Genomic DNA, 56,037 nt, shown 5'->3' on the forward strand with positions numbered 1-56,037 from the left:
TAACTTAGTGGTAACCAATCCACGGATAACAGAGTGGCTAATCGTCGATGGACTCGATTCTGAAGCTTCTTGATGTCATTGATAAAGACGAAATTGTGGCTTGACAAAGGTCACTTCATAACAGGCGGAAAACACGCGTACTTTGCGTGGTTGAAGCCGGCCGCACCGCCTGCGCCGACGCTTTCCCCACGGCGCGCAGCCGCCCCTGTCCGGCCCTTTACGACTGTGGTCTTCGTCGGGCTGCACAACCCAACACGGATGCAGTTAGCTACGCTATCGAACTCGGGGCAAAGTGCGCCCCAAGCACGATAGCTAGGCTAACTGACCCGCTAAGTACGGGCTGCTCCGCTTTGGGTCTTCGTCGAGCTGCACAGCCCAACGCGGCGTGATATAAGCTGTGACGCCGCCAAGGCAAAGAGCGCCTTTGCGTCATCCCATCTTATATCCACCGCTAAGTGCGGGCTGCTCCGCTCTGGTAAAAAAAGTTTTAGCACTCTCTTGACACGAGTGCTAAGAGGCGGTACTATTATTATGTAAACAAGGAGCGGTTGAGAACCGCGAATAAAGAAAGGAAGTCTGTTTTATGGCTAATGAAATGATGCGTCGTAATGACTGGTTGGATGATCCATTCTTTGATAACTTAGGGCGGCACTTCTTCGGCAGCTTCATGCCGACACAAGCGCAATCTGAAGCGTTGAAGACCGACATCACCGAGACGGATACAGATTATGTGGCCAAGGTAGACATGCCTGGGATCGATAAGGAAGACATCAAGCTGAACTACCAAGATAACATCTTGAGCATCAGCGCCAAGAAGAGCAGCTTCAATGATCATCAAGATAAAGACGGCAACACCTTGATGAGCGAGCGCAGTTACGGTGCCATGAGCCGCAGCTATCGGTTGCCGAATGTTGATGACAAGAAGATCAAGGCCGCTTATAACGACGGCGTGTTGACCATCACATTGCCGAAGCTGACGGAAACGCAACAAAGCCCGCATCAGATTACGATTGAGTGATTTTGTATAAGTCTTGAAAACAAGCGTCTTTGCCTCGCGGTACAACTACCGCGGCGCGAAGGCGCTTGTTTTTTGCGTCGTTAAGAGCATTCCTCATGATGAAATGTTATTTATGAGAAACCCTGCAACAGGCGTTGACGGCGCGGCGACAAGACTTGGTACGCTTTCACGGATTTCGCATATATGGCAGTGGCGTGATGGGATTTTGGTTCTAAAAGCCTGCTCGGCTATTTACTTTAATGCGTTTTTAATGTAAAGTAACAATATTAAGTTGTTGCGGCCATTGTGGGGTCGTGACGGCTACCGGCGCACCAACTTTAGAACCACAAAACGGTGTTCGTCGTCAGTGATGGTGACGGCACCGTTTTGCATTTCGCGATAGATAGGAGTTCTTTCCATGGTCAAATATGTCTTAAAGCGGATCGGGTTCTTGATCTTGACGTTATTCCTTGTGGCTTCCATCACGTTCTTCCTGATGAAGATGCTGCCAGGGACGCCGTTCAACAACCCAAAGATCCCTGCTGACCAAATCGCCCAGTTGAAGGCGCAATATGGCCTCGACAAGCCGGTTTGGCAACAATACCTTTCATACATTCTCGGCGCCGCTCATGGCGACTTCGGGACGTCATATCAGTTTACCGGCCAGACGGTTTCTTACTTGATTTCCAGCCGAGTTGGCCCGTCATTGCAATTAGGGGTCCAAGCGATGGTCGTTGGGACCTTGCTGGGGATCTTGCTGGGCGCCGTTGCGGCGATCCGCAAGAACTCTTGGGTCGATTCTGTAGCGACGATCTTTGCCATCATCGGCCGTTCGATCCCTAACTTCGTGTTTGCGGCTTTGCTGCAGTTCGTCATCGGCTTCAAGATGGGCTTGTTGCCAGTGGCCTTATGGGAAGACGGCTTCTCCAGTTCCGTCTTACCGACGCTGGCTTTGGCAATGGCACCATTGGCTAACACCGCGCGCTTTATGCGGACGGAAATGGTTGATGTGCTCAGTTCTGATTATATTGAATTGGCCCGCTCCAAAGGCGATTCAAAGTGGCAAGTCGTGGCGCGCCATGCCTTGCGTAATTCCATGATCCCGATCATCACCATCATCGGGCCAATGGCGGTCGACTTGATGGTTGGCTCCATGGTTGTGGAGAACATCTTCGCGATCCCAGGTATTGGTGAACAGTTTGTTAAGTCCATCACCACCAACGATTACCCAGTGATCATGGGCCTCACCGTGATGTATTGCTTCATGTTGACGGTTGTGATCTTGATCGTTGATATCTTGTACGGATTCATTGATCCGCGCATTCGACTCAGTGGGGAGGCAAACTAATGGCAGACGCTAAAATCAAACTTTCACCAGATGCATTCAAGCCCGCCAAAGTCGCCTCAGCAGACAAAGAGCGCATTGCCACGCCGGCTTTGACGTTCTCTCAAGATGCGATCCGGCGTTTGAAGCAGAATAAAGCTGCGGTGATTTCATTCTGGATCTTGGTCGTGATCTTTGCGGTTTCGATCATCACGATTTTCATCTCACCGCATAACCCAGATACCCAGAACTTGAATTACACGTATTTGCCGCCGAAGTGGGGCAATTTGAACATTCCATTCTTCAATGGCAAAATGGGCGGCGTCGATTATTACGCGCAAAACCACGTGCCGAATGGGACCTACTTCTTGTTAGGGACGGATTATCTCGGCCGTGACTTGCTGAGCCGGATTTTTGTCGGCACCCGGATCTCCTTGGAAATCGCTGTGGTTGCCACGTTCTTTGACTTGGTCATCGGCGTTGGCTATGGCATCATCTCCGGGTGGAAAGGCGGCATGACGGATACGATCATGCAGCGTATCATCGAAATCATTTCCTCTGTGCCGAACTTGGTGGTCGTGATCTTGATGCTGTTGGTGTTCAAGCCAGGGATGACGTCGATCATCGTGGCTATTGCCATCACCAGTTGGATCACCATGGCCCGTTTGATCCGGGCGCAAACCTTGCAGCTTAAAGATCAAGAATTCGTGCTGGCGGCGCGGACGCTTGGCGAATCAAGCATTAAGATCGCCTTCAAGCATTTGGTGCCTAACTTGAGTTCAACGATCATCATTCAAACCATGTTCACGATCCCAACTGCCATCTTCTTTGAAGCGTTCCTGTCTTATATCGGTATTGGGCTGCCAGCGCCGACAGCCAGTCTGGGGACGTTGTTGAACGATGGGCAGAAAGCCTTGCAGACGCAGCCTTACTTGCTGATTTATCCGGCGATCGTTATCGTCGTGTTGATGCTGGCCTTCAACTTATTGGCTGACGGCTTGCGCGATGCCTTCGATCCGAAGAGCTCTCATTAGGAAAGGGGCAGAGAATATGGATAGAATCTTAGATGTGAAAGACTTAGCCATCGATTTCACCACCTTCGCCGGCCCTGTTCACGCCATTCGCCATGTGGATTTTCACTTGGACAAAGGTGAGACTTTGGCGATCGTTGGGGAATCAGGCTCTGGTAAATCGGTGACGATGCGCACGGTGATGGGCTTATTGGCCAATAACGCGCATATCACCAGCGGCCAAGTGCTGCTGGAAGGCAACGATATCCTCAAGAAAACTGAAAAAGAAATGAACGACATGCGCGGCAATGATGTCGCCATGATCTTCCAAGACCCGATGACGAGTCTGGATCCGACCATGACCATTGGTAAGCAAGTGGCTGAACCATTGCTGCTGCACAATGATATTTCCAAGAAAGACGCGATGACCGAAGCGGTGCGCGTTTTGGAATTAGTCGGGATCCATGATGCCGGCAATCGGTTGAAGGACTATCCGCATCAATTCTCCGGCGGCCAACGCCAGCGGATCGTCATTGCCATTGCGATCATCAACCACCCGAAGATCTTGATCGCCGATGAACCAACCACTGCCTTGGATGTGACCATTCAAGCGCAGATCATTCATTTGTTGAAAGACATCCAAACCAAAATCGATACGGCGATCATTTTCATCACGCATGACCTTGGGGTCGTGGCCGGGATCGCTGATCGCGTCGAAGTCATGTATGCCGGTAAGATCATCGAATACGGGGATGTGGATGAGGTGTTCTACAACCCGCAGCATCCGTACACCTGGGGCTTGCTGGAAGCGATGCCGACGCTTGAAACCAAGCGCGACCGCTTGTTTGCGATTCCCGGCACACCGCCGGACTTGCTGGATCCGCCTAAGGGTGACGCGTTTGCACCGCGGAATCCTTTTGCCTTGCAAATCGACACCGAACAAGAACCGCCATTCTTCTCAGTGTCGCCGACGCATGCCGCGGCAACTTGGTTGTTGCATCCAGATGCGCCTAAAGTTGAGCCGCCAGCAGAGATCCGGCGCCGCTGGCAGATCTGGGCTGACAAACACCCAAGCAAGGAGGCGGACTAATGGCTGACGAGAAGAAGAAAGTCCTGGTGAAGGTCAAAGATTTGGTCCAGACCTTCAACGCAGGCAAAAAGAATGAAGTGCGCGCCATTCAAGACGTCAACTTCGATATTTACGAAGGCGAAACCTTGGGCTTGGTTGGTGAGTCTGGTTCTGGTAAAACGACCACAGGCCGGGCAATCATTCGCTTATATGACCCAACCAGCGGTGAGATCTGGTTTGAAGGCAAGGATATTGCCAAGCTCAAGAACGGCTCCAAGGAAATGTTGGAATTCCGTCGTCAGACGCAAATGATCTTCCAAGATCCCTACGCGAGCCTCAATCCGCGGATGAAGGTCAAAGACATCATCGCCGAAGGTTTAGATATTCACCATTTGGTCAAGAATGATGCCGAACGCGATGCGCGAGTGGCAGAATTGTTGGAAGAAGTCGGCTTGAACGCTGATCACTCCACGCGTTATCCGCATGAATTCTCCGGTGGTCAGCGCCAGCGGATCGGCATCGCCCGTGCGCTGGCTGTTGAGCCGAAGTTCATCATCGCCGACGAACCGATTTCAGCCCTTGATGTGTCGATCCAAGCGCAAGTGGTCAACTTGCTTAAAGACATCCAAGACAAGCAAGGTTTGACATATCTGTTCATCGCCCATGACTTGTCGATGGTGAAGTACATCTCTGATCGCATCGCGGTTATGCACTATGGCCGCTTGGTTGAGTTGGCCAGTTCTGATGAAGTGTACAACCATCCGCTGCATCCCTACACCAAGAGCTTGTTGTCAGCGATCCCAGAACCGGATCCTGATACCGAACGCAAACGTGTGCCGATCCCTTATGATGCTTCTAAAGTCGAAGACGAGCGGCCGCGCAAAATGGTTGAGGTTTACCCGGGACACTTTGTTTTCGCCACAGAAGATGAAGTCCCAGGCTATCAACAAGCCGCCCAAAGAGAACACCAGAACGATTAAACCAGAGCGGAGCAAAGCGTATTTAGCGGTGGATATAAGGCGGGATGACGCAAAGGCGTACTTTGCCTTGGCGGCGCCACGACTTATATCACGCCGCGTTGCTTTGCGGAGCTCGACGAAAAACCGCACCCGCGTTGCGCCACGCAGCTCGACGAAAAGACCCAGAGCGGAGCAGCCCGTACTTAGCGATGTGTATAAGGCGGGATGACGCAAAGGCGTACTTTGCCTTGGCGGCGTCACGACTTATACGCGATCGCGTTGGGCTGCGCAGCTCGACGAAGCCCACAGCGTATGAAGCGTGGACTTAGGTTTTAAGGCACCGGATTGGTGAATCCGGCGCGCGGGGCAAGCGTCAGTGCAGGCTGTGCGGCCGGCTCCAACCACGCAAAGTACGCGTGTTTTACGCCTAAGAATCGAGCCAGGCGCTCGCTTTGCTCACTAGCCCGTCTCGATTCTTGCCGCGATCAGCGTCGCAAGCCATGCAAAGACCGCAAGGCTTGTGACGCTGATCGTTTCACGGCCTGATCGACGTTTGCCCCGCGCGCCTGCGCTTCACCGATCCTTCGAAATTCGCATCGAGCTGCAGGGCTTTACATTAACCAATCATCACCGACAGCGACCAAATATGGTCGGTATTCAGCGCCCAGCGCTGCCGGTTGCTGGGCGCGTCCCATTGACCATGGAGTGGGCCAGGAGTGATCCTGGTCTATTTTTTTGTCGCTAGAAGGGCATGATTCAGCAGTATAAAGCCGTTGGCAGTGCGATTATGTCCCGATCGCAATAATCGTACATATTGATTCATCGTTACGAACAGACGACGGGTATCTCAGCGAGGTGCTCGTTTTTTGCAGACGCAAAAGCCTCAGCAGGATGCGTAAATCTTGCTGAGACGGGTTTAACGCAAGACACAATAATATTATTAACACTTATAAAATGAGCCTTAATAATATGATAATGGTGTTTTAAATGGCTTTAAACGTGGCATTTAATCAATATAGTATGCTATGATTAGTTTGTTGTCTGACCCACGCTAGGAGGATACTTGATGAAATTGACTAAGCGCGTTACGCTATGCGTCACAATAATTATCGGGTTAGTGATTGTTGCTGGTTTCTTGACACAAAATTTGCACGCCACAGCTGAACAGCCAGTCGGCAAAACGGTCATTTACAACAATCACGGTGACCACACCGCCACCTTGACTGCTGACTGATAAAGATTAGCGCCAATATTCATTATTCCATTGATTAGTCGAGTCGATAAGTGTAAATACCACGAAAAGAATTATCAATTCTCTTGTATTGGTGGGTTGAGCGGTCTATACTTATATACAACTTAGAAATCAAATAAACCTGCTCACCTGGATTGCTTGGGAATCTGGGACGACCCGTACGCAGAGGCTTAGCCTGCTGTTGTGCGGGCCTTTTTTTATCGTTAAGTAAGGTTTTTGATGACTTTGGGATCGGCGAGCTGCGCAGCCTAACGCGGGTGCAGTTGGCTTTTGGGCACAAAAAAACACAGGACCTTGGGAGTAATCCTGTGCATATATGGGTGTAAATGGCTTGGGAGACATTTACCTAGTTAGTTTAACACAATCTATCTTGGGGAGCACAATTATTTGTGTATAAGTTAGGCTTGGGAGTGGGTCGCCGCTGGCGGCCCTTTTTTTCGTGGAAAAGGCGAATTGGCACCGGTAGCCAGCTTGTGGCATCTTATGTTACAGTGGTTGCGGAGCATAAGGGGGAGAATTGATGCGAATCACCAAGACAAAGGCGAATTTAATGTTGGGCTTGGCGGCTGTGATCTGGGGGGCAGGGTATATTTTCTCCAAGCAGGCGACCAACGCCGGGATGCATGCAGGGTTGATCAACGCCATTCGGGGGCTGATCTATGCGGCGTTGGCTTATGCGTTCTTTCACAAGACCATCAATGCCATGACCAAGAAAGATTTGAAGATCGGCTTAATTGCCGGCGGGATCAACTTCTTAGGCTATCAGCTGCAAACCATTGGCTTGATGTACACCACACCGGCTAATAACGCGTTTCTCACCGCGATTTATGTGGTGCTGATCCCGTTTATCGTATGGATATTCTTCCATCAGCGCCCGGAGCCGAAGAGTTATTTGGCCATTATTGTATGCATGATCGGGATGGCGTTTCTGACTGGTGTGTTCGGCCATGGGGTGCAGCTGCACATCGGCGACTTGTTAACAATTGCTTCGGCGTTCTTCTATGCGCTGCAAATCGTGTATTTCGGCATGTCGGCCACAGAATCAAGTCCGTGGATCATCGCGTTCATGCTGGGCGTGACGCAAGGCGGCTTCGGCTTGGCGTGGTCGCTGTTGTTTGAACGCGGCACTTATGCGCAAGTGGATTGGCTGCAAGGCTTGTGGCCGGTGATCATCTTAGGCATCGTGTCGTCTTTTGGCGCTCAGACTTTGCAACTGGTGGGTCAGCGCCACACCGATCCGACACCGGCGGGGCTGATCTTAATGACCGAGTCAATGTTTGGCAGCATTTTCTCAGTGGCGCTGGGCTTTGAGCCGTTCACTTGGGATCTGCTGATCGGCGGGTCGTTGATCGTGTTGGCGCTGTTGATCATGCAAGTGGGGTTGCGCCGGTTATGGCTGTTTCGCAAGTCAAGTCGAAAGGAAACATGATGGTAGAGATTCAAATCAAAGAAACGAATGAATTGACTCCAGGGGAATTGCTGGAGGTCATGGCGGCGCGCGTGGCGGTGTTTGTCGTTGAACAAACTTGCGCTTATCAAGAAGTGGACCACAAAGACGCCACCGCACGGCACGTGATCTTGCGCCAACAAGGCCAATTAGTGGCTTATGCGCGCATCATTATGCATGACGATGGGCAACACATTTCCTTTGGACGGGTGCTGGTGGTCAGAAAAGCGCGACACCAACATTTAGGCCGACTATTGGTCCGGACCACACTTGACGAGATAGAACGTTTATATCCCGGCCAAGCCGTGTTGATCCAAGCTCAAGATTATCTGCGGGCCTTCTACAGCGGCTTCGGGTTCGTGCCGGTGTCGGAAACTTATTTAGAAGATGGCATTCCTCACGTCGATATGATAAAGAAATACTATCATCCTGTGCTTGACCAAGCGCGAGCAGGCAAGGCATAATGACGCCAACAACTAAATGATCCGGTGTTGAAGAGAAGAGTAGCGCGAGCGTTTGTTTCCAGAGAATGGCTAGTTGGTGTGAGGCCTGACGAACTAACGCGTGAAGATGAGCTCTGAGCCGTTTGCAAGTTCACGCTTGCAAACCGTGGGCAAGCGATATTTTGCCGGGTTTCCGATTCTGGGAACCGTTGAGGCGTCTTTTAGACGCGAATTAGGGTGGTAACACGCACAAGCGTCCCTTTCTCCAGTATTTGCTGGCGGAAGGGGCGCTTTTTGATTTAGGCGTTACTGGACTTGAGACATTGGATCGAACATCCCACGACATCAAGAAAGGAGGGCTGCGTATGCAGGCCAAGCGAATGTGTTCGTTGCGTTGATGTTGAGCATCTCACAACGAAAGGAAATTATTCATTATGCAAACTAATCTTACGATCGTCTTGATCTTAGTCGTCGCGGTACTGATTCTGGCAGGCATTGCTTACTTACACCGCAAAGGTTACAGCTTCACCAAGTTGGTCTTTGGTTCATTGGTGATCGGGGTCATCTTCGGCCTCGCCATTCAGCTATTATTTGGCAACACGTCGGCAGTCACCACCGGCACGATCAACTGGTTAAACATTGTCGGCTCCGGTTATGTCGCTTTGCTGCAAGCTTTGATCACGCCGCTGGTGGCGGTGTCTTTGATCGGCGCCTTCACCCGCTTAAGTGATGTGGCCAACTTGCGCAAAATTGGCGTCACTGTCTTGGCCACCTTGCTGCTGACCACTGCTGTTGCTGCCTTGCTGGGGGTCTTAAGCGTCTTCTTGTTCCACTTGCAAGGGGCTGATTTTGTCAAAGGCGCCAGCGCCGATGCGGCAAACTTGGCGGCCATCAAGCAGCATCAATCCGTAATCAAAGGCGTGACCTTGCCGCAACAAATCATCAGCTTCTTCCCGACGAATATCTTCGCTGACTTAGCTGGGACTCGCGCCACTTCCACCATCGCCGTGGTGATCTTCTCGGCAGTGACTGGTATCGCTTATCTGGGCTTGCGCAAAACGGAACCGGAAATTGCCAAGCAAGTCGCCAAAGGCATCAATGTCTTGGATCGCTTGGTCCATGGCATCATCAAGTTAGTCTTGTCCTTAACGCCTTATGGGATCTTCGCTTTGATCACCAAGGCGGCGGCTACTGATTCTTTGCAGTCCATCGCCCAACTAGGTGTGTTCATCATCGCCGCTTATGTCGCGCTGATCGCCGTTTTGTTGGTACACACCGTGCTCTTGTTAGCCAACCATGTTAACCCGATTCGCTACTACAAGAAGGTATGGCCGGCTTTGATCTTTGCCTTCACGTCTCGCACCAGTGCCGGGACGTTACCGCTGAACTTGCAGATCCAAACGGAATCCTTAGGTATCAGCACAGCAATCGCCAACTTTGCCGGCAGCTTTGGCTTGACTATCGGTCAGAACGGCTGTGCCGGCGTTTATCCAGCCATGATCGCCACGATCATTGCGCCAACGGTTGGCGTTAACGTTTTCTCCGCGCAATACATTCTGACGCTGATCGCCGTGGTCACTTTGGCCTCGTTCGGTTCTGCCGGCGTCGGCGGTGGCGCGACGTTCTCCACGTTGATGGTGTTAGGCACCTTGAACCTGCCTGTTGCCATCATGGCTGTGATCATCGCCATCGACCCGATCGTCGACATGGCGCGGACTTTAGTCAACGTCAACGATTCGATCTTGGCTGGCTTGATCACCGCCAAGGCCACCAATACGCTTGATGAGGCGACTTTGAACGACGACCACAAGCTGGTTGCTAACAACTTATAGCCTATTCAAAAGTCCCCCGCTTGCACGATTTGTCGTTGCAAGCGAGGGGCTTTTGGTTCATTTGCGCTTATTCTTCAACAGCGTCATCAACTTCTCGATATCTTTAGCTGAAGCGGTGGTGTCGTTAAGCCGCAGATTCGGGAAGCTCTTTAGCAAGCGCCGCTGCACTGCCGACAAGCGCGGCAGGCGGGCGCGAGCTGCGGCATCTTGCCGATAGCTTTCCAGCCAATCCAATTGCGTGTCCAAATGGGTCTTGAGTTCTTGTTTCTTGGCGTCGATGGCCGCATCGATGCGCTTGGTCGCCGCGCCAAAAGCCAAGGCGTTGGCTAAGGTGAAGCCAAAGTCAAACATCGCTGCCGCCAGCATGATGATTGCCGCATAAATGCCATAATGGCCGTCCAGCCAATTCACCCCGCGGGCCACGAAAGGGTGGATGAACTTGACAATCACCACCACGCCTAGGCCCCAAAAGGCCGAAATCGGCAAAGCCACGCGGCCGTTAAGATTCAATGGCACCTTGGAATAATCCCACCACCGCGCGTGAAACAGCAACTCCATCAACCAGCTGGTGAGGTATTCGATGATAGTGATCACCACGGCACTGGCCAGATACAAGATCAGCAGGTTGTTTTTCCAAGGGGCGATCACCGCCAGCACCGTGACCATGGAGAAGCCATACACGGGGATGATCGGGCCGTTTAAGAAACCGGAGTTGACCCATTTCTTCTTCTGAAAGCTCACATAGCCGGATTCCCACAGCCAGCCAACGAAGCCGTAAGCAAAGAAATACAGCAGCCACAAGGTGAATTGATGTTCAAAAGGCATTTCAGACTTCCTTTCTCAAGCGACCATCAGGCAGCGGCATCAAGGTGTGCGCGGCGATCAAGGCGTCGATGCGCTGCGTATACCAAGTCTCGTCGATCCCCAAATCATAACCGATGGCCGTTGCGATCCGCTGCGCCGCTGTCGCCAGCGGTGCATCCAGCAAGAAGCAATCATAGAAATCAGCCGGCATGCCGACGATCTGCCCGTTGATGACCACGCGCAATGGGGTTTGAGGCAAGTCACGGGCTTCATAGCTATAAGCTTGCGCCATGGCGTTAGACAACGGGGTTTCAAATTGCAGCAAGGCTGAGACATCTTCACGACTGAAGGCCGCCAATCCGCCGCTGATCAACAAGCTGGCTTGCCCGCGCCAATTCGGCAAGCGCAGCGGCACATGGACTTGGCGCAGCGGACTTGGTGCATCCGCCAGCTCGGCGCAGCTTAACAAGAAGCCGCATAAATCGTCTGCCGTATCGGTCCACCAAAGCCGCAGCGGCGTGCCTCTTTGGGCAAGCTGGCGCAAGGTCTGCAAGGCAGCTTGGCGCTGGTTGTCGTAGGTTTGAGGAAATTGGCCGTGCAGCGGCAAATAGTTGCTTGGCAAACCGGCTTGCTGCAAGACTTTAGCATAAGTCTGAGAAAATGTGATCTCCATGATGTTCCTCCGCATTAAAGATGCCTAAAGTTTACCATGCCAGCGGTCAGTTGCGTATTATAATAAGCCTAAACACTTGGAGGTCTGAGATGTCAGTGATCAGCGATTACATCAGCCAGCAGCCCAGCGCCCAACAAGGCGCGTTAAATGAAATGTACACGATTTTGCACCGCGCTTTGCCAGACGCCCAAGAGCGGCTGAGCTACGGCATGCCGGCTTTTTGGCAAGGCCGCGTGCTGGTGTATTTTGCCGCCAATGCCAAGCATATTGGTTTGTATCCGACTGCCGCGCCGATCCAAGCCTTTGCGGCGCAGTTGGGTGAGTACAAGACGTCTAAAGGCGCCATTCAGTTTCCATATACCAAGCCGCTGCCGCAAGCTTTGATCATTGAAATCGCGCAGTACCGGTTAGCTCACGCAGATGTTGTCACCAAACCGCGCAAACGTGAACCGCCAACAGTGCCGCCGAGCATCGCAGAAGCCTTGCAAGCAGCGGGGCTTGAGGTGATGTTTGCCGCACGCCCGCAGTATCAGCGCACCGATTACATCAACTGGATCACCAGCGCCAAGCGCGAAGCCACGCAAACCAAGCGCTTGGCCCAAATGCTTAACGAATTAGCCGTTGGGGATGTCTATATGAAGATGCCTTGGCATGGCAAGCAGCAGTAAAGCCAATTCAAAAGACCTTGCGTCACCAACTTCGGTGAGGCAAGGTCTTTGTATTATCCCGGATAGTTGCCAATAAACTGTGCGTTTTTCCAATAACTAGGACGGAGGGAGCGTTGCAAAGGGGGGCGGCGTTCAGTCAGGCCGTGAAACGATCAGCGTAGTGAGACAAGCGGGTTGTGCTTGGCTTGCTTCGCTGATCGCGGCAAGAATTTAGACATGCAGGCGAGCAAAGCGAGCGCATGGCTAAATTCTTAGGCGCAAGACGCGAAGCGGCTGAAGCCGGCCGCACAGCCTGACTGAACGCCGGCCTCCGCCGCAACGCTCCCTCAGTCCGGGCCCCGCTTAGCCTTCGTGCTTGACCTTGCAGAAGGTGGTTTTCGAATCTGTGACACGGGCGATGATATCGTAATTCGGGTCATTGGCGATTTGGCCGAAGTGAAAAATTGATTCCTCCGGGCCATCTTCGACTTCGACTAAGGCGTTGGCGATCACTTTGACCCGGTCGGCTTGGTGGCGGTGAGCGGCCAGCAGTTCGGCGGCTTTGGCCAAGGTGTAGCCTTCATCGATCAACGATTTGATCAAGACGATCTTGGCGAGATTAGGAAAGGTGAAGCGTTTGTTACCGCCGGCTTCACGTTGGAAAGACTTGATCAGCGCCTTCTTCTCCCAGTAGCGGATCTGCGTTAAACTGGCGCCTGTGATGTGGCTGGCTTCCCCGATGCCGACCGACAGATTGATTTCTTTGAGCCTTTTGACAAAATCCATTTCCAACTTCTTCCCCCTATTTATGACAACTCGTCATTATTTCAGAAAACACATTGACTTATTACTAATGTAAGTGTAACATAACGTTTTGTCAATATCACATTATGTGATAAAGAGATTACGAAATATACTTACAAAAGGGGCGGTAACTATGCCAGTACAAGATCGACATGGTAAAGCCATCAATGTACCAATGATGGTTGTGACGCTGATCGTCGGCGTCTTCATTACTGTATTGAACCAAACGATTCTCACCACGGCTTTCCCGACGTTAATGAAGGCCTTCGATATTTCCACTGGGACGGTGCAGTGGTTGACCACCGGCTTCATGATGGTCAACGGGATCATGATCCCAGTGTCGGCTTATTTGTCGGCGAAGATCTCGACGAAATGGTTGTACATCGGGGCGATGTCGATTTTTGGGATCGGGACTTTGGTGGCGTACATCGCCGGCAACTTCCCGATGCTGTTGATCGGGCGCTTGATCCAAGCGTTAGGCGTCGGTATCACGATGCCATTGCTGCAAAACATCATGTTGAACCTGTTCCCGCCGGCTAAACGCGGCACGGCCATGGGTTTGACCGGCTTAGCCGTCGGTGTAGCCCCGGCGATCGGTCCGACCTTGTCTGGGTGGGTGATCGATAACGCCGGCTGGCGGACCTTGTTTGGCATGTTGCTGCCAGTGGTTGTCGTTGTCTTGATTTTGTCTTTGTTCTTTGTGAAAGACGTCTTGCCGACTTCTGATCCGAAGCTTGACGTGTTGTCTTTGATCGAATCAAGCTTTGGCTTCGGGTTGTTGCTGTATGGCTTCTCTGAAGTTTCCAGCCGCGGCTGGGGCGATGCGGTGGTCTTAGGCAGTATCGTGGTCGGCTTGGTGATCATTGCGTTGTTCGTGATGCGCCAGTTGCGTTTGGAAGAACCTTTTGTCCAAGTTAAAGTCTTCTCCAGCAAGATCTTCACGATTTCGACGATCTTAAGCTCCATTGCCATGATGGCCATGGTCGGCGTCGAAATGATCTTGCCATTATACTTGCAGATCCTGCATGGCAAAACAGCCTTGGAATCTGGTTTAACGCTGCTGCCAGGGGCGTTGATGATGGGGGTCATGAGTCCGATCACTGGGGTCGTGTTTGACCGCATCGGCGCCAAGCGCTTGGCCCGGTTAGGTTTCTTCTTGTTAGCCGCTGCCACCTTGCCTTTTGCCTTCATTACCGCTGATACGCCAAGCTTGTTCATCACCTTGATTTATGCGGTGCGGATGTTTGGGGTATCAATGGTGATGATGCCATTGACCACCAACGGCATGAACGCATTGCCGATGAACTTGATCCGCCATGGTACGGCCGTCAACAACACCGTGCGCCAAATTGCCAGCTCTATGACCACGGCGATCTTGGTTTCGGTATTGTCTAATGTCACCAGCAACGCGGCGCCGGCTAAGCACATGTTGACCAGCGACCCGCTGCATTATCAACATCTGTATTTCAACGCGACTTTGGATGGCTACCATGCGGCATTCTGGTTTGCCATTGGCTTCTCTGTTTTAGGCTGGGCTTTGACTTTCTTGCTGAACAAGAAGGCCGTTGCTTCCGCCGATGTGACTGCTAAGGAGGTGCGCGAATGATCATCGCAACTTTGATCATCGGGGTGCTTGGGTTATACCTGAGCTTCATTATGATGAAAACCGGCTGGCTGCGCGGCGTGCTGATCGCAGTGTTTGGCGTGGTAATGTTAGGTTCTTTATTCCTGGTCAACGCCAATGACAACAGTCACTTTGGCATGCATAAAGTCACGACGACGAAGACGACGACGATTTACTCCGCCAGTCCTAATGCGGCAATGCCGATGTTATTGAAACAAAACGTCGGCACCGCCGGCAACCATCAAGTGTACATCTACAAGTTAAGTGCCAAAGGCGAAGCCACCCATACCAAGGCCGACTACAAGATCCAAAACAAGGTCGCCACCACGACCGGCAAGACGGCTTCGATTAAGACGGTGAAGACGCAGTGGGTGTATAAGAGCAATTTCTACCGTGATTTCTTCAGCAATCAGAACAATCACAAGCTGATCGAACAAACTAACACGATCACTGTGCCGAAGACTTGGGTGCAATTGACGACCCAACAAGCCAAAGCTTTGGCCAAGCAGCTTAAGGGTTTGAAGAACCCATCAGCTGCTCAGAAAGCCAAGATGCAACAAGCGATCCAACAAGCGGTGATCGCCGCGAAAACCAAGAATCCGCAAATGACCGCGGCACAACAACAGCAAGTGATCAATGCGGCCAAGGCCAAGCTGCAACAGCAAATGATCCAACAAGCGATCAAAGCCGTTAAGGCCAAATAATGACGACAATTAAGGCAGCCATCAGAATCCATGATGGCTGCCTTTTTTGTGCGCTGGTGTGCTTGTTGCAGCACAAGAAAAGCTCGCCAGCCGCGTAAGATTGCGCAGACAGCGAGCTTTTCTTGTGAGTTGGGACATGCTTAATTTTGTTTGTCGACTTTGGCTTGTTTGGCTTGATCGGCGATGCCATAAGGAAGTTGGAAGCGGGTCTTCTTATCGGTGCAGGTGAAGTGCCACACCGTTTTGCCTAATTTCAGGTCTAAGCCGGCGCCGGTTTTGGTGAAGGTGCCAACGGCTTTGCTGTCGCCTTTTTGGCTGTATGAATATGTTGTCGGATTGATGCCGTTCTTGGCGTCTGAAGCCTTGCTGAAGTTCATCGCGGTCACTTCGCCGGTGGTTGTCAGCGTCGTCTTGGCGCCTTGAACCTTGCGCGTCACCGTTTCATAGCGGCGATAGTAAGGCGGCTGGCTCAGCGTGGCGGTTGACAAGACCCCTTGCGTCTTGTCGTCTGAGCTCAACGACAAGGTCATGGCAATGGTGTTGCCGGTTTTGTGCGTCTTGCCAGCGGTGGTGTAAGTCCGTGCCTCATAGACGCTGCCGCGGGCGCTGGAGTCTTGGCGCTTGCCACAGGCGCTTAGCGCAAACAGAATACTTAAGCCGACGAGAATAACCGAGATATGGCGTTTCATTGATTGCCTCCGTGTTTAATATTTATCTATTCTACCATACAACGTTAGGCCACGGGGTAAATCAGTCTCTTGGCTGACGACGGCGGACTCGCGCCTTGATAAGCTTGAGGCGTTTACAAGGAGGGTCTTATGGATAAAAGGGAGTTTCTCACGTGTCTGCGTGCCGGGTTGGCCGGCCATGTCACAGCGCGGGAAGTGAATCGTTTATGTACATATTATGCCGCAATGCTCGACGACTTAATGGTGCAAGGCCAAAGCGAAGCTGATGCCGTGGCCGCCATGGGCAGCGTCGGGGACTTGGTTTATGCCGCCGTTGATGCGCAGCCGCAGCCAGCGCGCAAGCTTGCAGGTTGGCAATGGCTGGTGGTGATCATCACCGCACCGTTGTGGGGGCCGATGCTTGTCGCACTTGCCGCGTTAGGGTTAGCTTGTGAAGTGACGTTTTGGTGCATTCCTTTGACTGGCGGCGGTTTGGCGTTAGGGTTAACGCTTGGCGGGATTTGGGCCAGCTTGGTCAGTGTGCCGGCGAGTTTTGCGGCGTTGTTTGTCGGCGTCAGTCAACTTGGCGTGGGCTTGATGATGCTTGGCGGTGGTTTGTTGTTAGGCTGGTTGACTTGGCAAGTGGTGAAGTATGCAGCGCTTGCGCATCGCTGGCTATTTAGGCGCATCGCCCAACACTTCAGTCACCAGGAGGTATGGGCATGAACAAGCACACGCTTTTGCGCATCAGCATTGGATTGATTGGCGTTGGCATGGTGATCAGCATGCTGGGCTTCTTGATGGCCGGCGGTAATTGGCAGGCATATGAACCATACGCCAACCGCTGGTATTCGGTGGTCCATATTAATTGAGGCGAAATCCTTTTGCGGGCTGGCGCTAGGCCTTGTTGCCTCCTGGTGTCGCGACGGTAAACCAGGTTTTCTTTGCTTGCGCATCATTGATCAAGCCGTTATGCTAGATATAAGGATGGAGGCGGTTTCGTGAAACATAACAAGCAATTGTTTGCCGTGTTGGGTGTGGGTGCTGTGGCGTTGCTGCTGCAATATGGGTTGCATCAAGCGCGCTGGGCGCAAATCCTGATCACGGTGTTAGGGGCGTTGATCGCCTTGGTCATGTTCGTCGACATGGTCAAGGTGTTGCGCCGCGGGGATTTTGGTGTGGATCTGTTGGCCATTACCGCGGTGGTGGCGACGCTTGCGGTGGGTGAGTATTGGGCGGCGCTGATCGTGTTGCTGATGCTTTCAGGCGGCGAAACGCTGGAAGCTTTTGCCGCGCGCAAAGCCAACAGCGACTTGCAGCAGCTCTTGGTGAACACGCCAACTACCGCGCATCAAGTGGTGAATGGCGACACCAAGCAAGTGGCCGCTGATGCTCTAGTGCCAGGCGACACGATCGTGGTGCGGCCAGGGGAACTGGTGCCAGTCGATGCCCAAGTGGCCGCTGGCAGCAGCACGGTAGATGAAGCCAGCCTCACCGGTGAAGCGCGGCCCATTGACAAAACGGTAGGCGACACCGTGATGTCCGGCAGTGTCAACGGCGATGGCGCCTTGACGCTGACAGTGACGCATACCGCAGCCGATTCGCAGTATCAAAGCATTGTGAAATTGGTGGCCCAAGCGGCAGATCATCCGGCGCATTTTGTGCGGATGGCCGATCGTTATGCGTTGCCATTCACAATCGTCGCATATGTGATCGCCGCGGTGGCTTGGTGGTGGACCAAAGATCCGTCGCGCATCGCTCAAGTGCTGGTGGTGGCGTCGCCTTGTCCGTTGATCTTAGCGGCGCCAGTGGCGATGGTGTCGGGGATGAGCCGGGCGTCGCGCGCTGGGATCATCGTCAAGTCCGGCACTGTGCTTGAGAAAATGGCTGCCGCGCGCACCTTCGCTTTTGATAAAACCGGGACTTTGACCAAAGGGGTCTTGGAAGTCGACCAAGTGTTGCCGGCTGATGGCCTCACGGAAGCCGAACTGGTGGGCATTGCCGCAGCAGCCGAGCAGCAAAGCGCCCATATTCTGGCGCGGTCATTAGTTGCTTATGCGCCAGGCCCGCTGCCAGTGGCCACTGATGTGAAAGAAATCGTTGGCCAAGGCGTGGCGGCACAAGTGGCAGGCCATGCAGTCAAAGTCGGCCAGGCCCGCTTTATCCCAGGCAGCCCCACGCTGAGTCAAACGGCGATTTATGTGGGGATCGATGATCGATATGCTGGTGCGATCACGTTTTCTGATACGCTGCGGGATGAGGCGGCTGCCACGATCACCCGTTTGCATGAACAAGGCGTGGCGGACACGATGATGATCTCCGGTGATCAAGTGGCCAATGCCGAAAATATTGCCAAGCACGTGGGCATTGATCATGTCTTTGCCGAGTGCCTGCCTGCTGCTAAAGTGGCGGTGTTAGAAGACTTGCCTGAAGCCAAGCGGCCGGTAGTGATGGTCGGCGACGGCGTCAATGATGCGCCAAGTTTAGCCGCAGCTGATGTGGGTATTGCCATGGGGGCACATGGCGCCACGGCTGCCAGTGAGTCTGCTGATGTGGTGATCTTGCGCGATGACTTGATGAAAGTTGCCACGGCGCGCACCATTGGCCATGATACGCTGAAAGTGGCCAAAGAAGCGGTGATCATCGGCATTGCGATTTGTACGGTGTTGATGTTGTTTGCCGCAGTGGGCTTTATCCCGACGATCATTGGGGCCTTGCTGCAAGAAGTAATCGATACGGTCACGATTTTGTACGCCTTGCGCGCGCGGCATTGATCCTTTGCACATAAACAGGCCTTCCCAGTGTTATCGCGGGGAAGGCCTGTTTTATGTGCAAGGGCCCGGACCGTTGAAGCTGCGCATCGTGGGGCAAGCGGCGGTGCAGGCGGTGCGGCCGGTTCCAACCGCGCTGCTAGCTCCGCTTCGCTCCACGTCGACGCGCGTTTTCCACCTAACTTTTGAGCTTTGCACTCGCTGGCGCTCGCCTTGCAAATCTCAAAAGTTGCCGCGATCAGTATTGCGAGCCAAGCAAAGTGCGCTTGTCTCACAATACTGATCGTTTCACGGCCTGACCGCCGCTTGCCCCACGATGCTCCGCTTCAACGCTCCTGCTGAGGTCAAACAGCATATTTCTTTGGCATCGGCGGGGCATGATGTCGACGTGTATCGTAGAGGTAATGCCGCTGAAGGCGGATACTGATCAAAGGTGTGGAGGGTGTCATTGAGGTGGACGATTGTCTTGCCGTCTCTATTGGCAAGAACAACGACACCACTGACGTTATCGGCCTTCGCCTCAGCGGCCCATAATTGTCGGTTTCTGCTTTGTTTGTTTCAGTTTATGGCACATTGGTTTGCCAAAGTGTGAACTGATACAGACGATGTCGGGTAAGGGTCTCGCGCCGCACCGCAACCCTTACCCGTCCGGCCAGCCACGAAGTCGACATAATCCGAGCTGCAAACGAGTTGAACAATCGCGTTTGGGAAAATTCTTGGATATGCTTGCATTTGATTACGATTAGGAATAAATTAGAAATCAAATATAACTGAATGGGGGATATATAATGAAGTTTACGGTAATCGGCGCTGGGGCCATGGGCCTGCGCTATGGTGTCTTGTTGCAAGAAGCTGGCAATCAGGTGGATTTTGTTGACGGCTGGCAGAAGAACCTTGACACGATTCATGCACAAGGTGGGGTATATGTTTCGCGGGATCATGAAGGACGCCATCTGGTGCCGATTACGGTGACGACGCCAGAAGACTATACCGGCGATCCGGACTGCTTCATTTTCTTCTTGAAGCAGATGCAATTGGCAGATATGTTAAAGCGTTGCGCCCACTTCTTCAAACCTAACCAATATGCCTTCACCTGCATGAACGGCTATGGCCATATAGAAAAACTCGCCAAGTACTTTGCCCCAGAGAAGCTGATCGCCGGGACGGCTTTGGTGGCGACAGTGCTTAACGGGGCCGGGGATGTCGACTTCATCGGCAAGCGCGGCGCTGGGTCCATGAACATGGCCAACTACACCGAAAAGCCTGATGACTTCACCCATGCGTTGTTTAACGAATTGGATAAGGCACAATTCCATCCGACGTTGACCACCAACTTCATGGGCACCTTGATGTCCAAAGTTGTTTTCAACTCGGTGCTTAACACCATTTGCACCATGTTTGAATTGACCATGGGTGAATTTGCCGCCTATCCTGGGTCTGAAGACATGTCCCGCCAGTTGATCGACGAAGCCTATGACGTGTGCGAACGCGCTGGCATCCAATTGATCAACACCCGTCAAGAAGAAGTCGCCAGCACCATTTACGTTTCTCGCGACGCCATGCCGCTGCATTATCCGTCGATGTATCAAGACATGCGCAACGGCCGGCCAACCGAAGTCGATTACATCAACGGCTACATTGCCAAGCTAGGCGAGAAGTACAATTACGATGCCAAGACCCACAGATTCTTGACGCATGAAGTCCATCTGGCTGAAATGATGAAGCAGAAATCTATGGCCAAGTGATCAATTGTTTCCGACCAAGTTGTGTGCTATGCTTATGGCAACGCATACATAGGAGGTACAACAAACAATGGATAAGACATTCACGTTGGAAGAACTCAAGCAATTCGATGGCCAAGACGGCCGCCCGGCATATGCAGCCGTTGACGGGGTCGTGTATGATCTGAGCAATGTTGGCCCTTGGGCTGGCGGCAAGCATCACGGCAATCATGCCGGTGTTGACTTGTCTGAAGCCATTACCCATTCTCCGCATGGCAAGGCCGTGCTGGCCAAGCTGCCGGTAGTGGGTAAATTAGCCTAAACATATTTTCGCCAATAATGGCTTGTGCGCCTGGTCGCATGAGCCATTTGGTCGCTTTAAGCGCTTGCATCCAGTGTATAATGGAGGCGAGAGGTGATGAACATGTTTAAACTTGATCAGCGCCTAACAGAATTGCCGCAGGCGCCGCAAAGTGTGGTTAAAGCCGTCAGTCCCGAAGACTGGGGCAAGTATTGGGACATGGCCAGCATTGGTATGCCGCAACAACAAGCGTTTGCCTTGACGTTTGATGCGCAAGGCCGGTTGGTTGACCAGAAACCTCAGCCTGTCGCTGATGTGTTGCAAGCAGCCAGCGGCCAAGGCTGGCTGGTGCAAGACGCCAATTCGGCTGGGTTATACCTGCATGGCTCGACGCAAGACTACTTGCTGGTGGCCAGCAACGCGGCTTATTGTGCCAGCGAAGACTGCCATTGCGGGTAATGGGGATGCGCCTGTAAACACGCGGTTTGTGTTTACAGGCGCATTCTAGCCTTGGCGATTCTGCGGTATACTGAAAGACAAATGGAGGACTCACCATGAAACAAATCACCGCAGGCATCGTCGCCCATGTCGACGCAGGCAAAACGACCTTATCAGAAGCTTTGATGTATCACACTGGCGCGCGCCGTGAGTTAGGCCGCGTGGATAACGGCACGGCGTTCTTAGATCCTGACGCCTTGGAGAAAGCGCGCGGCATCACCATTTTCTCGCATCAGGCGCGCTTTAACTATGGCGAGTTGGCGGTGACTTTGTTGGACACGCCAGGACATGTGGATTTTGCCAGTCAAACTGAACAAGTGTTGTCGGTGCTGGATTACGCGATTTTGGTGGTGGCAGCAGGTGATGGCGTCACCGGCTACACGCGCACGTTGTGGCATTTGCTGGCAGATTATCAGGTGCCGACGTTCATCTTCGTGAACAAAATGGACGCGCCAGGCGTCGACAAGACTGCCATTAGCGCAGCATTGCAGGCCCAACTGGCGCCAGGTGCGATCGACATGACGGCCGCTGATGCCCAAGAGCAAATCGCGATGTTGGATGAAGCGGTGTTGGACGATTATTTGGCTACGGAAACTTTGTCGGCTGAAACGATGCAAAGCATCATCGTCCAACGCCAACTTTTTCCCGTGTATTGGGGCGCAGCGCTGAAACTGGATGGCATTGGCGAATTGTTAGACGGTTTAGCCACTTACACCCAGGAACCGGCACCGCAAGCTGAATTTGCCGCACGTGTGTTTAAAATCACCCGTGATCCGCATGGCGAACGCCTCAGTTGGGTGCGGGTGTACGGCGGCAGGCTCAAGCCTAAAGCAGTGGTGGTGCCAGGCGAGAAGATCAACGAATTGCGCGTGTATAACGGCGAGAAATACACCACCGTACCAGAACTTGGTGCCGGCCAAGTCGGCGCGTTGACCGGATTGGTCAATACCCATCCCGGCATGGCGTTAGGTCGCATGCCCAAGCTTGCCGCACCGGTGATGCAGCCGGTGTTGACTTACGCGTTGGATCCGCAACAAGAAGACATTCACGCGTGTTTGAAGGCCTTGCGCGAGTTGGAAGACGAAGACCCTAACTTGCATGTCACTTGGCGCGAGCAGGTGCAAGAGTTGCAGGTGCAGGTAATGGGCCAGATCCAATTGGAAGTATTGACGCAATTGCTGAAGACGCGTTTTGCCTTGGCTGTAGGATTTGACGCGGGCAGCGTGTTGTATAAAGAAACCATTACCGGCACGGCAGAAGGCGCCGGCCACTTCGAGCCGCTGCGCCATTACGCTGAAGTCCACTTGCTGCTTGAACCAGGCGCGCCAAACAGCGGCTTGACCATTGATTCCACGTGTTCGCTGGAGATGTTGACACGCAATTATCAACATCAAGTGCTTGAGAACCTTCGCGCCAAAACGCAGCTGGGTACCTTAGTCGGCGCGCCGCTGACCGATGTGCATATCACCTTGGTGTCCGGCCGCGCCAGCATCAAGCATTCTGTCGGCGGCGACTTCAAAGAAGCCACGTGGCGCGCTTTGCGCCAAGGCTTGATGGTGTTGAGAACCGCTGGTGAGTGTCAGTTGTTAGAGCCGTGGTATCACTTTGAGTTGAGCCTTGCACCAGAGTTTGTCGGCCGCGCAATGACGGATATTCAACAAATGGGCGGACAAATGGCGGCACCAGTGATCGGCGAAGCCAACACTACTTTGTCAGGCCGTGCACCGGTGGCGGCGATGCAGCATTACGCCGCCACTTTGCGCACGTATAACCATGGCCAAGGTGTCTTGGAGTTGGTGGTGGCAGGGTATTATCCCGCGCATGATCAAGCGGCGATCGTTGAAGCGCGCGGTTATGATCCAGTGGCCGATGTGGCCAACACCCCAGATTCTGTCTTCTGCGCCCACGGTGCCGGTTATCCAGTGCGTTGGGACAGATTACCAGAAATGGCCCATGTCCCATACCAGAGCGGCGCAAAGCGGTCTTAGCGGTGGATATAAGGCGGGATGACGTTTGGGCGGTTTATGCCCAAGCGGCGTCACGACTTATATCACGCCGCGATGCTTTGCAGAGCTCGACGAAGTACCCAAAGCGGTCTTAGCGGCCGGACTGGTGGCGCGCTGCGACGCGGGGCCAGCGGGTCGGCGCAGGCAGTGCGGCCGGCTGCAACCCCGCAAAGTGCGCGTGGTTTCCGCCTAAGTATTAAGCCCCGCATCGCTGCGCTCAACGCGGGTCTTGAAACTTGCCGCGTGTGGTGTCGAGCAAGCCTCGCCTCTAGCTGCGCTGCGCTTGCGTCGACGCGGGTCTTGCTTGACACCACACGTTTCACGGCCTGACCGACCCGCTGGCCCCACGCCACAACGCGCCACCAGTCCTACTACGTTCGTGTTGGTCAAGTGGGCTGGCTGGGCAGAAATTGTCAGGTGATAATTTACTCATTAGATTAACCAGATCCGCGTTGCAAAGTATCCTTACCGTTTGATACAAGATGGGATGACAGTTTATGCGTGAGCTTGGACAGCCTGGGTACATGCGTTGTGCCATTTGAGTAAACCAGAGCGACCCAACTGACCAGTCATTAACTTGTTTACATGATGTAGGACAGGGGTTGCGGAGTGTCGTGGGGATAGCGGGGTGGTCAGGCCGTGAAACGATCAGCACAGAAAGACTTGCGGGTTGTGCAAGGCTTGCTGTGCTGATCGCGGCAAGTTCAAAGACGGGCAGGTGAGCGAAGCGAGCGCCTGGCTTTGAACTTAGGCGTAAAACACGCGCTCTTTGCGTGGTTGGAGCCGGCCGCACCGCCTGCGCCACCCCGCTATCCCCACGACGCGCAGCAGCCCCTGCCCGGACCGGTAGAAAATCCAGATCAGCGCAAGCGTGGCGCTAAAGTCCATGCCAAAGTTTCAAAGGAGTACATCTATGAAAATCGAAGAAGGCTACATGCCGTTTCGCGGCTTTAAAACATATTATCGCATCGTTGGGGAGAAGACCCCAGGCAAGGCACCGTTGTTGCTGATCCACGGCGGACCAGGCTCGTCACATAATTATTTTGAATTGATCGACGATTATGCAGCCACTGGTCGGCAGTTGATCATGTATGACCAAGTTGGTTGCGGCAAGTCTTCGCTGCCTGATGATGAAAGTATCTACGTCAAAGAAACTTGGGGCGATGAATTAGTCGCCTTGCGCAAGTATTTGCACCTTGACGAGATCCACATGCTTGGCCAGTCTTGGGGCGGGATGCTTGAGATGTATTACTTGACCCATTACGACCCGCAAGGCATCAAGAGTGTGATGATCGACGGCTCGCCAGCTTCGATCAGCTTGTGGACCAAGGAGCAGCACCGCTTGATCTCGTATTTGGATCGCGTTGATCAAGAAGCGATTGCCGAAGCAGAGCGCACCGGCGACTTTACCGGCGTTAAATACCTCGCGGCCAATGATCGCTACATGGAGCGTTATTGCTGGGATGACCCAACCCCGGCTTCACCAGAGCCGCTGCGCCGTGCCACTAATGGCAAGCGCGCCAGCTTGATTGCAGAAGGCCCTAACGAATTCACCGAAAACGGCACGATTTCTGATTTTGAGTTGACCGATGAACTGTACAAGATCCATGTGCCAACGCTGGTGACCAGCGGTACCGACGATTTGTGCACGCCGTTGATCGCCAAGTCTGTGGTCGATCACATTCCTGGCGCCAAGTGGCATTTGTTTGCCAACTCGCGGCATTTGGCCTTGCTTGACCAGCATGATGAGTTTATTCAAGTGCTGGATCAATGGCTTAACGCGAACGACTAACGCAATAAAAGAAGCCGGAGCTGATGTCTTAAACGCATCAGTTCCGGCTTCTTCTAGTATGTAGCAAATATTAACGGTTGCGTTTGGGCTGCTTCTTCTGCCGCCAATAGTGAATGGCGAAGGTGCCGATGAAAGCAACCAAGACGAAGATTGAAAAGAAGGTGTTGGAGACTTCGATCCCAATAGCCGGCACGCTTAAGCCTAACTTGAAAGCGATAAAGGCGATCAAGACATAAGCCATGTACAACAGTTCCGGGATCTTGTCGAGCAAGACGATCATGCCTTGGGCGACAAAGCGCATAGCCAAGATCCCGATCATCCCGCCGATCAAGACGATCACCGGATTGTTGTCGATGGCCAAAGCCGTCAAGATCGAGTCGATGGAGAAGACGAAATCCAAGAAGACGATCGCGGCCACCGTGCCCCAGAAGCTGCGGACCTTTTTGGGGGCGGCGCCTGCTTCAGTAGGTTTTGGCGCGTGTTGTTCCCAGAAGAAATGCAGCGACATCCATAGCAGATATGCGGCACCTAAAGCTTTGATGATCCAGAATTTGATCAAGAAGCTGCCTAGGCCAATGGCGATGAAGCGCAAGATATATGACCCCCACAAGCCCCACATCAAAGCGGAGTGTTCTTTCTTGGGGTCGCCGAGGCTGGAGGTCTGTGCCGCTAAGACGACGGCGTTATCGACGGACAATAGGCATTCCATGATCGCCAAAGTTAAGATCGTCATTAAGCCGGCGCCGGTCATAATGGCCGCATGCCAGTCGCTGGCGGAAAAGAATGGCGCGTAGAGTTTGATAAGCGTGTTGATAGTGGGGCCTCCTTCGATCGTGCTAAATTACATTATACTAAAATTTTGATTAAAAACAGTACCAAAATGCACAAAATTCGTACCGATAGATGAACATGCCATCGATGGCCGACTTCACCACAGCTTGAATCAGCATATCGTTAAGAATCAGGGCATAATTGTCGCGAATAGTTGGTGGCGTCAAGGACTGGCAGCGCGTAAAGTGGGAACTATATTGAAGAGGAGGAACCACCATGAGCTTAGGACAAAACATTGCAGCCGCGCGGCGCAAGGCGGGGCTGTCGCAGGAGCTGGTCGCGGCGGATCTGGGGGTGAGCCGGCAGACGATTTCCAAGTGGGAAACCGATGAGACCCTGCCGGATATCTACCAATCAAAGCAACTAGCCGATCTTTATGAATTGACATTGGATAAGCTGGTGAGCTTTGATATTGACGTTGATAAAATCGAACACACCATTATGCACACATCTGATGTTGCAGCGCAGAAGGTGGACTGGACTGCGCTGTGGGCCAAGAAATATCCTGTGTTGGCAAGTTACCCCGCGACAGTCGACACCCAAGCGTATGCCAGCGGGTTGCGCGATATGCTGGCGGCGCTGCGGCACGACTATAGCTACAGTCAACAAGACGCTTTGTTGGTGCTGAAGGATATTTTGGGCAAACAGGCCATTGCCGATTGACAGCCACCAGCAAAACTCTAGGGGTACGATTAATTTGCCAATAAGGCGCGAGCAGGGATTGCCTGCTTGAATGAGAATGATGAATAAGCAAATTTGGCTGGTTGTGTCGTTGTATCTGTTGCTGATCGTGGCTGCGGTGAGTCTTTTCGTGGCCAAGCCCGTCCACACGCTGTTGTTTATCATCGTCGCGGTTTGTGATCTGACTGCACTGATGTTGGAAATCACTGGCGACCAGACGAAGTAAAGGCAGCACAAGCATCTGCTGAGGATGCTTATTTTTTTGCGTTAAAAGTATCGTCACTAAAACTCATTGGTTATTGTTTGACACCAAGAAGGCCGTTTCGTTATGCTTAAATTAGGGAAAAGGTTGTCATACCGGGATTTAGTTGAGCCGGTATAGCAAGCTGCTCTCTGCTGCAATGTTATTTTATCGTAGTCAAGGAGGTGGAGAAGATGCTACACATGATTTGGGTATTGATCGTTGGCGCAGTGATTGGCGTGATCGGACAGTTGATCGTCGGTCGGGATATGCCAGGCGGCTGGATCGGTAACATCGTGGCCGGTTTGGTAGGTGCTTGGATCGGCGGGTCCCTGCTTGGCAGCTGGGGGCCAGTCGTTGGCGGCATGGCGATTTTGCCAGCCATCATCGGCGCCGTGGTCTTGGTATTCGTGGTGTCACTGGTATTAGGCATGTTAGGCAAGAGCCGCAGTGCAAGTTGAGGAGGCAGCATCATGCGACCGATTACTAAGCTCGGACTCGGCTTTGTGGCGGTGCTTGGCTTGTTGCAAGCGGCGCTAGTGGCGTTATGGTTCTGGCCAGTGGCCGGGTTCTTACGCTGGTATGGGCCATTGCGGTATGTGATGTTGGGCTTGACGGCTGTGGTGGCCGTGGTGTTTGTGGTGATGTTGTTGGTGGCGATTTTCCGCCGGCCAACCACTAACCACTTGCGCATGCCCAACGCGCGCGGCGAATTAGCCTTGAGCAAAGATGCCGTCGCAAACACGGTGGCCAAAGCCGTCGCCCAAGAACATGCTGTTAAAGGCGTGGATGTGGACGTGGCAATGCACCAACGCCGCCAAGAAGCCAGTGTCAATGTTGAAGCATACAGTCTCAGCAACGTCGACTTGAAAGAAGAAGGCAAGCGAATCGAAGCCACCGTGATCCAGAAGGTGACAGAATTACTCGGCGTGTCGGTGAAGAAGGTCAAAGTGGTGCTGCACCCGGCGCAACACGCTGACCGCACCGTCAAAGCCTTGTAGTCAAGGAGTGATGATGATGCATAAAGGGCTCATCGGCGCGATCCTCGGGGCAGTATTGGCCGCCGCCATTCTCCAATGGGGATTAGGCGGTGCACTGTTGGTGATCGTGCTGGCTGCGGCAGGTTATGCGGCTGAGTCCTTCATCCGAGCCAATCAAGGCCTCTTGACTGGCTGGTTGAGAGACGGCCAACGCCGCTTGAAAGATCGCTAGTTGGTTTGACCCTAAAGGAGGTGGCGAAGTGCAAGAAACCATGACCTCTGACGTACAAACCCTTAAAGCCAACAGTCGCTTGAGTTTTGATGATTATGTCCTGCAGAAAATCGCAGGAATTTGTGCTCAGCAAGTCGATGGGATCTTATCGATGGACGGCAACGTGATCGATAAAGTCTCAGAAACCTTGGGCCGTGACGAACGGATCACCAAGGGGATCAAAGTCGACGTCGGCGAGCAACAAGTGATCATCGAAATGACTGTGGTGATCGAATATGACGTCGATGCGCAGGTGATTTTTGACATGCTGTGCACCAAGGTCAAAGCCGCGGTCAAGCACATGACCGGCTTGGAGTTAGTGACCTTGAACCTGCATGTCAGCGATGTGTTGACGCGCTCAGAATGGCAGAAATTGAACCGTTAGAACGACTGAGGAGGCAATAATGGACAACAAGCAATTACACCAAAACACCCAGCCGCAACATGACGAAACAATGAAGCAAAATGACGACATCAAGAAGCAGCTGCAATTCGATGACAATGTGGTCCAGAAAATCGTGGGCAAAACAGCCAGCGAAGTCGATGGGGTCTTAGATCTGCATGGCAATATCTTGTCAGACGTGGCAGATCGTTTCCGCAATACGGATAACCTCAAAAAAGGGGTATCGGTGTCGATTGAAGACGACAAGCGCGTGACGGTGGCGTTGGATGCGGTGATGAAATATGGCACCAAGGCACCGGAAGTGTTTGATCAGGTAACTGATGCGATTTGCAAGAACGTCAAGGAAATGACCGGCATGGATGTGACAGAAGTGAAGTTAGTGGTTAAAGACATGCTCACTGATGAAGAAGTGCAGGCCCAACAAGACGCGGATAAAGACACCAAGCAAGAAGAAGCCAAGACGCCGCAGCCACAAATGAGTTAAGTGAAACACCCTTGCGTAAACATTTGCGCAAGGGTGTTTTGTGGTGAAGCCAGGCGGTGCCTATACGGGCCGGAAACGCCATCTGGCGGCCGCATTGGGCTCCGGTCAGATGGCGTGGAACGGGGTGGGCGGCGTCAGAGCTAACTCGACAACTCCGCTGCGCTGCGCCTGTCGAGTGGATCTCTGACGCGCGCCTTGTTCTAAGCGCCTCCGCGCGTTGCGCTACGACGCTAAGAACAACGACACCCCTGACGCCATCTGCCCTCCGCCCAATGTGGCCGCCAGATGTCGTTTCCTTCGAAGTGGGATCCAGACTATGCAGATATCGGTTGACGTTGCGCAGAAAACTTTCTAGCGTTTCATGAGATGGATGAGTGTTACTGAGCATTATGGGCAAAGGCATACGTTCTTGAAAGGGTTCTGATACAGCCGATTGCTGTTGCTGACTTGTGTCGGTCTCAGTGCTTCGTCATTAATCGCAGTGAACTAAGCCTAACCAGTTGTTCTTATTGGATCACTTCATGGGAAGCGTCGGACGTACTGAATTAATTGAGTTTACGTCCAGCATGTTGGTTTAATCATTCTTGATCGATGACAGTGAATGCTGAAACGTACTTTGGAAGAAATGGCGACCGGGGGCGGCTGGGGCGGAGGCCAAATGGCGTCAGGGGTGTCGTTCTTCTTGGCAACGGAGCGCGTAGCGCGGAGGCGCCTAGAAGAAGGCGCGTGGCAGAGATCCACTTTGCAACGAAGCGCAGCGCAGGCGCAAAGTTAGCTCTGCCGCCGCCCACCCCGTTCCACGCCATTTGGCCGTAGTCCCAGCCGCCCCCGGTCGCCATTTCTGGCCCCTTATGTCAAAGTGACAATCGTCAGTCCTAAGCCGGATATTACACTGGAACAATTGTAATTCAGGCGGCGAGGCATTATGCTAAGCTAAAAGTAAAATTCTTGATAAAAATTGAAGGAGCACACACTTTTGGGGAAACAAGCAAAACGCGTGAGTCTGGCAGGGATGCTGATCACTATCGGGATCGTCTATGGCGATATCGGGACCAGCCCACTGTATGTTATGAATGCCATCATCGGCGACGCTGGAAGCGTCGGCGCCGTGCGGCCGGACTATGTCATCGGCTCAGTGTCGTTGATTTTCTGGACCTTGATGTTATTGACGACCATTAAGTACGTGCTGATCGCTATGAAAGCCGATAACCATGGTGAAGGCGGGATCTTTGCGCTGTTCGCCTTGGTGCGCCATCGCGGCCGGTGGCTGGCGGTGCCGGCTTTAGTCGGCGGCGCGGCGTTGTTGGCCGATGGCACCTTGACGCCGGCGGTGACGGTCACTTCAGCGGTTGAAGGGCTCAAAGGGCAGCATTTTGGCAATTGGACATTTAGCGACTCGCAGCTGGTGGTGATGGTGATCGCCACGGTGATCATCTTCGGCATCTTCTTGATCCAGAAGTTCGGCACCGCCAGCATCGGCAAGCTGTTTGGGCCGGTGATGCTGGTGTGGTTCTCGTTCATGGCGGTGGCTGGGTTGTTGCATCTGTCCACTAACTTGAGCATCTTAAAGGCCTTGTCACCAACTTATGCCGTGGCGATTTTGTTTAGCCCGGACAATAAGGTGGGCATTTTCTTATTAGGCAGTATCTTCTTGGCGACGACTGGGGCTGAGGCGTTGTACTCGGACATGGGCCACGTCGGCAAAGGCAACATCTATCGCACCTGGCCGTTTGTGTATTTGGCATTGATGCTCAATTACTTCGGCCAAGGCGCCTGGTTGCTGCAACACGCCCAAGATGCGGCGTATCGCAACTTAACGACGATCAACCCGTTTTATCAAATGCTGCCAAGCGGCTTTCGGCCGGTGGCCATTGTTTTGGCGACATTGGCGGCGATCATTGCCAGCCAGGCGTTGATCACCGGGTCCTTTACCTTGGTCAACGAAGCGGTGGGCTTGAAGTTCCTGCCCAAAATGCGCATCAAACACCCTAACGACACCCGCAGCCAGATCTATATTGGCTTGATCAACTGGTTCTTGTGTGCCGTGACCTTAGGCGTGGTGTGGTTCTTCAAGACTTCAGAGCATATGGAAGCCGCTTATGGTTTGGCCATCACGGTCACCATGTTGATGACGACGCTGTTGCTGTTTGAATTTCTTTCTGCGCGCGGCTCCAGATTGCGGGCCAGCTTGATTGCCGGGTTCTTCGGCGTGATCGAAGCGATTTTCTTGGTGGCCAGCCTCACCAAATTCATCAAAGGCGGCTATGTCACCTTGGTGATCATGTTGGTGATTTTGGGGATCATGGTGGTGTGGTATTTCGGCAACAAGTTCCGCGAACAATATCAAGACGAATCCGAATATGTGGTATTAACGGATTATGTTGATCAGTTGCAGGCGTTAGCTGATGATGACGAGTACCCGCTGTTGACCACCAATTTGGTGTACATGACCAAGGTCAAATCCGGCTATCGGCTTAAGCGCACCACGATGTATTCGATTTTGGATAAACAGCCCAAGCGCGCGCAGGTTTATTGGTTTGTCACGGTTAATGAAACTGACACGCCTTGGGACATTCGCTACACGGTGGACATGTTAGGCACTGACAATGTGGTATCCGTCCAGTTGTATCTGGGCTTCCGCCGCTCACAACACGTCAATGTCTACATTCGCCAGATCATTAACGACTTGTTGGATGTGCATGCCATCAAGCCGCAAGCGCCAACGTATTCCACCATGAAGAACCGCCGCGTTGGGGATTTTCAATTCGTCATCATCGGCGAACGCTCAGCCGGACTCATGGCCGCCAGCAACATTCCCAATTGGCAAAAGCGCATCATTTCCGGCCGTTTGTGGATGCAAAATATCACCACCACTCCGGCGCAATGGTATGGCTTGGAATTTGCCAATGTGATCGAAGAAACAGTGCCGCTGTTTATCACCAGTCCGATCCAGCCGCACTTCCGCGTTGGTGAAATCAAGAATACCAAGAAAGGGCCCAAAGCATGAGTGCACAACAAGACTTAGCCGCGATCATCGCCCAAGCCGCCCAAGATCCGGCGGTGGCGGCAATTGGTACCGAAGGCGCGTTGAATGATGTTGCACTTCAGGCCGACGAATGGTCGGATCTGGATGTGACCATTTTCGTCAAAACCGACGCAACGATCGATAAGCAGGCGTACATCACCGCTTTTGGTGCGCCGGTGATCGTGCAGCACTTGTTGAACCAAGACATGTTTGGCCCAAGTTCCGCGATTTGGGACACCTATCTGGTGCGCTACGCCAAAACCCAGCGCATCGATTGGAAATTCGCACCAGCAGCAGACATTGACGCATACTTGGCATCTGACAGCTTGAACACCTTGGTGTGGCAAGCTGGCATAGGCGCCGTAACGCCGCGGGCTACTAGCGCTCAAACCCACGCCGTGCAGCTGCCAACAGCTGAAGAATTCGCAGATAGTGTCAATGAATTGTTGTGGTGTGCCGGCAATGTCGCTAAAGGCTTGCACCGTCAGCAATTGCTTTATGCCAATGAAATGCTCAACTTGCATGTGCGCTCAGAATTATTGCGCTTATTGGCTTGGCAAGTGGCGCTTGATCATAGCGACTTTGATGCAGGTGCTTGTTACAAGCACCTGCCAGAAGCCCTTGAACGCAACCAGCGGCAAATGTTGGCTAACAGCTATGCGCAAGCCAGCTTGGCGGATACCGCACACAGCTTAGCGCAGGTCTTGGACCTGGCTGAAGCTGCTAGCGTCGCTGTGGCCAATGGCTGTGGGTATCCGGTGCCAAGTGAACTGGTACCAGCTTTGGCACAACTGCGTGATTGGTTGGGCTAGAGTTGCCTGGCATAAGTAGCAGGCGTGGGAGAAATACATTAAAAACACCAATGATCGCCAAGGTAAGTGACATATTTTAGATAGCGAAGGCTCGTGGGGGCAGCAGGTCGGTCAGGCTGTGAAACGTGTGCTGGCTAGGAAGACTCGCGTCGACGCAAGCGCAGCGCAGCGAGATGTGAGGCTTCCCAGCCTGCACACGCGGCAAGTTTCAAGACCCGCGTTGAGCGCAGCGAGGCGGGGCTTGAAACTTAGTCGTAAAACGCGCGTACTTTGCGCGGTTGAAGACGGCCGCACCGCCTGCGCCGACCTGCTGCCCCCACGAGCCGGCACCGCACTGAATTCCCGGCCTGCCAAGCTTTCTGCAAAAACTTTGACGAGATACTAAGAGACGCGTCATACTGAACTCACCATAAAGGAGGGGTCAGTATGACGCGTCTTTCATTAATCGTTCCCATGTATCAACTTGGCAAGTACCTGGCACCGATGTTGCAAACGGTAGCGGATCAAACCGCTGAATTCGAACTGTGGCTCGTTGACGACGGCTCAAGCGATGATACCTTAGCCCAAGCGCAGCGTTTTGTCGCTGGCATCCCCAACTGGCATGCCGAAGCTTTGCCGCATCACTCAGGCATCGGGGCCGCGCGCAACTTTGGTCTTGAACAAGCGACTGGCGACATTGTGGCTTTTGTTGACGGCGATGACCGTTTGGCGGCCGATTATGTTGAAACGATGTACACCGGCTTCACCATGCAGCCGCAAGTGGCGGCGGTAACTGTCGGCTATCAATGGTGGGGCGGCGGCGCCCCGCGCCACGGCCGCTGGCAGCAGCTGGATCAGCGCACGATGTTTGAACAAGTCAGCCATCACGGCACTCAAGTCGGCGGCTATGTGTGGAACAAGGCTTTTGCGCGGACGGCCATTGGGGCGCTGCGCTTTGATGAACAGTTGGCCATTGCCGAAGATTACTGGTTCACGGCGAGTTTTGTGGCGGCAAATGCTGGCAGCTATTGGTTTGAGCCGACTTTGCGCTACACCAAAGTGACGCGCCCCAACAGTACGATCCATTCGGCAACTTGGGGGATGCGGGCGCAAGAAGATGAGGTTTTTGCCAAGATCAGCCGCTTAGGCGAACATTTGAATAATGGCCACGACCACGATCGGCACCACTAACGCCGGTAAGAGGTTAAGGGTTTTGATCGGCTTGAGACCGAGAATCGAAATGCCGCTGGCTAAGATCAACACGCCGCCGACAATGGACAATTCGGTGAGCATGCTATTGGAAATCGAACCGGCTAACAGCTTGGCTAGCAAGTAGATGCTGCCTTGCCAGCAGAACAACACCGGCGCCGCGGCGATCATGCCGATGCCAAAACTTGCCGCCAACACCGTGGATGTCACTGCATCCAGCATGCCGTTGGTCAACAACATGGTGATGTCGCCTTTGAGCGCTGCGGTGATCGGCCCGACAATCGACAAGGTGCCGATGCAATAGAGCAGAATGCCTGTGGCTAAGCCTTGCGCTAATCCTGCTTGGCCTTTGAAGCGGGCCAATAAGGCGCTGAAGCGGTCATCTAGGCGCAAGCTGCTGCCGATGAAGGCGCCAATGGCGAGACTGGCGATGAACAATACCGGATATTTGCTGGCGCTCATGTGGCTGAGCGTGGTGTTTAAGCCAATGACGATCACCGCCAAGCCTAATGCCTGCATCAACATGTCATGGGTGCTGGCTTTGAGTCCGCGTTTGAACAGCGCGCCTAAAGTTGAACCTAAGATGATCATTGCGGTGTTAAAAATTGTGCCTAGCATAAGCCGCCTCCAATTACAGATAAGCTAACTTTACCATAAGTGGGCCGGTTGCGTTGAGGTGGATCTTGAGTTGGCAGATGCCAGATGAGTGGTTAAGCTGCGCAAAGCCGAACAATGCGCAGCTTTTTTGACGGGTGACAAGAAGTTATCCGGATTTTGTGCATTAGCACTTCCAATCTGAACTGGATTCTTCTACAATTAGGGGCACGCAGAAAGGGGCCTGTCATGTCAGCACAACCTAGTGTCATCATTAGCCAAGACTTGTCCGGCATCGGGCAAGTCTCCATGGGCGTGGCGTTGCCGTTGCTGGCCGCCATGGATTATGCGCCTTACATTCTGCCGACTGCGCTGTTGTCGACGCACACTGGCGGCTTAGGCGCTAACACGTATCTGGACTTGGCTGATCAAATGCCGGCGATCTTGGCGCATTGGCAAACGTTAAACCTAAAACCCAGCGGCTTGCTGCTTGGCTATCTGGGCCAGCATGCGTTGACGCAATGGCGCCAGGCACTGCCGACGTTTGCAGCCGTGCCTGTGCGGGTGATCGATCCGGTGATGGGCGATCATGGCCAGTTGTATCAAGGCTTTGATCACGATTATGTCGCTGCCATGCAAGATTTGGTGCGTCAAGCCACAGTGATCACGCCTAACGCCACAGAAGCGCAGTTATTGTTGGACCAAACGCCAACTGACGCGCGCTTAACGCCGCATGCTGCCTATGAGTTGGTGCAAGCGTTAGTGGCCCGCTATCAAGTGGCGGTGGTGCTGACCGGAGTGGCAATTGCGCCAAAAGGGTTAGCAATCGTGGGCCAAGTGGTTGGCCAAACGCCTTGGCTGCAAGAAGTCCAGGCGCAGCCAGGGCATTACTTTGGCACCGGGGACATTTTCGCCAGTGTCTTGTGCGGGGCGTTGATGCGGCGCTGGTCGCTGCGTGCGGCCAGCGACTTGGCGCAGCAGTTCGTGGGCATGGGCATTGCCCGTACCAGGGCACAAGCAAGCGACGTGCGCTTTGGCGTCAACTATATGGCCGCGCTGCCTTGGCTGTTGGGCCAACTGGATCCACGTTAGAAGAACTATATTGAAGGAGAGTAAATGATGCAACGTCATTCAAATTTACGCAAACTGATCCTGACGGGTTTGTTTGCAGCAATTATTTTTATTGGGATCTCGCTGTTGCGGATCCCGCTGCCGGCTTTAGTCGGCAAGCCATTTATTCATTTTGGCAACACGTTGATGGTTTTGGCCATTTTGTTTCTAGGCGGGCCTTATGGGTTCGTGGCTTCGGCCATTGGCTTAGGCGGCTTTGACTTGCTTAACGGTTACGCCGCCACCAGTTGGCTGACGGTGTTGGAATGCGCGGTGATGGCGGTAGTCGTCTCCAGCTTGTTCAAAGCTTTGCGCGATAAGCAGGGGTTGTTAGGCACCAAGCAAATCGTGACGATCTCGGTGCTGGCTGGGATCACCAAGGTCATCACCTCGTATTTGGTGACGGTGGTGGAAGCGCTGATGGTGGGCACCAGCTTCAATGTTGCTGTCGTTGCAGCTTCTTTAGCTTGCTGAGTGCGGCGATCAATGCCGTGTCCTTGGCGATCATCGTGCCGATTCTGTATTTTGCCTTGCGCGGCGCTTTTAAGCGTGTGTTGCAGTAACGAATACTAAAAGCGCCCCATTCACCGAAAGTTTGGTGGATGGGGCGCTTTGATTTTCTTGGCCGAAGTTGACGATCTTGCTGTCTTTAATCTGAATGCCAGCCGTCTTTAACGGCCTGCACGGAGCGGTGTGTTCACAGCACACCGCTCTTTTTATGCCCTCATGATATCACAGCGTGCGGCACGAATCCAAATGACAAAAGCGTGTGCGCCACGCTAAATATTAATCGTTGATATGCTGCATCCCAGCAATCGTCGGGCCGTTGCCTAATAGCCACGGGATCATCCGCGGCGGCAACGCCAAGTCTTCGGCTTGGCTGCGACTGGTGATGGTAAAATGCAATTGATCAGCTTCACCGGCTGCCAGCTTCTTGGCAAAATCCGGCTCGGTGACGATCGCATGCGACATCGCCACTAAATCACCATATTCCAAGCCGGCTTGCGCTTGCGCCAAATCAGTAGCACCTGGCACATAGATAAACGCCGCGCGAGAAGCGATGGCGTCGCGCAGCGCTTGACCATCAGTGGGTTCAGTGGCGTGAATATAGGTGATGCCAGCAGTGCATAATTGATCGACTAACTTTAAGGTATCGGCAATGGTGTAGCCCACGCCATCTGCGTGGGTTTCACTTTGGGTCAGCCGATAGCCGATCACGGCGTCGGGTTTGCCAACTGCTTGAGCCGCAGCTTTAACCGCAGCCAATACCGCCAAAGCAAATGCCGGCCCGGCGGCAAATTTGCCACTACGATGGTTGGAGTAAGGGGAGAAGAATTGCTGAATCAAATGGCCATAAGCGCCATGTAATTCCACGCCGTCAAAGCCGGCTTGCAAGGCGCGCTTGGCCGCTTGCGCAAAGCGGCCAATGACAGCTTCAACGTCGGCGTCGCTTAGCTCGGTCACTGGGTGATCGAGTTGATGGAAACTTTTGGCGCTGGGGCCGACGCATTTGCCGAATTTCTGATATGCGATATTAGCGTTGACGCCGGCGTGATATAACTGGGCGATCGCCACGCTGCCGTGAGCATGGCAAGCCTTTGCCAACTTGGTTAAGCCAGGCAATTTACTATCGTCATCTAAGGCTAATTGGTAAGAGAACTTCTCGCCTAGCGGATCAACTAAGCCGGCGCCGGTGATCAACATGCCGGCCGCTTGGCTGCGCCGGCGGTAATACGCGATATCGGCATCGGTTTCGGTGCCATTGACCGTGGCGCCTTTGGTGGTAGTAGGCGCCATGACGATGCGGTTTGGCAAGGTGATATTTTTGGTGAGTGGGAATGGATCGAGTAATTGTGGCATAAAGACACCTCCTGTGGTTCATTTTACCGCGACAATTGCGATAAGGGACTTGTTTTGTGCGAATAATGCGGTACGTTATTAGCAAACGCACTATTTAGGAGGACTTATGGACTGGACGACGATCAAGTGGCTCATTTCGGCGATCATACTGTTGAACACGATCGGCGCGATCATCACCGTATTTCGCGAGAAGCGCGATATTGCCGCGACTTGGGCATGGCTGTTGGTGTTAAACTTCCTGCCGGTGATCGGGTTCTTGTTGTATGCGTTCTTGGGCCGCAAATTGACCCATCAACAATTGACCAAGATCCGTTCGCAGCCTAATGCCGAATTAACTGAAGCGCTGCGGCAACAACAAGCCGCTATTCCGCCTTATGCACCAAGCGACACGCATGATGTGGCCTCGGTGAAGAATATGGTCACCTTGTTTCAAGACATCAATTCGGCCTTCGTCACCAACAACAACCAAACTGCCATTTTCACCGATGGCAATGAATTGTTTGCCGATATGCAACAAGAGATCCGCCATGCCAAACATCATGTGTATGTCGAGTTCTATACGTTCTATGCCGATCAGCTGGGAGCCGAGATCTTAGCGACCTTGACGGCAAAAGCCAAAGATGGTGTCGATGTGCGGGTGTTGTATGATTCTTGGGGGTCAATGGGGGCTTCGGCGCGCTTTTTTCAACCGCTGCGCGATGCCGGCGGGTATGCAGAGCCGTTCTTAGGCGTGCGCTCCAACAAGCTGAACTTCCGCTTGAACTTCCGCAACCACCGCAAGAGTGTGGTGATCGACGGCTGGACCGGCTATATCGGCGGGTTTAATATTGGCGATCAATATGTTGGCCGCGATAAGAAGTTCGGCTATTGGCGCGACACGCATCTGAAGCTGGAAGGCGATGCGGCCTTGGCGCTGCAGCAGCATTTTATTCAAGATTGGGACGCGACGGTCACCGACCATCAGCTGGATGTTAACCAGACGCATTGGCCTAAAGATGATCCAGGCTTTGGCGACACGCTGATGCAGATTGTTACTTCCGGGCCGAACAATGACTTGGAACAAATTAAGCTAGGTTATTTGCGCTTGATCAACTCGGCGCGGGAGCACTTGTATATCCAATCGCCTTATTTGATCCCTGATGACTCGGTGTTAGACGCTTTGCGCACCGCGATCCACGCCGGCGTTGACGTGCGCATCATGGTGCCGCATATGCCGGATCACGCCTTTGTCTACCGCGCGACGCAGTATTACGCGCGGCAATTGGCCAATGACGGGGCGAAGATCTATTTCTATCAGAAAGGCTTCTTGCATGCCAAAACGGTCACCATCGATGACACGATTTCGTCCATCGGTTCGGCGAATATGGATTTTCGCAGCTTCAAGCTGAACTTCGAAGCCAACGCCTTCATCTACAGCAGCGACGTGGCCAAACAGCTGCATGAGATCTTCTTGAATGATATCGAAGATTCAACCTTGATCACGCCGGCGGACTTTGCGAATATGTCTTGGTGGCTGCGCTTTAAGCAAGCGTTCTCGCGCTTGTTGTCACCGATCTTGTAATTAAGGTATACTACAAGCATAATGCGAGGAGGAGACATGTGAAAATCACTCACAAACAATTGATCAAATATGCTGTGATCGCTGCGGTGTTTCTGGTGTGCTTGATTTATCCAGCTCAATTGGCGCAAGGCTTTCACGCGGTGTTTAGCATCGCGTTGCCGCTAGTGTTAGGCGGGGCGTTGGCTTTTTGTATCAATTTATTATGTGTGCGCTTGGAGAAACATTTCTGGCCGCATGCCACTCACGCTTGGGCGCAGAAATTGCGGCGGCCGCTGGCGATTTTGGTGTCAGTGGTGTTGATTTTGGTGATCATTGCAGGCGTCTTGTACTTGGTATTGCCGCAGTTTATCGCAGCCATCGATGGCTTCTTCTCCAGCTTGCCGCAAACGCTTAAAGCACTCAACAAGTGGCTGACTAAATCCGATCAAGCCAATGCCTTGACCAAGCAGCTGGCCAGCGCCAAAATCGACTGGGCCAGCTTGCAGTCAAAGATTATGAAGTATGTTTCCAGCGGCGTGTCTGGGCTGTTCTCCAGCTCGATTTCGCTGTTTGGCAATGTGGCATCGGGGATCTTTAACTTCATCTTGTCGTTCACCTTTGCCATTTATTTGGTCAGCGGCAAAGAGCGCATCGCCGGCAAGCTCAATCGGGTGTGTGATGCTTTCTTCCCGCACCGTTTGATGCAGCGCGTGCGCTATGTGTTGGATGTGGCCAATCAAATGTTTGCCAGCTTCATTGTCGGCCAAGTCACCGAAGCATTCATTCTAGGCACCTTGTGTGCGTTGGGGATGTTGTTGTTCCGCTTCCCCAACGCCGTGTCGATCGGCGCGTTGATCGGTATGACCGCCTTGATTCCGATGGTAGGTTCTTTCATCGGCGGGGCAGTGGGCTTCGTGTTGATCGCGGTGTCGAGTCCGATGCAAGCGGTGTTGTTCATCATCTATCTGGTGTGCTTGCAACAAATCGAAGGCAACTTGATTTATCCGCGCGTCGTTGGCGGCTCCATCGGCTTGCCAGGGATCTTGGTCTTAACGGCGATCACGATCGGTTCCGGTCTTGGCGGCATCATCGGAATGCTGTTAGGGGTGCCGCTGATGGCGACGATTTATCGCTTGGTGCGCAATGCCACTTGGCGTAAAGAAGGCAAACTCGAATAACGAACAAAACCGCCAATCCACCAGCTTCGATGCCGGTGGGTTGGCGGTTTTGTGCTGCGAAGTCACTTCAGCAAGGTTTTCGCCATCGGATATTTTGCTGCATTCGAGCCGTCCGAAAAAAGCGACGGCTGCGTCGATCGATCAGCCTAAATTGCGTAAAATGATGAGAGGACATCTCATGGTTTTGTTATGGATTGGGGGTCTCTTTGGCAATGGCGGTTGAACCGATTCAGCTGACAAGGCGTTGGCAGAAGACATTGGTATACCTGCAATGAGCTGCGATTCTTGGCATGATTGAGCATGGTGCATCACTGATAATAAAGAATAGGGCATGTTGCATTATTTTGAATCACTTTAATGTGAATGATAAGAGTTCAATGAGGAAACTTATTGATTTTAAACGTCGGTAAACGCTTTCCCTGTGTTATGCTAGAAGCATAAGGAAGGGGCGAGGACGATGACAGATATCACGAAACAGGCCCGTAAGCAGCTCATGAATGTGATCGAACCGGTACTCGGCGAAGATGTGGTCCGCCTAGGGCTGATCAATAAGGTAGAAGTGTTTGATGACGGCAGTTGTGTCGTTACCATGCCGGATTCCGTTTGGGGTCGGCCGCTTCAACCGGCAGTTGGCGAGCAGATCTCAGATAAGCTGCGCGAATTGCCTGGCGTCGATCAAGTGACCATCAACATGATCTGGCCACCGGTACGCTTAGTGATGAAGCTCAAAGCCTTGCTCAACGGCGAAGCGTAAGCGTGCGCTTCAAGCAAAATAAATCCCGCTGCCCTCTAAAACTGGGGACAGCGGGATTTTTTGTCGTTAGTGAGTTGGCGCAAGTCAGCTAACAGCGGGCTGCTTCGCTCTGGTCGTCGAGCTGCGCTGAGCAACGCGATTGTAGGTAAGCTGTCCCGAGTCCATGGCAAAGCCCGCCATTGACTCAGGCCAGCTTACCCACATCGCTAAACCCGCTCAGCTCCGCTTTGGTATCGTCGAGCTGCGTGGCGCAACGCGGGTACAATTAGCTACGCCCCCGCACTCGCGGCAAGGTACGCCGCAAGCACGAGGGCTAGGCTAATTGACCCGCTAACAGCGCGCCACTCCGCTTTGGTTAGTCGTGCAAAGTGAATTGTAATTGCATGCGTGGGGCGGCAAGTTTGACCATTTCGCCTAAGAGATGGGTGGCTTGTTTCATGGCCACTTGAGCCATTTGCTCGTTGACTTGGGTGAGGTATTCAGCCGGGTCAGCTAAGTCTTTGGCTTGGGCATCAGCAGCGTGTTGCAGCTTGCGGCAAGCGGCGACGGTGTTTTGTTCGAAGAGGTCTTCTTGATCTTCAAACAAGTTGAAGTCGTAATCGCCGAATGTTGCCATCAAGTAAGTCAGCCAATACATGCTGCTTGGATCAAACTCAGTGGTCGTGTCGCGATAAGCTGCTGGCGTGTCGTTGACGTTGGCGTAGAATGGCACGACGGCGTTGAAGGTGTTGGGACCAAAGGCTAACCAGTGCACGCCTTTTAATGCTTTAGGCTGGTCGGAGCGGATCTGCAGGATGTGCAGTTCCTGGTTGCGGTTGATGCCGATCGGCCGAAATTGCTTGCGTTGGGCTTCAGTGCCGGTGCCGTAAACATCATATGGCGTGTTTTGGTAGTGAGAAGATTCGATGAACTTCACGTCTTCAATCGAGATCAAGCGGTTGGCATGGCAGATGAATGGCAAGTCTTGATCGATCGGGGATTGCTCAACGTCTGGTGTGAGGTATTTCTGGCCAAACCAAGCCCGCGGGTTGTTGTAGCGGGTGTCTTTAGGCGTTGCCGAGCCAAAAATGTGGCGCAAGTTGTAGCCTTTGCGGTCTGGGTTGAGGTGGTTGTCATCGATCAGCTGTTTCAGATCCGCAGAACACATGGTGTCATCGGAATCAAAGTCAAACCAGTCGATGTTGAAGCGGTTGGGGGCGATCACATACGCGTCGTCTGGGATGCGCACAGCAGCCCAGTGGTGGCCGCCAATCGTGTCAAAATACCACACTTCATCTTCATCAGAAAAGGCGATCCCGTTAGTTTCATAGGTGCCATACTTTTCATGCAACGCTCCAAGGCGTGCGACGCCTTCTTTAGCAGAGCGAATGTATGGCAAGGTGATAGCGGTAAGGTCCTCTTCACCGATGCCGTCTTTGACCAAAGGATCTAAGCCAAGAATACGAGAATTAGTGGTGGTGGTTTCCGTGGCGGTCATGGCGACGTTCTCGCTGTTGATGCCGGCAGCACACCAGAAGCCATGTGCTTCTTCAACATCTGGTGTCGCGGTGTAGCGCAACGGATCATCAGGCAAGTCGATATGGAACTTGCTTAATTTGGCTTGGTAATGGCGCGGCTGGTCTTTGGGCTGTACCAAGGCGAACTTCTCGAAGTTTAAAGGCGCATAGCCGTCTTCGTTGCGAGCGATGATGGTCGAGCCGTCGATTGACGCTTTCTTGCCAACTAATACGGTGGTGCAAGATCCATGATGATATTCTGTCACAATGCTCAGTCCTTTTATCTAAGATAGTTTCATTGTAGTCCAACCAACAAGAGCGGCGCAAAACGATTTTAGCAAACCAAAGCGCAGCGGCCCGCACTTGGCGGTGGATATAAGGCGAGATGACGCCAACATCACAATTGCCCAATATCATCGCGTCTAAATTGATCTTGTGCCGCGCAGTGACGGCATAAGCAAGAATTGCGACAGGCCACGACAGGTTTGGATGGTGGCAATAGCGCAGATTGCGGGTTATAATAGCTCTAATACGCAGGTGTATGATCAGGAGGTGGACAACATGGACGAAACATTCAAAGACAAAGCACTTGAAACGCTTGAACAGGTGATCGATCCGGAGTTAGGCGTCGATATCGTGGACTTAGGCTTGATCTATGATGTCAAGTTAGATGACAACGGAGTATGTACAGTGAAGATGACCTTGACGATCATGGGGTGCCCGCTGTCAGATATGCTGTCAGAAGATATCGAAAGCACCTTGATGCACTTGGATGAAGTCGAATCTGTCAAGATCGACTTAGTTTGGGAACCAGCGTGGTCGGTCGATAATTTGTCGCGTCAAGCCAAGATCATGCTCGGCATTCACTAAATCGCACCATCAAGCGTGCCGTTTTGAAATTTCTCAACCAAAAAGGTCAACTGTCACCGAAGCGAATTTCGGTGGCAGTTGACCTTTTTGGTTGATGCTTATAAATTCTCAGTTTGCAGTGGTACCGGCTGGCCGAAGTAATAGCCTTGAACATAGGTGCAAGCATGCAGGTCCTGCAAATACGCAATGTCGTCTAAGGATTCGACGCCGGCCACATCAAAGCGCTTGTGGCTGGTTTCGGCACGCTTGGCCCAAAATGCCAGCCGATCGCGCAAGTCCGCGTCGTCGTTGAACATGCGCAGATTCTGCAAGCCAAACTTATAGCTGGTCACATAAGGGGTCATGGCTTCGACCAGCCCAGGCAAGTTATTCCCAGAACCGACGTCATCGATGCATACCGAGATCCCGGCGGCAAAGAAAGCCTTGGCCGCTTCGATGATCCTGGTGTTGTCGATGGTGGGATCATGGCGTTCCGTCAGCTCAACTGTCAACTGGATCGGGGTGCTGGCTTGCACATGCGAAACCATCGCCAAATATTGCGGGTCCACAAAATGCACGCGCTCCAAATTGAAAGAAACCGCGGTGATGGTCGCAGGCATGACCTGCAAGGCCTGTTGTAATAAGACTTCAAACTGCTCTGACGGCAGCTTCGTGAAGTCTTCTGGCAACAGCCATTGCCCGTTGTGATGCCGCCGAATCAGCAGCTCATAGCCAACAGCGTTAGCATCTAAAGCGGATAATAAGAATTTCGGTTGTCCATAGAACGTATCCATGATTATGGTCCCCCGTGAAACAGACTGCATTACCATTAAGCATGACAATCTTAACCCACCAGTTACAGCCGGTCAATTCCAATTAATAACTGTCACGACCTGCAAAACGATTGGTCTATACCGTAGCCTTTTGCATTGGCTTATTTCATCGCTAATGTGGCGATCGCCACCAAGGTTTCGGCCAGCTTGCCCATTGCTTCCAATGACACGGCTTCATATGGCCCGTGGAAGTTGATCCCGCCGTTAAACAAATTCGGGGTTGGCAAGCCTTGGTAGGTGATCTTCGACCCATCAGTGCCGCCGCGAAACGGGACGATCTGCGGCGTCAAGCCCACTTGGCGAATCGCCGCTTCAGCCAAATGCACCGGCGTCATGTCTTTGGCGATGATGTCGGCCATGTTGTAATATTGATCACTCATCGTATAAGTGATCCTTGGGCTAGCATAAGCGGCGTTAAGCGCCTTGATGGCCGCCACGAACTGTGCCTTGCGCGCCAAGAAATGGTCATGGTCAAAATCGCGAATGATATACACTGCTCGGGCGTGGGCCACGGTGCCATCAAGTTGCAACAACAAGTTGAACCCTTCGCGCTCGGCAGTATATTCCGGTCGTTCAAGCGCTGGCAAGGCTTGATCTAAGGCAATCGCCAAGCTTAAGGCGTTGACCATCAAGCCTTTGGCCTCGCCAGGATGGACCGAGACGCCTTGGATCGTGACTTCAGCTTGCGCGGCGTTGAAGGTTTCATATTCAATGTCACCTAAGTTGCCGTTGTCCAAAGTATAAGCAAAATCCGCAGCAAATCCTGGCACATCGAAGCGATCAGCGCCGCGCCCGATTTCTTCATCTGGGCCAAAAGCCAGCTTCACCGCGCCGTGTTGCAGTGCCGGTTGCGCTTGTAAAGCACGAATGGCGGCGATCGCTGCAGCAATGCCGGCTTTATCATCGACGCCAAGCAGCGTTGTGCCGTCGCCGGTGATCAAAGTCTGGCCGAAATACTGCTTGAGCGCTGGAAAATCTTCAACAGTCAGCTTCAACCCATTGGCCCATTGAATGTTTTCGCCTTGGTAATGGGGATGCAGCTGGGGATGGACTGCGTCAGCGTTGTAATCGGCAGTATCCAAATGCGCGATGAAGCCGATCGTCGGGGCCTTCTTGGTCGTGTTGGCTGGCAAAGTCGCAGTGACATAACCGTTGTTGGGATTTAACTGAACAGCTTGTAAGCCCATGGCCGTGAGTTGTGCGACTAACATTTTGGCCAGCACAGTTTGGCCTGAAGTCGTCGGCACGCGGTTGATTGCGGCGTGTTCGTCGCTTCTGGTGTTGATTTGAACGTAGCGCAAGAAATCAGCTTGCAGTGCAGGTAATGCAATTGCCATCGCGGCCTCCTAATACACAGCACCGTCATAGACTTGATGGTGGATCTGGGCGAAGTTGAAGTTTGTCAAGTCTGCAACATGGATCACAACAGTGGCGCCGATGGCCGGCATCAGATTCAAATCGGTGGTGTTGTCATCCGGCAGTACCAATACCACCGGCTTGTGCAAGCCATAGGCATAACCTAACTCCCATAACACGCCAGGATCTGAATTCAGCGGTGTGGGGTCATATAAAGCGATCACGATATCAGAAGCATTGATGCCGGCGACATCCGATGCGAAGGTGCCCAGCTGCCATTCGGTGTTGGCCAATAAATCCGGATGGCTTTCAAGCGTCCAATCACGATAAGCGTGCTCTTGCGGGCGAAACGAATTCTCCCAATCTAAGCTGATATTGGCTTGTAATTTAGGGGTGGCGGCGGCGAGTAAGGCAAGTTGAGCTGGATTGAACCAACTTTCAGCGAGATAGGCAGTTTTCATGAGGAGCTCCTTTGAGATTGTTAATGTCAGTGTAGTAGAATTGGCAGGCGATTGCGAGTGTTTCCGGCCAGGTGCGCCAAGCTGATCAAATTATGAGTTTGAGATTAGCTAAAAGAGTTATTGACACACTATATTTTAATGTGTAACATCGAACCTATCAACCGTACCAAAATAAGCACAAGGGTGTGCCGGCTTATTTTGACCATACGGAATAAAGGAGATGGTTTTCATGTGTTCAGGCATGTGTGTGATGTCACGCTTTACGAATAGGAGGCAACGGAATGGACTGGACTGTGATCGCCAAAAGCTTGCCACAATTTGTGGCAGCGTTTTGGCTGACCCTGAAACTCTCCTTGATCGGAATTCTCGCTTCAACCTTCGTGGGGGCGCTTGTTAGCCTAGCGCAGTATTTCAAACTGCCAGGCTTGCGCCAAATCGCGTCGGTTTACATCGAGATATCACGTAATACCCCGCTGCTTGTGCAACTCTTCTTCATTTATTACGGCCTGCCAGGGCTTGGAATGAAGTTGAGTGCGACCGTCAGCGGGATTTTTGGGTTAACTTTCCTCGGTGGCAGTTACATGGCAGAAGCATTCACCAGCGGCTACAACGCGATTTCCAAAGGCCAAATCGAATCTGGTCGGGCTTTGGGTTTCACGAATCTGCAACTGGCGCGCTACGTCGTCGTGCCTCAAGGCTTGGCGGCGTCGGTGCCGGCGCTGGCCGCAAACGTGATTTTCCTGATCAAGGAAACTTCGATCTTCACCGTGATCGCCATTCCGGAATTGACGAACACAGCGCTTGATCTCATTGGTTTATATTATCGCAGCAACGAGTACTTATTTGAACTGGTGGTGGCTTATGCCATCACCTTGATTCCATTATCTTTGGCCTTGACTTGGCTGGAAAGGCGGGTGCGTTATGGCGAATTCGGGCATTAATCTGCTATTCGAAGGCCAGAACTTCCATCGCTTTCTGGCAGGGTTTGGGGTGACCTTGAAGATCGCCGTGATCACGCTGATCTTAGGCGGGATCTTAGGGGTCATTCTAGGGGCCTTGCGTACCATTCATAACCGCCCGCTGCAGCTGGTGTTGCGGCTGTATCTGGAAATTTTTCGGGTCATTCCGACGGTGGTGCTGCTGTTTGTGGTGTATTACCTCTTGCCGCAGATCATGGCGGTTGATATGGACGGCCAAACCGTGGCCATCATCACCTTCACGCTGTGGTGTGCCGCTGAAATGTCTGATATTATCCGCGGGGCATTAAACGCCGTACCAATGCATCAGCGCGAATCTGCCGCGGCCTTAGGGCTGACGCGCTTGCAACAGTTGCGCTATGTCTTGTTGCCGCAAGCGGTGCCGGTGGCCTTGCCTGGGACGATCAACTTGGCAACGCGGATCATCAAAACCACCAGCTTGTTGTTGATGATTTCGGTGATGGACATCGTCAACGTCGGCCAAACCTTGGTGGAAGCCAACGGCCACAAGCACCCGGCGTTTGCCTTTTGGGTGTATGGCATTATGTTCATCATGTATTACATCATGTGCGCGCCGCTGTCTTGGTGGGCCAAGCATATCGAGAAGAAGCGATTGGAGCAGAGTAATGGCTGAATTATTAAGCGTACGTCATTTAAGCAAGGCGTACAACAAGAATCAGATCCTGCACGATATCAACTTTGACGTGCATAAAGGCGAAGTCGTGGCCTTGCTTGGCCGCTCCGGCTCTGGCAAAAGTACCTTGATCCGCACCTTGAACGGCTTGGAACCTTTCCAAGCCGGCGAGCTGTACTTCGACGGGCACAAAATTGAACCAAAAGCGGCGACTTGGCTGAAGCTGCGCCAACACATCGGCATGGTTTTTCAAAGCTATGATTTATTTCCTAATCTCACCGTGTTAGACAACGTCTGCTTGGCGCCAACGAAGGTCGCCAAGCGGCCACGGCAAGAAGTTGAACAAGCTGCCCGACAACTGTTAGAAAACGTGGGCTTGGCAGCTTTTGCCGAACGCTATCCGCGTCAATTATCCGGCGGGCAAAAGCAGCGCGTGGCCATTGCCCGCGCCTTGGCGATGAATCCGGAAATGATGTTGTTTGATGAAGTCACCGCCAGTCTTGACCCAGAAATGGTGCGCGGGGTCTTGGATATGATGGTGGACTTGGCCAAACAAGACATGACCATGATCGTCGTCACGCATGAAATGAACTTCGCCCGCCAAGTCGCCGACCGCGTCTTGTTCCTAGACGAAGGTACCATCACCGCCGACGTGCCGGCAGAAGAATTCTTCACCAACCCGCCAACCGACTCAGCCAAGGATTTCCTAGCCAGCATGAGCTTCTAAACCCAAAGCGCAGCAAAGCGGTTTTAGCGGTGGATATAAGGCGGGATGACGTTTGGGCGATTTATGCCCAAGCGGCGTCACGACTTATATCCCGCCGCGTTGCTTTGCGGAGCTCGACGAAAACCCCAAAGCGCAGCAAAGCGGTTTTAGCGGTGGATATAAGGCAAGATGACATTTGGGCGTACTTGGCCCAAGCTGCGTCACGCCTGATCTCCCGCCGCAGCGTGTCGTATTTTGCATCGACATGCCACATCATCATCAATACCTTCGATGTGGCCGTTTCCTCGGTGCAGCTTGCACCGTACAACTTGCACACAATCGCATTGTATCAAGCTTCATTGCATCATCACTTCATTCCATAAATCCACGAGCGGGGATACGCTCACAATAAAAAGGGGACTCCTCATGAAAAAGAAGCATTTATTAGGTTTATTTACCGTTTTGGCTGCGTTGTTGGTGTTCGCCAGTGCTTGCGGCAAAAGCAGCAGCTCCTCCAGCTCCAGCGCCAGCAATGATGCCGTAGCAAAAATCAAGAAAGCCGGCGTGATCAAAATCGCGGTGTTCGGCGATTTACAACCTTATGGCTGGATCAACAAGTCCGGCAAGCGCGTCGGCTATGACTTGGAATTGGCGCGCCAAATCGCCAAGGACTTAGGCGTTAAGGCCAAGTTCGTGCAAGTTAACGCCAACGGCCGCGTGGACGCTTTGAAAGCCGGCAAGGTGGATATGGTTTTGGCCAACTTTACCGTCACTGACGACCGCAAGCAAGTCGTTGACTTCGCCGATCCATACATGAAAGTGTCTGTCGGCGTCGTATCCAAGAAGTCCAAGGCAGTCACTAAGGTCAGCCAGCTGAAAGGCAAGTCGGTGATCGTCACCAAAGGCACCACGGCGGAACAATACTTCACCACTGACCAGAAGTCCGTCACTTTGCAGAAGTATGATTCCAAGACCCAACAGTTCAACGCGTTGAAGAATGATCGCGCCGCCGCCTTGGCTGATGATAACTCCTACTTGTATGCTTGGGTCAAGAACAACCCAACTTACACTGTCGGCATCAAGACCCTTGGCCCAAGCTCTTACATTTCGCCTGCCGTTAAGAAAGGCAACAAGGCTTTGTTGACTTGGACTAACAAAGAAATCAAGAAGCTCAACAAGAACGGCTTCTTTGAGAAAGATTACCAGAAGGAATTGGCACCGTACTTCGGTTCTGATATCAAGGCTTCTGATATCATCATCACGAAATAAATACGCATAAGGCTATAATAGAAGCGTCGCTGTACCACGATTCAAACTTGAATCGCGGTGCGTCGGCGCTTTTATGACGCGCTTGAAAGGGGCAAAAGTATGCGCAAATGGCACAAATGGCTGATCGGCATCGTGGTGCTGCTGGCTGGGTTAAGCGGGGCTTGCGCAGTAGCTGTGCATCAGTTGACCTATCAGCCGAGCAAGACTGCTGAACAAGCCAATCAAGCTGCAACTCGCAAAGCTTATGGCGATTATTTTCCAGCAGCCAAAGTCGGCAAGCCCACGGTGATCTTCTACCCTGGGGCGTTAGTGGCGCCGCAAAGCTACAGCATTTGGGCCAAGCGGGTGGCTGCTTGCGGCTATCCGGTGGCGATTGTGAAGATGCCGTTGAATTTGGCGGTGTTATCAGGCAATGCGGCAGATAAAGTGGCGACAAGCCGTGCTGGGTATGTGATCGGCGGCCATTCGCTAGGCGGGGTGATGGCGGCACGGTATGCCCACAATCATCCAAGTGCGAAATTGCACGGGGTGTATTTCATGGCGAGCTATCCTGACGCCAAAGGCAGCTTGAAGCATACTGGCGTACCGGTGTTGTCACTGACTGCCAGCAACGATGGGGTGTTAAATTGGTCAGCTTGGCGCAAAGCAAAGGCATATTTGCCAGCTGATGCGCAATATAAGCAGCTAAGCGGCGGCAATCACGCGGGCTTTGGCAGCTATGGTGCCCAACGTAGTGATAAGCCAGCAACCATCAGCGACGCCAAACAGCAGCACTGGATCGCGGCGCAAATGATTGCTTGGCTAAAACTTACGACCAACGACTGAAATTAATTGCGACGAGAGGCGAATGTGGCGTCATCACCTGTCTGATATGCTGAAGCAATCAGACAGGAGGGATGATCGTGAAGAAGATCTTGGGATTTTGTTTGAGTGTGGTCGTTTTGATCGCGGCATTGTTAATGGGTGCCAAGCTGGTTACGGCGCGCAGCAGTTCAGAAATGGCGGCAGTGGTTGATTCGTTTAATCCGCTAGTCAAGCCAACCACGTATTATGTGTTGATCGGCAAACCTAAGCAATACGACAGCCACCACACGCCTATTTACCAACAAACCGCTGCTGCGGCAACTGGACAAACGCGGCCGCTGCAATTTATGGGCATGAAAGAATTGCAAGTGGGCAAGTATTTGGCGATTCAAAGCAAAGGCGCTTATGTGATGAGTTATCATGCCGTTTCCATCAAGCAAGTGCCGCAAGCAGCGTTTAAGGCGCTAAACTGATCGCTCAAAGGTTGGTTAAGGTCTTAAACTTGACGTGACGGCATGTGCTGCAAGGGGTATCCTAGAATCAAGCAAGTTGCAAGAAAGGAGAGTTTCCCCTTGAAGAACAAGCAAAACCTCGCTTTGGCGATCGCAACCGTCACGATTGGCGTGCTGGCCGGGTTAGGCGCCGTGTTGTTAAGCGGCTTCTTGGAATTGGTATTGCATGTGATCTTTAATTTTGCCGAAACTGCCCAACATCCTTATGCGGTGGTGTCGCCGCTGCATCGCGTCTTGGCCATTGTCGGCGGCGGCATTGTCGCTGCGATAATTTGGTGGGTGATCCGCAATCGCCTCAAACCCACCGTCAGCGTCAAAGACGCTGTGGCCGGTGCGCAAATGTCTGGGTTGACCACGGTGCTGCATACTTTCACGCAGATGTTGTACGTCGGCGTCGGCGGTTCAGTAGGCCGCGAATTGGCGCCGCGCGAATTTGCGGCGATGTTGTCGCAATGGTGGCAGCGCGTTTTGCACAAATGGTTACATATCCAATTAAGTCCAGACGATTCGCATTTGCTGGTAGCAGCAGCGGCAGGCGCTGGGTTTGCCGGCGTGTATATCGCGCCGGTCACCGGCATGTTGTTTAGCGTTGAGATCTTATACAAAAAAGTCACCCGCCGCGCGGTGTTAGTAAGTTTAAGCATGTCCATGATTGCCATGGGGGTCGGCTCGCTGTTAAAAGGCTTCAGGCCATATTATCTAGTCGGTCCGCAAGCTTTTGCCCCGAAGATCGTGGTGTTGGCTGTGGTGATCGGCCCGCTTTGCGGCGTGATCGGCGCGTATTTTCGCCGGGCGATCCAATGGGCCAGCTTGCGCCAAGCGCAGCGGCGGCCGCTGTTGTGGCAGCTGCCGCTGGCGGCTTTGATCACCGGCTTAGTGGCGATCAAATTCCCGCAAGTCACCGGCAACGGCCGCGCCTTGGCGCAGTTGGTGTTTAACACCCACAGCACTCAGGTGTTAGGCTGGCTGGTGTTAGGTGCGCTGGTTAAGGCGCTGGTGACACTGCTTAGTCTCAAAGCCGGGGCTGCCGGCGGGACCTTGACGCCATCGATTGCCGTGGGTTCAGCAATTGGCGCGTTGTTAAGCGTGTTGATGCCAAGCCTGCCGCTGTGGCAAGCGGCGATGATCGGCGCGGCGAGCTTGCTGGCAGTGACGCAACAAGCGCCGCTGATGGCGATGTTCATGTTGATCGAAGTCAGCCACTTGAATTATTCGGCATTCTTGCCGCTAGGGGTCGGAATCGTTTTGGCCATGTGCGTGGCCAATTTCTTCTTACCTCAGCGCACCACGCGAGAAGCTGGTGAAACAGAAACCGCCGAGCGCCTGCAAGCCAAAGCCGAGCGGATCTTGAAACAAGAAGATGACGCATAACAAACATCCCCATGCCGCGGCATGGGGATGTTTGCGTTAACGTACTGCTTGCTTGGCATAATAGGCTTGCACCACTTCGGCATCATCAAAATGCTGCTTGGTGGTGCCAATGATTTGATAATCTTCATGCCCTTTGCCGGCGATCAACACAACGTCACCTGCTTGCGCTTGGCTTAAGGCATAGGTAATCGCTTGGCGGCGATCACTCAGCCGCGTGTAAGTGGCCGGATCAAGGCCTGCCACCATTTCGTCAATGATCGCTTCAGGCTCTTCTGTGCGCGGATTATCTGCAGTGAAGATCGGATCGCTGGCTTGTTGAAGCGCGATAGTGGCCATTTGCGGGCGTTTGGCCGCGTCACGATCGCCGCCGCAGCCCACCACACAGAAGATCTTGCGTTTGGCAAAAGCGCGGATCGTGGCCAAAACATTCGCCAAGCCGTCTGGCGTATGCGCATAATCCACGATCACCGTGGCCTTTGTCGGCGTCGGAACAACTTGGAAGCGGCCGCGCACGCCGGAAACTTGCGCTAAGGCGGCAATGATCACCGCTGGTGCGATGCCGCGGGCGTAAGTCGCGCCAAAAGCCGCCAAGGCATTATAGACATTAAATTCGCCCATCAGCTGCAAGTGTACCGGATAACGGCGGCCGGCGATTTGCAGCGTGAACGACGTGCCATGCGCGCCTTGGCGAATATGGGTGGCTTGCAGCATGCCGCGGCCTTTTGTGCCATAGGTGATGATATTGGCAGCGGTACGGCCAACAAGCTTGCGGCCGTACGGGTCATCGATGTTGATGACAGCGGTTTTGACCTTGCGCCCGTGATGATAGCTGTTGCCGAGTTGTTCAAACAATAATGCTTTAGCCTCGAAGTAATTGGCAAAATTCTGGTGATAATCCAGATGGTCTTCGGTAAGATTGGTAAACACCGCCGTATCAAAGTCGATGCCGCGCACGCGTCCTTGTACTAAGCCGATCGACGACACTTCCATGGCACAGGCCTGCTTGCCGGCTTGCACCATTTCGCTTAAGTATTGTTGATTGGTGAAACAATCAGGCGTGGTGTTCACTGCTTTGTGAGTCGTGGTGCCGCCGGTAGTCGCCAAGGTGCCGATCACCCCGCAAGGTTGGGCAGCATGCTGCAGGATCTGGGCGATCAGCTGGGTGACTGTGGTTTTGCCATTGGTGCCGGTCACGCCGACCACATGCAGTTGGGCACTGGGGTCGCCAAAGCAGGCCACCGCCAGTTGCGCCAAGGCTTGGGTGGTGTCTGGTACTTGCACGATTAACGCCCCGGTGGCAGAAACCGGGTGTTGGACGACAACCATGATCGCACCGGCTGCAATTGCTGCTTGAACATGTTGATGCCCGTCGAAATGCCGTCCGGTGATCGCCACAAAACACGCGCCAGGTCTCACTTGGCGCGTGTCCGGCGTTAAAGTTGTCAACGTGGCATGGCGGCTTTTGACCAGGTCTTTGGTGGGTTGATCAAGGTTCATAATATTGGCGCAATCTGCGATTTGCATCGATAACATCCTTCCTGAAGCTGAGCATACAAGTTCTTTGTTGACCACAGTATGCCAAGCCAACCATAAAGTTGGCTTAAACCATTCAGATGTTAAGCAATAGTTGCTGGCCAAAGCTTAGGCTTGTTCGAAGAAAATGACTTCGCGCTGCCAGCAGGCGATCAGTTCGTCGATTTCTTTGGTGTCGAAAATATTCTGCTCCGGCTCAGAGAAATTAACGATGATACTTTCCATCCCAGGGGCAAAGAATAACTTGGCTGCGGCGGTGCAATCAGGGACATAGATTTCGTGTTTGGCGACGCGGCGCTTGAGAAATTCTGCCAGCAGCTCACGCACATGATCGGTGCCAGTTCTTGTGATTGGGGTAACATGCGCTTCGAAATCTGCCCGATAATACAACATGATCGACATCAAATACCAGTTGTCATAGAAGATCTCAACGAACTGGCGGTAGAACAAATGCAAAGCTTCGACCAAGGGCATGTTGTCGTTTTGTTGGATGAGTTGTTCGAGTTTGTCGAACTCTTCTTTGATGTCGCTTAATAGCAGCGCCTTGACGATATCTTTCTTGCCTTGGGGGAAATAGTGATACAAGGTGCTGATGTTTTTGTTGCTCAAAGCCACAATATCACTGACTTTTGTGCTGTCATAGCCTTTGGTTTTGAACAGTTGCTTGGCCATTTGCAAGAATAAGGCCCGAGTCTTATTGTACTGGGCTTGGCGCTGTGATAGTTTCTCCTCCATACCGTTTCACCTCGAAGATCATCGTAACATGAATCTGCCGTCGCAGGAAATAAACTCATCAAGTATTACTTGACGAGTTTATTGTAAGGGGTTACGCTATGAACGTAAAGGAGATGTGAAGAATGTTACTAATTACCTGTGCATACGGCAAAGTCGGCCGTCAAATCGTGCCTTACTTAGCTGGTAAAGGCTTCGATATTCGCGCCATCGACATGAACCCAGACATTAAGCAATTCGAACAACAAGGCGTCAAAGAAACCATGGTTGGCGACAGCCGCGATCCTAAATTTGTGGCCGAAGCCATGAAAGGCTGCGATCGAGTCTTATATATCCCGCCGCAATTTACTTATCAAGAAGCCAAAATGGGCCGCATCGCCATTGATGCAGCAATCAATGCCAAGGTCAAGAAATTCGTCTACTTGTCTTGCATGTACCCGAACATGGATACGCTGCTGCAACACCGCATGAAGGCCGAAGACGAGCGGTACTTGCTGTATCGCGGCGCTGAAACTGATTTAGACTGGTCGGTGCTTCGGCCATCTACCTATCATCAAAATATCTTCATGAAGCTGTTTTATGACATGGGTGAATACCCAAGCATGTGTGACATCGACAAAGTTGTTTCTTGGGTCGATCCCTTGGATGTTGCCGATTGTGCCAGCAAGATGCTCACCGAAGACGGCTTTAAGTACGCCATTTACACTTGCAGCAACGAGACAATGACGCCGCGCGAAGTGGCGGCGGTGATGAGCAAAGTGTCAGGCAAGACCATCACGCCGATTTCGGTACCAGAAGATCAATTAGTCAAATACTGGCCGGATTATTTCGCCGGCAGCGACAGTTTTGCCACGGAATGCTTCTATGCGCTGCGCAAGTCTTACAACAAGTGGGGCTGGGCCGGCAACAATCAGCAATTGTTGTCGCTGCTTGACCACAAGCCGCGTTCTGTCGCTAACTGGTGCGCACGCCAGTTGGTCGCAGCCGGGATCAAACCTGCCATCAGCGTTGAAGCAACTGAGCAATAACTAAAGGAGAAATTCAGATGAGTGATAAACAAGCAGTTGTAACTTTGATCACCGGGGCTGAACGCGGCATGGGGTTTGTGCATGCCAAGGCGTTAAGCGAACATGGGCAACATGTTTTCATGGGGGCTTATGATATGGCGCTTGGGCAAACTGCCGCCAAGCAGCTGCAAGATCAAGG

General features: G+C 52.8%; 58 protein-coding genes and 1 pseudogene (1 of these 59 only partly in view). 46 read left to right on the forward strand and 13 right to left on the reverse strand.

Annotated features, from left to right (window positions below; all coding sequences use genetic code 11):
- Positions 1-583 precede the first annotated feature (583 nt).
- The 9 genes from ACGG90_RS04195 to ACGG90_RS04235 all read left to right on the forward strand — a co-directional run bounded on the left by ACGG90_RS04195 (position 584) and on the right by ACGG90_RS04235 (position 10,333).
- Positions 584-1,018, forward strand: coding sequence for an Hsp20/alpha crystallin family protein (locus ACGG90_RS04195; protein ID WP_390406254.1), 435 nt, complete (start codon positions 584-586; stop codon positions 1,016-1,018).
- Positions 1,019-1,415: 397 nt separating this feature from the next.
- Positions 1,416-2,345, forward strand: a complete 930-nt coding sequence (opp3b, locus tag ACGG90_RS04200) for an oligopeptide ABC transporter permease (RefSeq protein ID WP_390406256.1) — start codon at positions 1,416-1,418, stop codon at positions 2,343-2,345.
- Positions 2,345-3,355 (forward strand): ABC transporter permease, encoded by a 1,011-nt coding sequence (locus ACGG90_RS04205; RefSeq protein ID WP_390406259.1) that lies wholly within the window; start codon positions 2,345-2,347, stop codon positions 3,353-3,355. The genes opp3b and ACGG90_RS04205 overlap by 1 nt, the downstream gene beginning before the upstream one ends.
- Before the next feature lie 16 nt (positions 3,356-3,371).
- A complete protein-coding gene (locus ACGG90_RS04210; protein ID WP_390406262.1) occupies positions 3,372-4,421 on the forward strand; it encodes an ABC transporter ATP-binding protein in 1,050 nt (349 codons plus the stop codon).
- A complete protein-coding gene (locus ACGG90_RS04215) occupies positions 4,421-5,380 on the forward strand; it encodes an ABC transporter ATP-binding protein (RefSeq protein WP_390406264.1) in 960 nt (319 codons plus the stop codon). Before ACGG90_RS04210 ends, ACGG90_RS04215 begins: the two co-directional genes overlap by 1 nt.
- A 1,045-nt stretch (positions 5,381-6,425) precedes the next feature.
- Positions 6,426-6,593 (forward strand): hypothetical protein, encoded by a 168-nt coding sequence (locus ACGG90_RS04220; RefSeq protein ID WP_390406266.1) that lies wholly within the window; start codon positions 6,426-6,428, stop codon positions 6,591-6,593.
- A 538-nt stretch (positions 6,594-7,131) separates the two neighbouring features.
- A complete protein-coding gene (locus ACGG90_RS04225) occupies positions 7,132-8,040 on the forward strand; it encodes a DMT family transporter (protein ID WP_390406268.1) in 909 nt (302 codons plus the stop codon).
- Positions 8,040-8,522: a GNAT family N-acetyltransferase gene (locus ACGG90_RS04230; RefSeq protein ID WP_390406271.1), complete on the forward strand. Its 483-nt coding sequence runs from the start codon at positions 8,040-8,042 to the stop codon at positions 8,520-8,522. Before ACGG90_RS04225 ends, ACGG90_RS04230 begins: the two co-directional genes overlap by 1 nt.
- A gap of 413 nt (positions 8,523-8,935) precedes the next feature.
- Positions 8,936-10,333 (forward strand): cation:dicarboxylate symporter family transporter, encoded by a 1,398-nt coding sequence (locus tag ACGG90_RS04235; RefSeq protein WP_390406273.1) that lies wholly within the window; start codon positions 8,936-8,938, stop codon positions 10,331-10,333.
- Positions 10,334-10,390: 57 nt separating this feature from the next.
- On the opposite strand, the gene ACGG90_RS04240 is transcribed toward ACGG90_RS04235, so the two are convergent.
- Both ACGG90_RS04240 and ACGG90_RS04245 read right to left on the reverse strand, forming a co-directional pair.
- Complete coding sequence (locus ACGG90_RS04240; RefSeq protein WP_390406275.1) at positions 10,391-11,158, reverse strand: putative ABC transporter permease; 768 nt, start codon at positions 11,156-11,158, stop codon at positions 10,391-10,393.
- A gap of 1 nt (position 11,159) precedes the next feature.
- Complete coding sequence (locus ACGG90_RS04245) at positions 11,160-11,810, reverse strand: DUF3658 domain-containing protein (protein WP_390406278.1); 651 nt, start codon at positions 11,808-11,810, stop codon at positions 11,160-11,162.
- Between the two features lie 89 nt (positions 11,811-11,899).
- Here ACGG90_RS04245 and ACGG90_RS04250 point away from each other — a divergent pair, with 89 nt between their 5' ends.
- Entirely contained in the window at positions 11,900-12,478 is a 579-nt protein-coding gene (locus ACGG90_RS04250; RefSeq protein WP_390406281.1) for a DUF1801 domain-containing protein, read from the forward strand.
- A gap of 342 nt (positions 12,479-12,820) precedes the next feature.
- Here the strand turns inward: ACGG90_RS04250 and ACGG90_RS04255 are convergent, their stop codons facing one another.
- Entirely contained in the window at positions 12,821-13,243 is a 423-nt protein-coding gene (locus ACGG90_RS04255) for a MerR family transcriptional regulator (RefSeq protein ID WP_390406626.1), read from the reverse strand.
- A 151-nt stretch (positions 13,244-13,394) separates the two neighbouring features.
- On the opposite strand from ACGG90_RS04255, the gene ACGG90_RS04260 reads away from it, so the two are divergent.
- Both ACGG90_RS04260 and ACGG90_RS04265 read left to right on the forward strand, forming a co-directional pair.
- On the forward strand, positions 13,395-14,867 hold the full coding sequence (locus ACGG90_RS04260) for an MDR family MFS transporter (protein WP_390406284.1): 1,473 nt from the start codon (positions 13,395-13,397) through the stop codon (positions 14,865-14,867).
- Positions 14,864-15,589: a DUF4811 domain-containing protein gene (locus ACGG90_RS04265; RefSeq protein ID WP_390406287.1), complete on the forward strand. Its 726-nt coding sequence runs from the start codon at positions 14,864-14,866 to the stop codon at positions 15,587-15,589. Before ACGG90_RS04260 ends, ACGG90_RS04265 begins: the two co-directional genes overlap by 4 nt.
- A 140-nt stretch (positions 15,590-15,729) precedes the next feature.
- Here the strand turns inward: ACGG90_RS04265 and ACGG90_RS04270 are convergent, their stop codons facing one another.
- A complete protein-coding gene (locus ACGG90_RS04270; protein ID WP_390406289.1) occupies positions 15,730-16,278 on the reverse strand; it encodes a hypothetical protein in 549 nt (182 codons plus the stop codon).
- Positions 16,279-16,407: 129 nt separating this feature from the next.
- Here ACGG90_RS04270 and ACGG90_RS04275 point away from each other — a divergent pair, with 129 nt between their 5' ends.
- The 8 genes from ACGG90_RS04275 (at position 16,408) to pepI (ending at position 25,346) form a co-directional block, all read left to right on the forward strand.
- On the forward strand, positions 16,408-16,983 hold the full coding sequence (locus ACGG90_RS04275; RefSeq protein ID WP_390406292.1) for a hypothetical protein: 576 nt from the start codon (positions 16,408-16,410) through the stop codon (positions 16,981-16,983).
- Positions 16,980-17,129: a hypothetical protein gene (locus ACGG90_RS04280; protein ID WP_390406294.1), complete on the forward strand. Its 150-nt coding sequence runs from the start codon at positions 16,980-16,982 to the stop codon at positions 17,127-17,129. Before ACGG90_RS04275 ends, ACGG90_RS04280 begins: the two co-directional genes overlap by 4 nt.
- 129 nt (positions 17,130-17,258) lie before the next feature.
- Positions 17,259-19,031 carry a heavy metal translocating P-type ATPase gene (locus tag ACGG90_RS04285; protein WP_390406296.1) on the forward strand — a complete coding sequence of 591 codons (1,773 nt, stop codon included), beginning with the start codon at positions 17,259-17,261 and terminating at the stop codon, positions 19,029-19,031.
- Between the two features lie 785 nt (positions 19,032-19,816).
- Positions 19,817-20,773, forward strand: coding sequence for a ketopantoate reductase family protein (locus ACGG90_RS04290; RefSeq protein ID WP_390406299.1), 957 nt, complete (start codon positions 19,817-19,819; stop codon positions 20,771-20,773).
- 67 nt (positions 20,774-20,840) lie between these two features.
- Entirely contained in the window at positions 20,841-21,071 is a 231-nt protein-coding gene (locus ACGG90_RS04295) for a cytochrome b5 domain-containing protein (RefSeq protein ID WP_390406302.1), read from the forward strand.
- A gap of 96 nt (positions 21,072-21,167) precedes the next feature.
- Complete coding sequence (locus tag ACGG90_RS04300) at positions 21,168-21,509, forward strand: hypothetical protein (protein ID WP_390406305.1); 342 nt, start codon at positions 21,168-21,170, stop codon at positions 21,507-21,509.
- Between the two features lie 95 nt (positions 21,510-21,604).
- Complete coding sequence (locus ACGG90_RS04305; RefSeq protein WP_390406307.1) at positions 21,605-23,536, forward strand: GTP-binding protein; 1,932 nt, start codon at positions 21,605-21,607, stop codon at positions 23,534-23,536.
- A gap of 931 nt (positions 23,537-24,467) precedes the next feature.
- Complete coding sequence (pepI, locus tag ACGG90_RS04310; RefSeq protein ID WP_390406310.1) at positions 24,468-25,346, forward strand: proline iminopeptidase; 879 nt, start codon at positions 24,468-24,470, stop codon at positions 25,344-25,346.
- A 70-nt stretch (positions 25,347-25,416) separates the two neighbouring features.
- Here the strand turns inward: pepI and ACGG90_RS04315 are convergent, their stop codons facing one another.
- Positions 25,417-26,160 (reverse strand): TerC family protein, encoded by a 744-nt coding sequence (locus tag ACGG90_RS04315; protein WP_390406628.1) that lies wholly within the window; start codon positions 26,158-26,160, stop codon positions 25,417-25,419.
- Positions 26,161-26,393: 233 nt separating this feature from the next.
- Between ACGG90_RS04315 and ACGG90_RS04320 the strand changes: the two genes are divergently transcribed.
- The 10 genes from ACGG90_RS04320 to ACGG90_RS04365 all read left to right on the forward strand — a co-directional run bounded on the left by ACGG90_RS04320 (position 26,394) and on the right by ACGG90_RS04365 (position 34,244).
- Entirely contained in the window at positions 26,394-26,840 is a 447-nt protein-coding gene (locus ACGG90_RS04320; protein WP_390406312.1) for a helix-turn-helix transcriptional regulator, read from the forward strand.
- A 79-nt stretch (positions 26,841-26,919) separates the two neighbouring features.
- Entirely contained in the window at positions 26,920-27,084 is a 165-nt protein-coding gene (locus ACGG90_RS04325; RefSeq protein WP_390406314.1) for a hypothetical protein, read from the forward strand.
- Between the two features lie 209 nt (positions 27,085-27,293).
- On the forward strand, positions 27,294-27,560 hold the full coding sequence (locus ACGG90_RS04330; protein WP_390406316.1) for a GlsB/YeaQ/YmgE family stress response membrane protein: 267 nt from the start codon (positions 27,294-27,296) through the stop codon (positions 27,558-27,560).
- A 12-nt stretch (positions 27,561-27,572) separates the two neighbouring features.
- The gene (gene amaP / locus ACGG90_RS04335; RefSeq protein WP_390406319.1) at positions 27,573-28,100 is read left to right on the forward strand and encodes an alkaline shock response membrane anchor protein AmaP; all 528 of its coding nucleotides are present in this window, start codon (positions 27,573-27,575) and stop codon (positions 28,098-28,100) included.
- Between the two features lie 16 nt (positions 28,101-28,116).
- The gene (locus tag ACGG90_RS04340; protein ID WP_390406322.1) at positions 28,117-28,311 is read left to right on the forward strand and encodes a hypothetical protein; all 195 of its coding nucleotides are present in this window, start codon (positions 28,117-28,119) and stop codon (positions 28,309-28,311) included.
- Positions 28,312-28,351: 40 nt separating this feature from the next.
- Positions 28,352-28,735 (forward strand): Asp23/Gls24 family envelope stress response protein, encoded by a 384-nt coding sequence (locus ACGG90_RS04345; RefSeq protein ID WP_390406631.1) that lies wholly within the window; start codon positions 28,352-28,354, stop codon positions 28,733-28,735.
- Between the two features lie 19 nt (positions 28,736-28,754).
- Positions 28,755-29,237 (forward strand): Asp23/Gls24 family envelope stress response protein, encoded by a 483-nt coding sequence (locus ACGG90_RS04350; RefSeq protein WP_390406324.1) that lies wholly within the window; start codon positions 28,755-28,757, stop codon positions 29,235-29,237.
- 1,012 nt (positions 29,238-30,249) lie between these two features.
- Entirely contained in the window at positions 30,250-32,244 is a 1,995-nt protein-coding gene (locus ACGG90_RS04355) for a KUP/HAK/KT family potassium transporter (RefSeq protein ID WP_390406634.1), read from the forward strand.
- A complete protein-coding gene (locus ACGG90_RS04360) occupies positions 32,241-33,074 on the forward strand; it encodes an aminoglycoside 6-adenylyltransferase (RefSeq protein WP_390406327.1) in 834 nt (277 codons plus the stop codon). Before ACGG90_RS04355 ends, ACGG90_RS04360 begins: the two co-directional genes overlap by 4 nt.
- A 426-nt stretch (positions 33,075-33,500) precedes the next feature.
- On the forward strand, positions 33,501-34,244 hold the full coding sequence (locus ACGG90_RS04365; RefSeq protein ID WP_390406330.1) for a glycosyltransferase family 2 protein: 744 nt from the start codon (positions 33,501-33,503) through the stop codon (positions 34,242-34,244).
- Here the strand turns inward: ACGG90_RS04365 and ACGG90_RS04370 are convergent.
- Positions 34,197-34,880 (reverse strand): DUF554 domain-containing protein, encoded by a 684-nt coding sequence (locus ACGG90_RS04370; protein WP_390406332.1) that lies wholly within the window; start codon positions 34,878-34,880, stop codon positions 34,197-34,199. The genes ACGG90_RS04365 and ACGG90_RS04370 overlap by 48 nt on opposite strands.
- 225 nt (positions 34,881-35,105) lie before the next feature.
- Between ACGG90_RS04370 and ACGG90_RS04375 the strand changes: the two genes are divergently transcribed.
- Together ACGG90_RS04375 and ACGG90_RS04380 are read left to right on the forward strand one after the other, a co-directional pair.
- Positions 35,106-35,948, forward strand: coding sequence for a PfkB family carbohydrate kinase (locus ACGG90_RS04375; RefSeq protein ID WP_390406334.1), 843 nt, complete (start codon positions 35,106-35,108; stop codon positions 35,946-35,948).
- Positions 35,949-35,972: 24 nt separating this feature from the next.
- Positions 35,973-36,529 (forward strand): annotated as a pseudogene (locus ACGG90_RS04380) (ECF transporter S component).
- Between the two features lie 223 nt (positions 36,530-36,752).
- On the opposite strand, the gene ACGG90_RS04385 reads toward ACGG90_RS04380, so the two are convergent.
- Positions 36,753-37,826: an oxidoreductase gene (locus ACGG90_RS04385; protein ID WP_390406336.1), complete on the reverse strand. Its 1,074-nt coding sequence runs from the start codon at positions 37,824-37,826 to the stop codon at positions 36,753-36,755.
- Positions 37,827-37,932: 106 nt separating this feature from the next.
- Here ACGG90_RS04385 and cls point away from each other — a divergent pair, with 106 nt between their 5' ends.
- The 3 genes from cls (at position 37,933) to ACGG90_RS04400 (ending at position 41,298) form a co-directional block, all read left to right on the forward strand.
- Entirely contained in the window at positions 37,933-39,387 is a 1,455-nt protein-coding gene (gene cls / locus ACGG90_RS04390) for a cardiolipin synthase (RefSeq protein WP_390406339.1), read from the forward strand.
- Positions 39,388-39,425: 38 nt separating this feature from the next.
- Positions 39,426-40,544, forward strand: a complete 1,119-nt coding sequence (locus ACGG90_RS04395) for an AI-2E family transporter (protein ID WP_390406341.1) — start codon at positions 39,426-39,428, stop codon at positions 40,542-40,544.
- Between the two features lie 457 nt (positions 40,545-41,001).
- Entirely contained in the window at positions 41,002-41,298 is a 297-nt protein-coding gene (locus tag ACGG90_RS04400; RefSeq protein ID WP_390406343.1) for an iron-sulfur cluster assembly protein, read from the forward strand.
- Between the two features lie 355 nt (positions 41,299-41,653).
- Here ACGG90_RS04400 and ACGG90_RS04405 read toward each other — a convergent pair whose 3' ends face one another.
- Entirely contained in the window at positions 41,654-43,060 is a 1,407-nt protein-coding gene (locus ACGG90_RS04405) for a C69 family dipeptidase (RefSeq protein WP_390406346.1), read from the reverse strand.
- A gap of 295 nt (positions 43,061-43,355) precedes the next feature.
- Here ACGG90_RS04405 and ACGG90_RS04410 point away from each other — a divergent pair, with 295 nt between their 5' ends.
- On the forward strand, positions 43,356-43,664 hold the full coding sequence (locus ACGG90_RS04410; protein WP_390406348.1) for a metal-sulfur cluster assembly factor: 309 nt from the start codon (positions 43,356-43,358) through the stop codon (positions 43,662-43,664).
- Between the two features lie 98 nt (positions 43,665-43,762).
- Here ACGG90_RS04410 and ACGG90_RS04415 read toward each other — a convergent pair whose 3' ends face one another.
- The 3 genes from ACGG90_RS04415 to ACGG90_RS04425 form a co-directional block, all read right to left on the reverse strand.
- A complete protein-coding gene (locus ACGG90_RS04415) occupies positions 43,763-44,437 on the reverse strand; it encodes an EAL domain-containing protein (protein ID WP_390406350.1) in 675 nt (224 codons plus the stop codon).
- 140 nt (positions 44,438-44,577) lie between these two features.
- Positions 44,578-45,813 carry a peptidase T gene (gene pepT, locus ACGG90_RS04420; protein ID WP_390406352.1) on the reverse strand — a complete coding sequence of 412 codons (1,236 nt, stop codon included), beginning with the start codon at positions 45,811-45,813 and terminating at the stop codon, positions 44,578-44,580.
- A 9-nt stretch (positions 45,814-45,822) separates the two neighbouring features.
- Positions 45,823-46,293 (reverse strand): nucleoside 2-deoxyribosyltransferase, encoded by a 471-nt coding sequence (locus tag ACGG90_RS04425; protein WP_390406354.1) that lies wholly within the window; start codon positions 46,291-46,293, stop codon positions 45,823-45,825.
- 281 nt (positions 46,294-46,574) lie between these two features.
- On the opposite strand from ACGG90_RS04425, the gene ACGG90_RS04430 reads away from it, so the two are divergent.
- From ACGG90_RS04430 to ACGG90_RS04465, 8 genes are all read left to right on the forward strand, one after another.
- Positions 46,575-47,234, forward strand: a complete 660-nt coding sequence (locus tag ACGG90_RS04430) for an amino acid ABC transporter permease (RefSeq protein ID WP_390406356.1) — start codon at positions 46,575-46,577, stop codon at positions 47,232-47,234.
- Positions 47,215-47,904 (forward strand): amino acid ABC transporter permease, encoded by a 690-nt coding sequence (locus ACGG90_RS04435; protein WP_390406358.1) that lies wholly within the window; start codon positions 47,215-47,217, stop codon positions 47,902-47,904. Before ACGG90_RS04430 ends, ACGG90_RS04435 begins: the two co-directional genes overlap by 20 nt.
- Positions 47,897-48,631: an amino acid ABC transporter ATP-binding protein gene (locus ACGG90_RS04440; RefSeq protein ID WP_390406360.1), complete on the forward strand. Its 735-nt coding sequence runs from the start codon at positions 47,897-47,899 to the stop codon at positions 48,629-48,631. The genes ACGG90_RS04435 and ACGG90_RS04440 overlap by 8 nt, the downstream gene beginning before the upstream one ends.
- Before the next feature lie 152 nt (positions 48,632-48,783).
- Positions 48,784-48,993, forward strand: a complete 210-nt coding sequence (locus ACGG90_RS04445) for a hypothetical protein (protein ID WP_390406363.1) — start codon at positions 48,784-48,786, stop codon at positions 48,991-48,993.
- A gap of 43 nt (positions 48,994-49,036) precedes the next feature.
- Entirely contained in the window at positions 49,037-49,879 is an 843-nt protein-coding gene (locus ACGG90_RS04450; protein WP_390406366.1) for a transporter substrate-binding domain-containing protein, read from the forward strand.
- A gap of 99 nt (positions 49,880-49,978) precedes the next feature.
- Positions 49,979-50,704, forward strand: coding sequence for an alpha/beta hydrolase (locus ACGG90_RS04455; protein ID WP_390406369.1), 726 nt, complete (start codon positions 49,979-49,981; stop codon positions 50,702-50,704).
- Positions 50,705-50,781: 77 nt separating this feature from the next.
- Positions 50,782-51,156, forward strand: a complete 375-nt coding sequence (locus ACGG90_RS04460; protein ID WP_390406371.1) for a YxeA family protein — start codon at positions 50,782-50,784, stop codon at positions 51,154-51,156.
- A gap of 99 nt (positions 51,157-51,255) precedes the next feature.
- The gene (locus ACGG90_RS04465) at positions 51,256-52,566 is read left to right on the forward strand and encodes a chloride channel protein (RefSeq protein WP_390406373.1); all 1,311 of its coding nucleotides are present in this window, start codon (positions 51,256-51,258) and stop codon (positions 52,564-52,566) included.
- A 36-nt stretch (positions 52,567-52,602) separates the two neighbouring features.
- On the opposite strand, the gene ACGG90_RS04470 is transcribed toward ACGG90_RS04465, so the two are convergent.
- On the reverse strand, positions 52,603-54,090 hold the full coding sequence (locus ACGG90_RS04470) for a UDP-N-acetylmuramoyl-L-alanyl-D-glutamate--2,6-diaminopimelate ligase (RefSeq protein WP_390406375.1): 1,488 nt from the start codon (positions 54,088-54,090) through the stop codon (positions 52,603-52,605).
- Positions 54,091-54,207: 117 nt separating this feature from the next.
- Positions 54,208-54,834, reverse strand: coding sequence for a TetR/AcrR family transcriptional regulator (locus ACGG90_RS04475; RefSeq protein WP_390406378.1), 627 nt, complete (start codon positions 54,832-54,834; stop codon positions 54,208-54,210).
- A 122-nt stretch (positions 54,835-54,956) separates the two neighbouring features.
- Between ACGG90_RS04475 and ACGG90_RS04480 the strand changes: the two genes are divergently transcribed.
- Positions 54,957-55,859, forward strand: a complete 903-nt coding sequence (locus ACGG90_RS04480; RefSeq protein ID WP_390406381.1) for an SDR family oxidoreductase — start codon at positions 54,957-54,959, stop codon at positions 55,857-55,859.
- Positions 55,860-55,876: 17 nt separating this feature from the next.
- On the forward strand, positions 55,877-56,037 hold the 5' end (the start) of the coding sequence (locus tag ACGG90_RS04485; RefSeq protein ID WP_390406384.1) for an SDR family NAD(P)-dependent oxidoreductase. The gene runs 589 nt beyond the window's last position; 161 of the gene's 750 nt are visible here — the first part of the coding sequence; it begins with the start codon at positions 55,877-55,879; the stop codon falls past the right edge of the window.

The organism is Lacticaseibacillus jixiensis (genome assembly GCF_042847315.1).
Classification (GTDB): Bacteria; Bacillota; Bacilli; order Lactobacillales; family Lactobacillaceae; genus Lacticaseibacillus; species Lacticaseibacillus jixiensis.

What these genes read in the sequence shown, in the direction of transcription:
- ACGG90_RS04195 (WP_390406254.1), top strand. Translation starts at nt 584, where the DNA reads ATGGCTAATGAAATGATGCGTCGTAATGACTGGTTGGATGATCCATTC.
- opp3b (WP_390406256.1), top strand. Translation starts at nt 1,416, where the DNA reads ATGGTCAAATATGTCTTAAAGCGGATCGGGTTCTTGATCTTGACGTTA.
- ACGG90_RS04205 (WP_390406259.1), top strand. Translation starts at nt 2,345, where the DNA reads ATGGCAGACGCTAAAATCAAACTTTCACCAGATGCATTCAAGCCCGCC.
- ACGG90_RS04210 (WP_390406262.1), top strand. Translation starts at nt 3,372, where the DNA reads ATGGATAGAATCTTAGATGTGAAAGACTTAGCCATCGATTTCACCACC.
- ACGG90_RS04215 (WP_390406264.1), top strand. Translation starts at nt 4,421, where the DNA reads ATGGCTGACGAGAAGAAGAAAGTCCTGGTGAAGGTCAAAGATTTGGTC.
- ACGG90_RS04220 (WP_390406266.1), top strand. Translation starts at nt 6,426, where the DNA reads ATGAAATTGACTAAGCGCGTTACGCTATGCGTCACAATAATTATCGGG.
- ACGG90_RS04225 (WP_390406268.1), top strand. Translation starts at nt 7,132, where the DNA reads ATGCGAATCACCAAGACAAAGGCGAATTTAATGTTGGGCTTGGCGGCT.
- ACGG90_RS04230 (WP_390406271.1), top strand. Translation starts at nt 8,040, where the DNA reads ATGGTAGAGATTCAAATCAAAGAAACGAATGAATTGACTCCAGGGGAA.
- ACGG90_RS04235 (WP_390406273.1), top strand. Translation starts at nt 8,936, where the DNA reads ATGCAAACTAATCTTACGATCGTCTTGATCTTAGTCGTCGCGGTACTG.
- ACGG90_RS04240 (WP_390406275.1), bottom strand. Translation starts at nt 11,158, where the DNA reads ATGCCTTTTGAACATCAATTCACCTTGTGGCTGCTGTATTTCTTTGCT.
- ACGG90_RS04245 (WP_390406278.1), bottom strand. Translation starts at nt 11,810, where the DNA reads ATGGAGATCACATTTTCTCAGACTTATGCTAAAGTCTTGCAGCAAGCC.
- ACGG90_RS04250 (WP_390406281.1), top strand. Translation starts at nt 11,900, where the DNA reads ATGTCAGTGATCAGCGATTACATCAGCCAGCAGCCCAGCGCCCAACAA.
- ACGG90_RS04255 (WP_390406626.1), bottom strand. Translation starts at nt 13,243, where the DNA reads ATGGATTTTGTCAAAAGGCTCAAAGAAATCAATCTGTCGGTCGGCATC.
- ACGG90_RS04260 (WP_390406284.1), top strand. Translation starts at nt 13,395, where the DNA reads ATGCCAGTACAAGATCGACATGGTAAAGCCATCAATGTACCAATGATG.
- ACGG90_RS04265 (WP_390406287.1), top strand. Translation starts at nt 14,864, where the DNA reads ATGATCATCGCAACTTTGATCATCGGGGTGCTTGGGTTATACCTGAGC.
- ACGG90_RS04270 (WP_390406289.1), bottom strand. Translation starts at nt 16,278, where the DNA reads ATGAAACGCCATATCTCGGTTATTCTCGTCGGCTTAAGTATTCTGTTT.
- ACGG90_RS04275 (WP_390406292.1), top strand. Translation starts at nt 16,408, where the DNA reads ATGGATAAAAGGGAGTTTCTCACGTGTCTGCGTGCCGGGTTGGCCGGC.
- ACGG90_RS04280 (WP_390406294.1), top strand. Translation starts at nt 16,980, where the DNA reads ATGAACAAGCACACGCTTTTGCGCATCAGCATTGGATTGATTGGCGTT.
- ACGG90_RS04290 (WP_390406299.1), top strand. Translation starts at nt 19,817, where the DNA reads ATGAAGTTTACGGTAATCGGCGCTGGGGCCATGGGCCTGCGCTATGGT.
- ACGG90_RS04295 (WP_390406302.1), top strand. Translation starts at nt 20,841, where the DNA reads ATGGATAAGACATTCACGTTGGAAGAACTCAAGCAATTCGATGGCCAA.
- ACGG90_RS04300 (WP_390406305.1), top strand. Translation starts at nt 21,168, where the DNA reads ATGAACATGTTTAAACTTGATCAGCGCCTAACAGAATTGCCGCAGGCG.
- ACGG90_RS04305 (WP_390406307.1), top strand. Translation starts at nt 21,605, where the DNA reads ATGAAACAAATCACCGCAGGCATCGTCGCCCATGTCGACGCAGGCAAA.
- pepI (WP_390406310.1), top strand. Translation starts at nt 24,468, where the DNA reads ATGAAAATCGAAGAAGGCTACATGCCGTTTCGCGGCTTTAAAACATAT.
- ACGG90_RS04320 (WP_390406312.1), top strand. Translation starts at nt 26,394, where the DNA reads ATGAGCTTAGGACAAAACATTGCAGCCGCGCGGCGCAAGGCGGGGCTG.
- ACGG90_RS04325 (WP_390406314.1), top strand. Translation starts at nt 26,920, where the DNA reads ATGAATAAGCAAATTTGGCTGGTTGTGTCGTTGTATCTGTTGCTGATC.
- ACGG90_RS04330 (WP_390406316.1), top strand. Translation starts at nt 27,294, where the DNA reads ATGCTACACATGATTTGGGTATTGATCGTTGGCGCAGTGATTGGCGTG.
- amaP (WP_390406319.1), top strand. Translation starts at nt 27,573, where the DNA reads ATGCGACCGATTACTAAGCTCGGACTCGGCTTTGTGGCGGTGCTTGGC.
- ACGG90_RS04340 (WP_390406322.1), top strand. Translation starts at nt 28,117, where the DNA reads ATGCATAAAGGGCTCATCGGCGCGATCCTCGGGGCAGTATTGGCCGCC.
- ACGG90_RS04345 (WP_390406631.1), top strand. Translation starts at nt 28,352, where the DNA reads ATGACCTCTGACGTACAAACCCTTAAAGCCAACAGTCGCTTGAGTTTT.
- ACGG90_RS04350 (WP_390406324.1), top strand. Translation starts at nt 28,755, where the DNA reads ATGGACAACAAGCAATTACACCAAAACACCCAGCCGCAACATGACGAA.
- ACGG90_RS04355 (WP_390406634.1), top strand. Translation starts at nt 30,250, where the DNA reads ATGCTGATCACTATCGGGATCGTCTATGGCGATATCGGGACCAGCCCA.
- ACGG90_RS04360 (WP_390406327.1), top strand. Translation starts at nt 32,241, where the DNA reads ATGAGTGCACAACAAGACTTAGCCGCGATCATCGCCCAAGCCGCCCAA.
- ACGG90_RS04365 (WP_390406330.1), top strand. Translation starts at nt 33,501, where the DNA reads ATGACGCGTCTTTCATTAATCGTTCCCATGTATCAACTTGGCAAGTAC.
- ACGG90_RS04370 (WP_390406332.1), bottom strand. Translation starts at nt 34,880, where the DNA reads ATGCTAGGCACAATTTTTAACACCGCAATGATCATCTTAGGTTCAACT.
- ACGG90_RS04375 (WP_390406334.1), top strand. Translation starts at nt 35,106, where the DNA reads ATGTCAGCACAACCTAGTGTCATCATTAGCCAAGACTTGTCCGGCATC.
- ACGG90_RS04385 (WP_390406336.1), bottom strand. Translation starts at nt 37,826, where the DNA reads ATGCCACAATTACTCGATCCATTCCCACTCACCAAAAATATCACCTTG.
- cls (WP_390406339.1), top strand. Translation starts at nt 37,933, where the DNA reads ATGGACTGGACGACGATCAAGTGGCTCATTTCGGCGATCATACTGTTG.
- ACGG90_RS04400 (WP_390406343.1), top strand. Translation starts at nt 41,002, where the DNA reads ATGACAGATATCACGAAACAGGCCCGTAAGCAGCTCATGAATGTGATC.
- ACGG90_RS04410 (WP_390406348.1), top strand. Translation starts at nt 43,356, where the DNA reads ATGGACGAAACATTCAAAGACAAAGCACTTGAAACGCTTGAACAGGTG.
- ACGG90_RS04415 (WP_390406350.1), bottom strand. Translation starts at nt 44,437, where the DNA reads ATGGATACGTTCTATGGACAACCGAAATTCTTATTATCCGCTTTAGAT.
- pepT (WP_390406352.1), bottom strand. Translation starts at nt 45,813, where the DNA reads ATGGCAATTGCATTACCTGCACTGCAAGCTGATTTCTTGCGCTACGTT.
- ACGG90_RS04425 (WP_390406354.1), bottom strand. Translation starts at nt 46,293, where the DNA reads ATGAAAACTGCCTATCTCGCTGAAAGTTGGTTCAATCCAGCTCAACTT.
- ACGG90_RS04430 (WP_390406356.1), top strand. Translation starts at nt 46,575, where the DNA reads ATGGACTGGACTGTGATCGCCAAAAGCTTGCCACAATTTGTGGCAGCG.
- ACGG90_RS04435 (WP_390406358.1), top strand. Translation starts at nt 47,215, where the DNA reads ATGGCGAATTCGGGCATTAATCTGCTATTCGAAGGCCAGAACTTCCAT.
- ACGG90_RS04440 (WP_390406360.1), top strand. Translation starts at nt 47,897, where the DNA reads ATGGCTGAATTATTAAGCGTACGTCATTTAAGCAAGGCGTACAACAAG.
- ACGG90_RS04450 (WP_390406366.1), top strand. Translation starts at nt 49,037, where the DNA reads ATGAAAAAGAAGCATTTATTAGGTTTATTTACCGTTTTGGCTGCGTTG.
- ACGG90_RS04455 (WP_390406369.1), top strand. Translation starts at nt 49,979, where the DNA reads ATGCGCAAATGGCACAAATGGCTGATCGGCATCGTGGTGCTGCTGGCT.
- ACGG90_RS04470 (WP_390406375.1), bottom strand. Translation starts at nt 54,090, where the DNA reads ATGCAAATCGCAGATTGCGCCAATATTATGAACCTTGATCAACCCACC.
- ACGG90_RS04475 (WP_390406378.1), bottom strand. Translation starts at nt 54,834, where the DNA reads ATGGAGGAGAAACTATCACAGCGCCAAGCCCAGTACAATAAGACTCGG.
- ACGG90_RS04480 (WP_390406381.1), top strand. Translation starts at nt 54,957, where the DNA reads ATGTTACTAATTACCTGTGCATACGGCAAAGTCGGCCGTCAAATCGTG.